The sequence below is a fragment of the Pantoea sp. ICBG 1758 genome (assembly GCF_002928325.1).
GTDB lineage: Bacteria > Pseudomonadota > Gammaproteobacteria > Enterobacterales > Enterobacteriaceae > Pantoea > Pantoea eucrina.
In genome coordinates this window covers 1191631-1247473 of record NZ_POWL01000001.1, presented here as the reverse complement: position 1 = coordinate 1247473, position 55843 = coordinate 1191631, and the positions used below count along the sequence as shown (strand labels likewise).

Annotated in this window: 61 protein-coding genes and 2 tRNA genes (2 of these 63 running past the window's edge); 33 read left to right on the top strand and 30 right to left on the bottom strand. The window is 52.8% G+C overall.

Translation table 11 applies throughout. From position 1 onward, the window contains the following. From wbaP to yeaG, 5 genes are all read right to left on the bottom strand, one after another. Positions 1 to 723: the 5' end (the start) of an undecaprenyl-phosphate galactose phosphotransferase WbaP gene (wbaP, locus tag C1Y41_RS06135; RefSeq protein WP_039384708.1), read on the bottom strand. 744 nt of this gene lie to the left of the window's left edge; the window shows 723 of its 1467 coding nt (coding positions 1–723); it begins with the start codon at positions 721 to 723; the stop codon falls past the left edge of the window. Positions 724 to 1098: 375 nt separating this feature from the next. Continuing rightward, a complete protein-coding gene (locus C1Y41_RS06130) occupies positions 1099 to 1332 on the bottom strand; it encodes a DUF1480 family protein (protein WP_039384706.1) in 234 nt (77 codons plus the stop codon). A gap of 76 nt (positions 1333 to 1408) precedes the next feature. Continuing rightward, a complete protein-coding gene (locus tag C1Y41_RS06125) occupies positions 1409 to 3136 on the bottom strand; it encodes a potassium/proton antiporter (RefSeq protein ID WP_039384705.1) in 1728 nt (575 codons plus the stop codon). Positions 3137 to 3363: 227 nt separating this feature from the next. Continuing rightward, on the bottom strand, positions 3364 to 4641 hold the full coding sequence (locus C1Y41_RS06120) for a YeaH/YhbH family protein (protein WP_039384703.1): 1278 nt from the start codon (positions 4639 to 4641) through the stop codon (positions 3364 to 3366). Between the two features lie 88 nt (positions 4642 to 4729). Then, on the bottom strand, positions 4730 to 6664 hold the full coding sequence (gene yeaG, locus C1Y41_RS06115) for a protein kinase YeaG (RefSeq protein ID WP_065649162.1): 1935 nt from the start codon (positions 6662 to 6664) through the stop codon (positions 4730 to 4732). Positions 6665 to 7076: 412 nt separating this feature from the next. On the opposite strand from yeaG, the gene C1Y41_RS06110 reads away from it, so the two are divergent. Both C1Y41_RS06110 and C1Y41_RS06105 read left to right on the top strand, forming a co-directional pair. Next, complete coding sequence (locus C1Y41_RS06110; protein WP_039384700.1) at positions 7077 to 7826, top strand: MipA/OmpV family protein; 750 nt, start codon at positions 7077 to 7079, stop codon at positions 7824 to 7826. 61 nt (positions 7827 to 7887) lie between these two features. After that, entirely contained in the window at positions 7888 to 8736 is an 849-nt protein-coding gene (locus C1Y41_RS06105) for an aldo/keto reductase (RefSeq protein ID WP_369826775.1), read from the top strand. Here C1Y41_RS06105 and C1Y41_RS06100 read toward each other — a convergent pair. Both C1Y41_RS06100 and gapA read right to left on the bottom strand, forming a co-directional pair. Continuing rightward, positions 8733 to 9617, bottom strand: coding sequence for a D-hexose-6-phosphate mutarotase (locus C1Y41_RS06100; RefSeq protein WP_039384696.1), 885 nt, complete (start codon positions 9615 to 9617; stop codon positions 8733 to 8735). The genes C1Y41_RS06105 and C1Y41_RS06100 overlap by 4 nt on opposite strands. Before the next feature lie 72 nt (positions 9618 to 9689). Beyond that, the gene (gapA, locus tag C1Y41_RS06095) at positions 9690 to 10688 is read right to left on the bottom strand and encodes a glyceraldehyde-3-phosphate dehydrogenase (RefSeq protein WP_039384694.1); all 999 of its coding nucleotides are present in this window, start codon (positions 10686 to 10688) and stop codon (positions 9690 to 9692) included. Between the two features lie 338 nt (positions 10689 to 11026). Between gapA and msrB the strand changes: the two genes are divergently transcribed. Both msrB and C1Y41_RS06085 read left to right on the top strand, forming a co-directional pair. Then, complete coding sequence (msrB, locus tag C1Y41_RS06090) at positions 11027 to 11437, top strand: peptide-methionine (R)-S-oxide reductase MsrB (protein ID WP_039384692.1); 411 nt, start codon at positions 11027 to 11029, stop codon at positions 11435 to 11437. 1 nt (position 11438) lies between these two features. Further along, positions 11439 to 11720 carry a YeaC family protein gene (locus C1Y41_RS06085; protein ID WP_039384691.1) on the top strand — a complete coding sequence of 94 codons (282 nt, stop codon included), beginning with the start codon at positions 11439 to 11441 and terminating at the stop codon, positions 11718 to 11720. Between the two features lie 30 nt (positions 11721 to 11750). Here C1Y41_RS06085 and pncA read toward each other — a convergent pair whose 3' ends face one another. The 3 genes from pncA to sppA all read right to left on the bottom strand — a co-directional run bounded on the left by pncA (position 11751) and on the right by sppA (position 15329). Further along, positions 11751 to 12359: a bifunctional nicotinamidase/pyrazinamidase gene (gene pncA / locus C1Y41_RS06080; protein ID WP_039384690.1), complete on the bottom strand. Its 609-nt coding sequence runs from the start codon at positions 12357 to 12359 to the stop codon at positions 11751 to 11753. Positions 12360 to 12374: 15 nt separating this feature from the next. Continuing rightward, positions 12375 to 13388: an asparaginase gene (gene ansA / locus C1Y41_RS06075; protein ID WP_104085076.1), complete on the bottom strand. Its 1014-nt coding sequence runs from the start codon at positions 13386 to 13388 to the stop codon at positions 12375 to 12377. Positions 13389 to 13472: 84 nt separating this feature from the next. After that, complete coding sequence (sppA, locus tag C1Y41_RS06070; protein ID WP_104085075.1) at positions 13473 to 15329, bottom strand: signal peptide peptidase SppA; 1857 nt, start codon at positions 15327 to 15329, stop codon at positions 13473 to 13475. A 171-nt stretch (positions 15330 to 15500) separates the two neighbouring features. Here sppA and C1Y41_RS06065 point away from each other — a divergent pair, with 171 nt between their 5' ends. The 3 genes from C1Y41_RS06065 to C1Y41_RS06055 all read left to right on the top strand — a co-directional run bounded on the left by C1Y41_RS06065 (position 15501) and on the right by C1Y41_RS06055 (position 18414). Beyond that, positions 15501 to 16052, top strand: a complete 552-nt coding sequence (locus tag C1Y41_RS06065) for an NAD(P)H nitroreductase (protein ID WP_039384682.1) — start codon at positions 15501 to 15503, stop codon at positions 16050 to 16052. Positions 16053 to 16198: 146 nt separating this feature from the next. Next, a complete protein-coding gene (locus tag C1Y41_RS06060; RefSeq protein ID WP_039384680.1) occupies positions 16199 to 18118 on the top strand; it encodes a DNA topoisomerase III in 1920 nt (639 codons plus the stop codon). Continuing rightward, positions 18115 to 18414 carry a YnjH family protein gene (locus tag C1Y41_RS06055; RefSeq protein ID WP_094111095.1) on the top strand — a complete coding sequence of 100 codons (300 nt, stop codon included), beginning with the start codon at positions 18115 to 18117 and terminating at the stop codon, positions 18412 to 18414. Before C1Y41_RS06060 ends, C1Y41_RS06055 begins: the two co-directional genes overlap by 4 nt. A gap of 33 nt (positions 18415 to 18447) precedes the next feature. Here C1Y41_RS06055 and xthA read toward each other — a convergent pair whose 3' ends face one another. The 5 genes from xthA to C1Y41_RS06030 all read right to left on the bottom strand — a co-directional run bounded on the left by xthA (position 18448) and on the right by C1Y41_RS06030 (position 21130). Continuing rightward, positions 18448 to 19254, bottom strand: coding sequence for an exodeoxyribonuclease III (xthA, locus tag C1Y41_RS06050; protein ID WP_104085074.1), 807 nt, complete (start codon positions 19252 to 19254; stop codon positions 18448 to 18450). Between the two features lie 145 nt (positions 19255 to 19399). Continuing rightward, a tRNA-Tyr gene (locus C1Y41_RS06045) sits at positions 19400 to 19484 on the bottom strand. Positions 19485 to 19527: 43 nt separating this feature from the next. Further along, a tRNA-Tyr gene (locus C1Y41_RS06040) sits at positions 19528 to 19612 on the bottom strand. Positions 19613 to 19769: 157 nt separating this feature from the next. Next, entirely contained in the window at positions 19770 to 20618 is an 849-nt protein-coding gene (gene purU / locus C1Y41_RS06035) for a formyltetrahydrofolate deformylase (RefSeq protein ID WP_039384674.1), read from the bottom strand. Positions 20619 to 20674: 56 nt separating this feature from the next. Further along, a complete protein-coding gene (locus tag C1Y41_RS06030; RefSeq protein WP_039384671.1) occupies positions 20675 to 21130 on the bottom strand; it encodes a YchJ family protein in 456 nt (151 codons plus the stop codon). A gap of 96 nt (positions 21131 to 21226) precedes the next feature. Here C1Y41_RS06030 and rssA point away from each other — a divergent pair, with 96 nt between their 5' ends. The 5 genes from rssA to C1Y41_RS06005 all read left to right on the top strand — a co-directional run bounded on the left by rssA (position 21227) and on the right by C1Y41_RS06005 (position 26732). Continuing rightward, positions 21227 to 22126: a patatin-like phospholipase RssA gene (gene rssA, locus C1Y41_RS06025; RefSeq protein WP_104085073.1), complete on the top strand. Its 900-nt coding sequence runs from the start codon at positions 21227 to 21229 to the stop codon at positions 22124 to 22126. Positions 22127 to 22227: 101 nt separating this feature from the next. Continuing rightward, a complete protein-coding gene (rssB, locus tag C1Y41_RS06020) occupies positions 22228 to 23244 on the top strand; it encodes a two-component system response regulator RssB (RefSeq protein WP_071668865.1) in 1017 nt (338 codons plus the stop codon). Positions 23245 to 23437: 193 nt separating this feature from the next. Next, positions 23438 to 24346 (top strand): UTP--glucose-1-phosphate uridylyltransferase GalU, encoded by a 909-nt coding sequence (galU, locus tag C1Y41_RS06015; protein WP_039384664.1) that lies wholly within the window; start codon positions 23438 to 23440, stop codon positions 24344 to 24346. Positions 24347 to 24369: 23 nt separating this feature from the next. Further along, on the top strand, positions 24370 to 25710 hold the full coding sequence (locus tag C1Y41_RS06010; RefSeq protein WP_039384663.1) for a UDP-glucose/GDP-mannose dehydrogenase family protein: 1341 nt from the start codon (positions 24370 to 24372) through the stop codon (positions 25708 to 25710). Positions 25711 to 25724: 14 nt separating this feature from the next. Next, positions 25725 to 26732 carry an NAD-dependent epimerase gene (locus C1Y41_RS06005; protein ID WP_039384660.1) on the top strand — a complete coding sequence of 336 codons (1008 nt, stop codon included), beginning with the start codon at positions 25725 to 25727 and terminating at the stop codon, positions 26730 to 26732. 95 nt (positions 26733 to 26827) lie between these two features. Here C1Y41_RS06005 and hns read toward each other — a convergent pair whose 3' ends face one another. Next, a complete protein-coding gene (gene hns, locus C1Y41_RS06000; RefSeq protein WP_039384658.1) occupies positions 26828 to 27235 on the bottom strand; it encodes a histone-like nucleoid-structuring protein H-NS in 408 nt (135 codons plus the stop codon). A 373-nt stretch (positions 27236 to 27608) separates the two neighbouring features. Between hns and tdk the strand changes: the two genes are divergently transcribed. Then, positions 27609 to 28229 (top strand): thymidine kinase, encoded by a 621-nt coding sequence (gene tdk / locus C1Y41_RS05995; RefSeq protein ID WP_039384655.1) that lies wholly within the window; start codon positions 27609 to 27611, stop codon positions 28227 to 28229. Positions 28230 to 28280: 51 nt separating this feature from the next. On the opposite strand, the gene adhE is transcribed toward tdk, so the two are convergent. Continuing rightward, on the bottom strand, positions 28281 to 30959 hold the full coding sequence (gene adhE / locus C1Y41_RS05990) for a bifunctional acetaldehyde-CoA/alcohol dehydrogenase (RefSeq protein WP_039384652.1): 2679 nt from the start codon (positions 30957 to 30959) through the stop codon (positions 28281 to 28283). A 386-nt stretch (positions 30960 to 31345) separates the two neighbouring features. Between adhE and C1Y41_RS05985 the strand changes: the two genes are divergently transcribed. The 6 genes from C1Y41_RS05985 (at position 31346) to oppF (ending at position 38361) form a co-directional block, all read left to right on the top strand. After that, the gene (locus C1Y41_RS05985) at positions 31346 to 31993 is read left to right on the top strand and encodes a YchE family NAAT transporter (protein ID WP_039384649.1); all 648 of its coding nucleotides are present in this window, start codon (positions 31346 to 31348) and stop codon (positions 31991 to 31993) included. Positions 31994 to 32765: 772 nt separating this feature from the next. Next, positions 32766 to 34406: an oligopeptide ABC transporter substrate-binding protein OppA gene (gene oppA / locus C1Y41_RS05980; RefSeq protein ID WP_039384646.1), complete on the top strand. Its 1641-nt coding sequence runs from the start codon at positions 32766 to 32768 to the stop codon at positions 34404 to 34406. Positions 34407 to 34487: 81 nt separating this feature from the next. After that, positions 34488 to 35408 carry an oligopeptide ABC transporter permease OppB gene (gene oppB, locus C1Y41_RS05975; protein WP_039384644.1) on the top strand — a complete coding sequence of 307 codons (921 nt, stop codon included), beginning with the start codon at positions 34488 to 34490 and terminating at the stop codon, positions 35406 to 35408. Between the two features lie 15 nt (positions 35409 to 35423). Beyond that, on the top strand, positions 35424 to 36332 hold the full coding sequence (gene oppC / locus C1Y41_RS05970) for an oligopeptide ABC transporter permease OppC (protein WP_039384641.1): 909 nt from the start codon (positions 35424 to 35426) through the stop codon (positions 36330 to 36332). Positions 36333 to 36343: 11 nt separating this feature from the next. Continuing rightward, positions 36344 to 37360, top strand: coding sequence for an ABC transporter ATP-binding protein (locus C1Y41_RS05965; protein ID WP_039384639.1), 1017 nt, complete (start codon positions 36344 to 36346; stop codon positions 37358 to 37360). Next, entirely contained in the window at positions 37357 to 38361 is a 1005-nt protein-coding gene (gene oppF, locus C1Y41_RS05960; protein ID WP_039384638.1) for a murein tripeptide/oligopeptide ABC transporter ATP binding protein OppF, read from the top strand. The genes C1Y41_RS05965 and oppF overlap by 4 nt, the downstream gene beginning before the upstream one ends. Before the next feature lie 63 nt (positions 38362 to 38424). On the opposite strand, the gene C1Y41_RS05955 is transcribed toward oppF, so the two are convergent. Next, on the bottom strand, positions 38425 to 38754 hold the full coding sequence (locus C1Y41_RS05955) for an HI1450 family dsDNA-mimic protein (protein ID WP_199181676.1): 330 nt from the start codon (positions 38752 to 38754) through the stop codon (positions 38425 to 38427). A gap of 35 nt (positions 38755 to 38789) precedes the next feature. Continuing rightward, positions 38790 to 40250, bottom strand: a complete 1461-nt coding sequence (gene cls, locus C1Y41_RS05950; protein ID WP_039384637.1) for a cardiolipin synthase — start codon at positions 40248 to 40250, stop codon at positions 38790 to 38792. 163 nt (positions 40251 to 40413) lie between these two features. Between cls and C1Y41_RS19865 the strand changes: the two genes are divergently transcribed. After that, positions 40414 to 40587, top strand: a complete 174-nt coding sequence (locus C1Y41_RS19865) for a YciY family protein (RefSeq protein ID WP_128083772.1) — start codon at positions 40414 to 40416, stop codon at positions 40585 to 40587. 20 nt (positions 40588 to 40607) lie between these two features. Here C1Y41_RS19865 and C1Y41_RS20015 read toward each other — a convergent pair whose 3' ends face one another. Beyond that, entirely contained in the window at positions 40608 to 40778 is a 171-nt protein-coding gene (locus C1Y41_RS20015) for a hypothetical protein (RefSeq protein ID WP_158086426.1), read from the bottom strand. Positions 40779 to 40781: 3 nt separating this feature from the next. After that, positions 40782 to 41078, bottom strand: a complete 297-nt coding sequence (locus tag C1Y41_RS05945) for a YciI family protein (RefSeq protein WP_039384635.1) — start codon at positions 41076 to 41078, stop codon at positions 40782 to 40784. A gap of 204 nt (positions 41079 to 41282) precedes the next feature. Between C1Y41_RS05945 and tonB the strand changes: the two genes are divergently transcribed. Continuing rightward, positions 41283 to 42026 carry a TonB system transport protein TonB gene (tonB, locus tag C1Y41_RS05940; RefSeq protein WP_104085072.1) on the top strand — a complete coding sequence of 248 codons (744 nt, stop codon included), beginning with the start codon at positions 41283 to 41285 and terminating at the stop codon, positions 42024 to 42026. A 45-nt stretch (positions 42027 to 42071) separates the two neighbouring features. Here tonB and yciA read toward each other — a convergent pair whose 3' ends face one another. The 3 genes from yciA to C1Y41_RS05925 are packed head-to-tail and all read right to left on the bottom strand — an operon-like array spanning position 42072 to position 43876. Continuing rightward, positions 42072 to 42488: an acyl-CoA thioester hydrolase YciA gene (gene yciA, locus C1Y41_RS05935; RefSeq protein ID WP_039384631.1), complete on the bottom strand. Its 417-nt coding sequence runs from the start codon at positions 42486 to 42488 to the stop codon at positions 42072 to 42074. 54 nt (positions 42489 to 42542) lie between these two features. After that, positions 42543 to 43082 (bottom strand): septation protein A, encoded by a 540-nt coding sequence (locus tag C1Y41_RS05930; RefSeq protein ID WP_039384629.1) that lies wholly within the window; start codon positions 43080 to 43082, stop codon positions 42543 to 42545. Between the two features lie 59 nt (positions 43083 to 43141). Continuing rightward, positions 43142 to 43876, bottom strand: a complete 735-nt coding sequence (locus C1Y41_RS05925) for a YciC family protein (RefSeq protein ID WP_039384626.1) — start codon at positions 43874 to 43876, stop codon at positions 43142 to 43144. A 298-nt stretch (positions 43877 to 44174) separates the two neighbouring features. Here C1Y41_RS05925 and C1Y41_RS05920 point away from each other — a divergent pair, with 298 nt between their 5' ends. After that, positions 44175 to 45413, top strand: coding sequence for a site-specific integrase (locus C1Y41_RS05920; protein ID WP_104085071.1), 1239 nt, complete (start codon positions 44175 to 44177; stop codon positions 45411 to 45413). A gap of 267 nt (positions 45414 to 45680) precedes the next feature. Here the strand turns inward: C1Y41_RS05920 and C1Y41_RS05915 are convergent, their stop codons facing one another. The 5 genes from C1Y41_RS05915 to C1Y41_RS05895 form a co-directional block, all read right to left on the bottom strand. Beyond that, entirely contained in the window at positions 45681 to 46019 is a 339-nt protein-coding gene (locus C1Y41_RS05915) for a hypothetical protein (protein ID WP_104085070.1), read from the bottom strand. Further along, positions 46020 to 46775 carry a hypothetical protein gene (locus tag C1Y41_RS05910; RefSeq protein WP_104085069.1) on the bottom strand — a complete coding sequence of 252 codons (756 nt, stop codon included), beginning with the start codon at positions 46773 to 46775 and terminating at the stop codon, positions 46020 to 46022. Between the two features lie 164 nt (positions 46776 to 46939). Beyond that, complete coding sequence (locus C1Y41_RS05905; protein ID WP_104085068.1) at positions 46940 to 47155, bottom strand: hypothetical protein; 216 nt, start codon at positions 47153 to 47155, stop codon at positions 46940 to 46942. Then, entirely contained in the window at positions 47155 to 47682 is a 528-nt protein-coding gene (locus tag C1Y41_RS05900; RefSeq protein ID WP_104085067.1) for a hypothetical protein, read from the bottom strand. Before C1Y41_RS05900 ends, C1Y41_RS05905 begins: the two co-directional genes overlap by 1 nt. A 10-nt stretch (positions 47683 to 47692) precedes the next feature. After that, the gene (locus C1Y41_RS05895) at positions 47693 to 47854 is read right to left on the bottom strand and encodes a DUF1317 family protein (RefSeq protein ID WP_104085066.1); all 162 of its coding nucleotides are present in this window, start codon (positions 47852 to 47854) and stop codon (positions 47693 to 47695) included. A 414-nt stretch (positions 47855 to 48268) separates the two neighbouring features. Between C1Y41_RS05895 and C1Y41_RS05890 the strand changes: the two genes are divergently transcribed. Continuing rightward, on the top strand, positions 48269 to 48544 hold the full coding sequence (locus C1Y41_RS05890) for a hypothetical protein (RefSeq protein WP_104085065.1): 276 nt from the start codon (positions 48269 to 48271) through the stop codon (positions 48542 to 48544). Positions 48545 to 49038: 494 nt separating this feature from the next. On the opposite strand, the gene C1Y41_RS05885 is transcribed toward C1Y41_RS05890, so the two are convergent. Further along, on the bottom strand, positions 49039 to 49677 hold the full coding sequence (locus C1Y41_RS05885; protein WP_104085064.1) for a LexA family transcriptional regulator: 639 nt from the start codon (positions 49675 to 49677) through the stop codon (positions 49039 to 49041). A 100-nt stretch (positions 49678 to 49777) separates the two neighbouring features. Here C1Y41_RS05885 and C1Y41_RS05880 point away from each other — a divergent pair, with 100 nt between their 5' ends. The 10 genes from C1Y41_RS05880 to C1Y41_RS05840 all read left to right on the top strand — a co-directional run. Continuing rightward, positions 49778 to 49975, top strand: a complete 198-nt coding sequence (locus C1Y41_RS05880; RefSeq protein ID WP_104085063.1) for a Cro/CI family transcriptional regulator — start codon at positions 49778 to 49780, stop codon at positions 49973 to 49975. Between the two features lie 28 nt (positions 49976 to 50003). After that, positions 50004 to 50558 carry a YmfL family putative regulatory protein gene (locus C1Y41_RS05875; RefSeq protein WP_104085062.1) on the top strand — a complete coding sequence of 185 codons (555 nt, stop codon included), beginning with the start codon at positions 50004 to 50006 and terminating at the stop codon, positions 50556 to 50558. A gap of 178 nt (positions 50559 to 50736) precedes the next feature. Further along, on the top strand, positions 50737 to 50952 hold the full coding sequence (locus C1Y41_RS05870) for a DUF4222 domain-containing protein (protein ID WP_104085061.1): 216 nt from the start codon (positions 50737 to 50739) through the stop codon (positions 50950 to 50952). After that, entirely contained in the window at positions 50909 to 51796 is an 888-nt protein-coding gene (locus tag C1Y41_RS05865; protein WP_104085060.1) for a transcriptional regulator, read from the top strand. The genes C1Y41_RS05870 and C1Y41_RS05865 overlap by 44 nt, the downstream gene beginning before the upstream one ends. A gap of 2 nt (positions 51797 to 51798) precedes the next feature. Next, on the top strand, positions 51799 to 52212 hold the full coding sequence (locus C1Y41_RS05860) for a MarR family transcriptional regulator (protein ID WP_104085059.1): 414 nt from the start codon (positions 51799 to 51801) through the stop codon (positions 52210 to 52212). Beyond that, complete coding sequence (locus C1Y41_RS20330; RefSeq protein WP_255402033.1) at positions 52209 to 52331, top strand: hypothetical protein; 123 nt, start codon at positions 52209 to 52211, stop codon at positions 52329 to 52331. Before C1Y41_RS05860 ends, C1Y41_RS20330 begins: the two co-directional genes overlap by 4 nt. Continuing rightward, a complete protein-coding gene (locus C1Y41_RS05855) occupies positions 52328 to 53155 on the top strand; it encodes a DNA-binding protein (RefSeq protein WP_104085058.1) in 828 nt (275 codons plus the stop codon). Before C1Y41_RS20330 ends, C1Y41_RS05855 begins: the two co-directional genes overlap by 4 nt. 248 nt (positions 53156 to 53403) lie before the next feature. Next, the gene (locus C1Y41_RS05850; protein ID WP_104085057.1) at positions 53404 to 53892 is read left to right on the top strand and encodes a hypothetical protein; all 489 of its coding nucleotides are present in this window, start codon (positions 53404 to 53406) and stop codon (positions 53890 to 53892) included. 28 nt (positions 53893 to 53920) lie between these two features. Then, entirely contained in the window at positions 53921 to 54712 is a 792-nt protein-coding gene (locus C1Y41_RS05845; RefSeq protein ID WP_104085056.1) for a hypothetical protein, read from the top strand. Positions 54713 to 55236: 524 nt separating this feature from the next. After that, positions 55237 to 55843: the 5' portion of a phage antirepressor KilAC domain-containing protein gene (locus C1Y41_RS05840; protein ID WP_104085055.1), read on the top strand. Its footprint extends 137 nt past the window's final position; only the first 607 of its 744 coding nucleotides appear in the window; the start codon lies at positions 55237 to 55239; its stop codon lies off the right edge, out of view.

Genomic DNA, 55843 nt, shown 5'->3' with positions numbered 1-55843 from the left:
AAACTTCAGCCAGTGATCGCGCACCGCCTGCTGTTCATATTCGGTCGCCACGATAAACTGCGTGTTATCGCGATCCATGGTCTGCCAGTTAATATCCTTGCGGGTGATAACCGGCACGCCGTTGAGTTTATCCGGGGTGTTTTCATCATCCAGTGAGATAAACGCCTGCACGTTATAACCAAGGATCTCTTCACTCTGCAGCGCGGCATAGGCTTCCAGGGCATTTTTGCCTGAGCCGATGATAATGGTCTCTTTCTGCCACTGTCCTGCACGGCTGATCGCCCGTTTTACCATTGCGCGCATCAGCGGCAGCAGCAGCAGCGCCCAGCTCCAGCTGAACACCCAGACCATGCGTGAAAAGTCCCATTTTGAAAAGGCAATCAGCGCCAGATCCAGCAGTGAAAAAACAAACAGCGTTTTAACCACTTCTTTCAGCTCAAACCAGAAAGGTTTGCGGTAGGTGTAGTGCCGCATCCGGACCCAGAACCAGGCGGTGCAGAGTACCGAGAGGCCAAGCTGCGCGATAAACCGGTACTCAATCTGCTGCGGCGGAATAAAGCTGTCCAGCTCTCCCCAAATCCCCTGGACGGTAGCCGCGGATAAAAACAGCGCCAGATTAAGTGCAATAAGATCGGAAAGACTTAATGCGACTTTAGCAATGAGATTTTTGCGCAGGCCGCTCCATGAGCGGCTTGCGTCATTCATTACAATTGTACTTGCCATAACACCCGCTCTCTTTTCTTAAGTAAAAGATGGCCTGACCAAAATCAAGTACGCGCTCAGGGTTAATGGCTGACAGGAAAAATAACGTTTGTTATCAGCACACTAACCATTAGTGATCACTCAAGCGCTGCACGGCAAGGGCCGGATAAGACGTGATACAAGTCACGAAAACAGCAGCAACGTTTACGAGTATGCAAGAGGAATCTGACAGAGTTAATATGGAATTACTCTTAAAAGGAAATTATTGACCTGAGGGACTATCAGCTATGTTATTGAAAACAGAGAGATGGTGATGAAAAAGAGGACAAAAACAGCGTTTTTTTTCAGCAATTTTTAGGAATCACCGCCATACGCAGGCATGACGGTGTGGTGAGATCAGGCGGGGCGATTGAGTACCCAGCGATCCTGCTCTTTATCGTAGTGGCCAATTTTCAAATCGACAGGCTCGCCATCAATCCACGCCGGCACGCTGGTCTCATGATCCCAGCCATCAAGCTGATAGCTCAGGCCCGGGTTAGTCTGGCAGGGGATAGAGACGGTATCAGGTTTATCGCCTCCCATCTCCGCATCAACAATTTCATAGCGACCAATTTTGACTACCGTTCCCATTTTTTGCTCCCGTTTGCTGACTGATAAGTAAAATCATAGTCGCTGCTGACCGCTTCAGGGGCGCTAAAACCTCAGATTATTCTCGCTCTTCGCTGACGCGCACGCCGACTTTCATGATTTTATTATCCTCTTTTTCCGCGACGGTCCAGGTCAGCTGCTTCCACTCCACCTGGTCGCCTACCACCGGCGTGCTGCCGAGCAGGCTCATCACCAGCTGCCCCAGCGACTGTTGATCGCTGGTTTCATCATCCAGCTCCAGGCCATAAATCTGTGCCACGTCCCGCAGGCGTGCATCAGCGTCGAGGATAAAGTCGCCGAAAAAGCGCTGGTCAAGGGCCACCGGCGGCGTCTGACTGAACATTTTACCCAGCGCCGGTAAATCGCGCTCGCGGCCTATGACGCACAGTACATCACCCTCTTTTAGCCGGGTAGCGCCGCTGGGATGCATCAGCGTGTTATCACGGAACAGCGCCGCAATGCGCGTTTCACGCGGCATTTTGAGATCGCGCAGCGCCGCGCCCACACACCATTTGTCGGCATTGAGCTGGTAGACAAACTGCTCCCACGGATTTTCCGGATGGATATCAAGCCCGATACGGCTGACAGGCGAGGCGAGCGGCGGAACAACCACTCTGGCGCGTTTCGCTGCGTAACCCAGCGACGTTCCCTGCAGCATCAGCGATACCAGCACCACAAAGAAAGCGATATTAAAATAGAGTCTGGCATTCTCCAGTCCCGCCATCATCGGAAACACGGCCAGGATGATCGGCACGGCGCCGCGCAGGCCGACCCAGCTGATAAAAATACGTTCCCGACCGGTGAATCCTTTGAAAGGCAGCAGTCCGACCAGTACCGAAAGCGGGCGGGCCACCAGAATCAGCCAGAGTGAGAGGATCATGGCCGGCAGGGCGATGTGCCACAAATCGGATGGCGTCACCAGCAGCCCCAGCACAATAAACATGCCGATCTGGCTGAGCCAGGCCATGCCATCAAACGTTTGCAGAATGCCGTGGCGATTGCGGATAGGGCTGTTGCCCAGTAAAAAGCCACACAGATAGACCGCGAGGATCCCGCTGCCCTCCATCACCGTGGTCAGCGCGAATACGATAATGCCACCGCTAAGCGCCAGCAGCGGATAAAGCCCCTGAGCCAGGCTGATACGGTTAACCAGCTGCTGCAGCGCCCACCCGCCGCCGAGGCCAAAGACGATGCCCAGACCAAACTGCTGTACCAGATGCACCACAAACATCCAGCTCAGGCCGCTCTGACCCTGCTGGATCATATCAATCAGCGTGATAGTCAGAAATACCGCCATCGGGTCGTTGCTGCCCGATTCAATCTCCAGCGTAGAGCTGACGCGTTCATTGAGGCCTTTATCACCCAGCAGAGAAAAAACCGCTGCTGCGTCCGTTGAGCCGATAATGGCGCCAATCAAAAATCCCTGCATCAGGTCGAGTTTAAACAGCCAGGCTGCAATCAAACCGGTCAGGCCGGCGGTGATCATGACGCCGACTGTTGCCAGCGACAGCGCCGGACCGAGCGCGACTTTCAGCGAGCTGGCTTTCGTGCGCATGCCGCCGTCCAGCAGAATAACCGCCAGCGCAAGGTTGGAGACCAGATAGGCTACCGGGTAGTTATCGAAGGCGATACCGCCGATGCCATCCACACCGGTCAGCATACCGAGCGCGAGAAAGATCACCAGAATGGGGATGCCAAGACGCGAGGAAAATGAGCTCAGTAAAATGCTTGCAGCGACCAGCACGGAACCAATAATAAAAAGACTGTAAATCATGCTGGTATTCAATAGCATTCTCCTGCAACCGGGGCAAAACTGACAAGCACGAACAATTCGTACAAATAAGTTCAAAAGATAATGCCTTATCAACGGCTTGTCAGCGCTTAATTTCCTGTTTTTTGTTTATGCGAGCTATGATGACATTAAACAGGAAAATCCTGCAACAGGCGGGTCGTTTTGCGGGTAAACAGGTCGTAATCAGATATAAAAAAGCCGGTCAGTGACCGGCTTACGATTCAGGCCTCGGCAGCCTGCTTGTGGAAAAGCTCCCGGAATACCGGATAGATATCTTCAGGTTCACGAATATGCTGGATAGCAAAATTGTCAAACATAGCCTGTAAGTGTTCATATTCGCGCCACAGAGTCTGGTGGGCCCGCCGGGTGATCTCGATATAGCTGTAATAGCGTACCACCGGCAAAATATGCTTCGCCAGGATCTCGTGGCATAGCGGCGAATCATCTGCCCAGTTATCTCCGTCTGATGCCTGCGCCGCATAAATATTCCACTGGGACGGGTCATAACGTTCTTTGACCACCTCATCCATCAGCTTCAGCGCGCTGGAAACAATGGTGCCGCCGGTTTCCTGCGAGTAGAAGAACTCCTGTTCATCCACCTCTTTTGCCTGCGTATGGTGACGGATATACACCACTTCAACGTTTTTATAGGTACGACTCAGGAACAGGTAAAGCAGAATATAGAACCGTTTGGCCATATCTTTGGTGGCCTGATCCATAGAGCCGGAGACGTCCATCAGGCAGAACATCACCGCCTGACTGGAGGGTTCAGGACGTTTTTCAAAGTTTTTGTAGCGCAGATCGAAGGTGTCAATAAACGGCACCCGTTCAATACGCGCGCGCAGTTCAGCAATCTCATGACGCAGTCGATCTTCTTCAAGCAGCTGCGCCGGCTCGCTGTTTTCTACCTCATGCAGGGCAGCTTCCAGCTCATGCAGCATACGGCGCTTGCCTGCTGTCATAGCTGTACGCCGGGCGAGCGAGTTCTGTAATGAGCGTACCACGCTGATATTGGCCGGGACGCCGTTTGAGGTAAACCCGGCACGGTGCGTTTTAAACTCATTGAGCTGGCGATGCTGATTTTTGCGCAGGTTCGGCAGCGCCAGGTCTTCAAACAGTAAGTCGAGATACTCATCTTTCGATATCTGAAAGACAAACTCATCCTGCCCCTCACCATCCTGGCTGGCGTTGCCCTGACCACTGCCGCTGCCGCCCGCGCCGCCCTGAGGCCGCTCGACACGGTCATTTTGTACAAAGTGATCGTTGCCGGGATGAACACGATGGCGGCTTCCGCCGCGACCCTGATGAAATACGGGTTCATTGATGTCATCAATCGGGATCGACACCGACTCTCCACTCTCTGTATCGGTTACCGAACGCTTGTTGATGGCCTCGGAAATCGACTGCTTGATTTGCGACTTATAACGGCGCAGAAAGCGCTGCCGGTTGACCGCACTCTTGTTTTTACCGTTGAGACGCCGATCGATAAAATAGGCCATGGTTTCCCCTCAACTGCAGTGTAAGCCAGGCCGGAAAGGGTTCTCCGGCCTGATTAACGGCACGCAAGGCGCCGGGCTTACGGATCGATTATGACGATTTACGCACGCGGAGATACCACTCGCAGAGCAGACGCACCTGTTTGCGGGTATAGCCTTTCTCCATCATACGGTCGACAAAATCATCATGTTTTTTCTGCTCATCGGTAGACGTTTTAGTATTGAACGAGATAACCGGCAGCAGCTCCTCAGTATTGGAGAACATTTTTTTCTCAATGACCGTGCGCAGTTTCTCATAGCTGGTCCAGTTTGGATTACGGCCGCTATTTTGCGCCCGGGCGCGAAGAACAAAGTTGACGATTTCATTACGGAAATCTTTTGGATTACTGATGCCGGCTGGTTTCTCTATCTTCTCCAGTTCCGCATTAAGCGACTCACGGTCAAACAGTTGTCCGGTATCCGGATCGCGATACTCCTGATCCTGGATCCAGAAGTCGGCATAAGTGACATAGCGGTCAAAGATATTCTGACCATATTCTGAATAGGACTCCAGATAAGCGGTCTGGATCTCTTTACCGATAAACTCCGCATATTTCGGAATTAAATAACCCTTCAGATGCTCCAGATATTTCTCTGCCTGATCCTGCGGAAACTGCTCCCGCTCAATCTGCTGCTCCAGCACGTAAAAAAGATGAACCGGGTTAGCCGCCACTTCAGTGTGATCAAAGTTGAACACGCGCGACAGAATTTTGAAGGCAAAACGGGTTGAGAGGCCATTCATCCCTTCGTCGACGCCCGCGTAGTCGTGATACTCCTGCCAGGATTTTGCTTTGGGATCGGTATCCTTCAGGCTTTCACCGTCATACACCCGCATTTTCGAGTAGATGCTGGAGTTTTCCGGCTCTTTCATGCGCGACAGGATAGTGAAACGGGCCAGCGTTTCAAGTGTGCCAGGGGCGCAGGGCGCAGTGGTGAGATCGCTATGGTTAAGCAGCTTCTCGTAAATCTTGATCTCTTCTGAAACGCGCAGGCAGTAGGGCACCTTAACGATATAGACACGGTCGAGGAAGGCTTCATTATTCTTATTGTTGCGGAAGGTGACCCACTCCGATTCGTTGGAGTGCGCCAGAATAATGCCGTTAAAAGGCAGAGCGGAAATGCCTTCAGTACCGTTGTAGTTGCCTTCCTGCGTAGCAGTCAGCAGCGGGTGCAGCACCTTAATCGGCGCTTTGAACATCTCTACGAATTCCATGATGCCCTGGTTCGCGCGGCAGAGCGCACCAGAGTAACCATAGGCATCCGGATCGTTTTGCGCATGATTCTCAAGCTTGCGAATATCAACCTTACCTACCAGCGCGGAGATATCCTGGTTGTTTTCATCACCGGGTTCAGTTTTAGCGATAGCCAGCTGTTCCAGAATCGATGGCCATACTTTTACCACTTTAAAGCGGGTGATATCGCCACCAAACTCATGCAGACGTTTTGCTGCCCACGGCGACATAATGGTGCCAAGGTAACGCCGCGGTACGCCATACTCTTTCTCCAGAATATTGGCATCTTCCTGCGGATTAAACAGGCACAGCGGATGATCGTTAACCGGGCTGCGTTCGCCATCGGCACTCAGTACATAAATAGGCACGCGCTGCATCAGCGCTTTTAAACGTTCAGCGAGAGAGGATTTACCGCCGCCCACCGGACCGAGTAAATAGAGGATCTGCTTCTTCTCCTCCAGCCCCTGCGCCGCATGTTTCAGGTAGGAGACGATCTGTTCAATCGCTTCCTCCATACCGTAGAACTCTTCAAACGCCGGGTAACGGCCAATAACACGATTCGAGAAGATACGGGAAAGGCGTGGCTCCTGAGCGGTATCAACCATAACGGGCTCACCAATAGCCGTTAACAGTCGTTCTGCCGCATTGGCGTATGCACTGCGATCCTGCTTACAGATAGTAAGAAATTCCTGCAGTGTGAACTCTTCGTCCTTGGCAGCTTCATAACGCTGACGATAGTGATCGAATATATTCATAGCGATGCCCGTCCTGTTAGAATTGTTGGGAACAATAAGCGTAACCTTACAAACAGTGGTGCCAACCTCTCAATTTTAAGGATATAAATCTCTCTGCTTCTCTATTGTTATGAGCGTGTATCGGATAAAGATCAAGTAGTAAGTGGCGCAGGATTAAACGATTAGCGCACAAAAAACGCGCAAATTTCCGCATATTGTTTTAAGCCACGATCGTTTTGCGAAATATTCGCCTGTGAGGATGGGAGACGGCCTGTAAAGATGCCAACAACTCTGTTCGGTATAAGCTGCGTAAATTTCTGCAAGATGTGAAGAGCGGCAGAATTAGCCATTACGGTTAACAGCAGATTGCCTCTGTTGCAAAATATTCGCTAGACTGCAAAAGCAATTAGTGACTTAACAGGCAAAATATATAGTGAACACCTTTAAACTTTCTGCGTTTATGCTGCTGTCTCCCGCGCTGGTGACCGCATTTACTGCTCATGCTGACCCGCTGTCGCTGGGCGCCTCTGTTATCTATGCTCAATCGCCTTATCGTGGCGGACAGGATCGCTATCTGCCCGTACCGGTTATCAACTATGAAGGCGAAAACTTCTGGTTTCGCAGCCTGCAGGGCGGCTATTACCTGTGGAAAGACCCGCAGAATCAGCTGTCGCTGACGCTGCTCGGTTCGCCACAGCAGTATGACCCGGATGATAACGATCTTGGCGATATGAAATCTCTGGATAAGCGCCGGATGACGTTAATGGCGGGTGGCACTTATCGTCATGTTGCAGAGTGGGGCATCCTGCGCACGGCATTACTGGGTGATGTGCTGAATAACAGTAATGGCATCATCTGGGATCTGACGTATCTCTACCGCTTTGAGTTTGGCGCATTCAGCCTGACGCCCGGTATCGGGGCCCTGTGGAACAGCGCAAATCAAAACCGTTACTACTATGGCGTCTCTTCGCATGAGAGTGCCCGTAGCGGTATCGCTACCTACCGGCCCGATGACAGCTGGTCGCCCTATGTCGAGCTGAACGCCAGCTACCAGCTTACCCAAAACTGGAACGCCAGTTTTTCCGGGCGCTACACTCGCTTTGATGATGAGGTTAAAGACAGCCCGATGGTCGATAAAAACGGCCAGGTCACGCTCTGGACCGGCCTCAGCTACAGCTTCTGATGCACTATCGCAACGCCTGATATCAGGCGTTGTTTTTTTATAGCCGTACCGCGCAGGAGGGATGATGCAAAACGTCTGGATCAATGGTGCTTCGCTGCCCGCTATCGGGCAGGGAACCTGGTATATGGGGGAAAACCCCGCGCTGCGTGCTCAGGAGATCGCTGCGCTGCAGGCGGGGCTTGCTGCCGGATTACAGGTGATAGATACGGCCGAAATGTACGCTGACGGGGAAGCTGAGAGAGTGGTGGGTGAAGCGCTGCAGGGACGACGTGATAGCGCCTGGCTGGTTTCCAAAGTCTATCCGTGGAACGCCAGCGAAGCTGATATCACCGGAGCCTGTGAGCGCAGCCTGCAGCGACTTAAAACCGACTACCTCGATCTTTATCTGCTGCACTGGCGCGGTAATATCCCGCTGGAGGAGACCCTTCGCGGCATGGAGAAACTGGTGGCGCAGGGAAAGATACGCAGCTGGGGCGTATCAAATTTTGACAGCGATGATATGGAAGAGCTGTGGGCAGAAGAGGGCGGCTTCTCCTGCGCGACGAACCAGGTGCTGTATCATCTTGCATCCCGCGGCATTGAGCATACGCTGCTGCCGCTCTGCCAGCAGCGCGCCATGCCGGTAATGGCTTATTGTCCGCTGGCCCAGGCGGGGCGGCTGCGACAGGCGCTGTTTGATAATGCGCAGCTGCTGGCGCTGGCACGGGATAAGCAGATTAGTGTGGCGCAGCTGCTGCTGAGCTGGGCGATCCGGCATGAGGGTCTCATAGCGATACCTAAAGCAGGCAGCGTCGCGCACGTTCAGGAAAACGCTGCGGCGCTGAACATCACGCTCAGCGCCGAAGAGATCGCGTTGCTCGACCAGCTGTTTCCTGCTCCGCAGCAGCGCGTGCCGCTGGATGTAGTTTAAGCTGGCTTAGCGCTGCGCACGCGTAAGGTTGTCCCCAGGCGGGCAGGTGTTTCGCCCGCGCTTTTTAGCGGCTTAGTGATGCGCGCCGTCTCGACGCAGACCATGCGCTTGTAGCCATCATTCGGCATATCCGCCATGCTGCAGGAGAGTTCAGGACCCGGGTTCCAGGTGACAACGTCACTTTGATAGTGATGATAAACTTCAATCTGCCTGCCGCCGCTGCTGTCTTTGATCACGCTGCACTCGTCAGGCGCAGTATAAATACGGTCAATCCGTCCCGGGTAGCGCTGTACGCCGCTACTGTTTTCACCCGGTGAGTTATCCGCCACTTTATCGATAAACGTCTTACCCAGCCCGCTGACTGCGGTCTCAGCGATATCCGCTACGCTAAAATAAGCATGCAGCGCGGCTGTCGCGTCGAAATCGCCCCAGGCTTCAAGTTCAATCTCGCACTGATCGGCCAGCCGGAAACGGGCCAGCAGCGTAAAGTCGTGAGGCCAGAGCTTTTTCGTCTGGCTGTTACTTTCCAGCGTAAAGGTCAGCATGACGGCATCGTCATTTTCATCGTGTGCTGTCAGCGTCCATGGCTGGGTGCGGGCAAATCCGTGAGCCGGTTCACCGGCAGGGCCAAACCACGGCCAGCAGATCGGCACGCCGCCGCGAATCGCTTTACCTGCTTTAAACGCACTTTTATCACTCAGCCAGAGAACAGGCTGCTGACCGCTGGGCTGCCAGGCGAGCAGATGCGCGCCCTGAAGCGCGATAGCCGCACGAACTTTCGGATGACTGATAATCACGACCGGCAGGTCATCCTGCTGACGCAGCGACAGGTAAGGGGTTATCTGCTCTGTCACAGGCAGTGTAAAAAGCGTATTTGGCATCGTTCAGCCTCTGTTTATCTGGTCGAAAAAAAAGGGCGACCGAAGTCACCCTTATTGATATAGCCTGGTCGCTTATTTAGCAGCAACCAGAGCAATCAGGTCGAGAACCTTGTTGGAATAACCGGTTTCGTTATCGTACCAGGAAACCAGTTTCACAAAGTTATCATTCAGCGCGATACCTGCTTTGGCATCGAATACTGAAGTCAGTACTTCGCCGTTGAAGTCAGTAGAAACCACGTCATCTTCAACATAGCCCAGTACATCTTTCATTTCGCCTTCTGAAGCTGCTTTGATAGCTTCACAGATCTCTTTGTAGGTCGCTGCTTTTTCCAGACGAACGGTCAGGTCAACCACAGAGACATTAGGCGTAGGAACGCGGAAAGCCATACCGGTCAGTTTACCGTTCAGCTCTGGCAGTACTTTACCAACCGCTTTTGCTGCGCCAGTAGACGATGGGATGATGTTCTGTGCTGCACCGCGGCCGCCGCGCCAGTCTTTATGTGACGGACCATCAACGGTTTTCTGGGTAGCAGTAGTGGCGTGAACGGTGGTCATCAGGCCTTCAACGATACCGAATTTATCGTTGATGACTTTTGCCAGCGGTGCCAGGCAGTTGGTGGTGCAGGATGCGTTAGACACGATATCCTGGCCAGCATATTTATCAAAGTTGGCACCGCGTACAAACATCGGGGTGTCATCTTTAGATGGACCGGTCAGAACCACTTTCTTTGCACCGGCAGAGATATGCTTACGTGCGGTTTCGTCAGTCAGGAAGATCCCGGTTGCTTCAGCAACAACGTCAACGCCTGCTTCGTCCCACTTGAGGTTAGCCGGGTCTCTCTCAGCGGTAACACGGATTTTTTTGCCGTTAACAATCAGCGCGCCATCCTGTACTTCTACGGTGCCGTCAAAACGACCATGGGTAGAATCGTACTTCAGCATGTAAGCCATGTAATCGGCGTCGAGCAGATCGTTGATCGCGACGATTTCGATGTCTGAACGCTGCTGAGCAGCACGGAAAACGATGCGACCGATACGGCCAAAACCGTTGATACCTACTTTGATAGTCATATATTCCACCAGCTATTTGTTAGTGAATAAAAGGTTGGCTGTAAAATTACAAAAACCTTACCAGGCGTCAAGCGGAATCGTGTCAATTGTTGCGACAGGTCAATTCCAACGCCAGGAATAATCTGTATTGCAACCGCTTGCGCGCCGATTTTACAGCGCGTCTATCTTACGCTGATTAGCGTGTGAAAAGGGAAGTTTGTCACAAAGAGTGATCGTCATCACAAAACCACGCTGCAGCGACCAGGGCAGAAAAGTTCGCACAAAAAAAACGTCGGGCAATGTTGTCCGTTTGTTAGAATAGTAGCTGATTTCTACAGAAAGATACTCTGGAAGCAAAAATGGCAAAAGATACCGCATCTGAAGCAAAAATCGGCCAGCTGTCGGAAATGCAGCGCTACGTCACGCAGCATCGGGGTACCGAACCACCCTTTACCGGCGCGCTGTTGCACAACAAGCAGGATGGCATTTATCACTGTCTGGTCTGTCAGGCACCGCTGTTTCTGTCAGAAAGCAAATATGATTCAGGCTGTGGCTGGCCCAGTTTCTACCAGCCGGTCAGCGATGAGGCGATACGCTACCTTGAAGACGACTCGCACGGCATGCACCGGGTTGAGATCCGCTGCGGCAGCTGTGACGCGCATCTGGGGCATGTTTTTCCGGATGGCCCGCAGCCTACCGGTGAGCGCTATTGCGTTAACTCCGCCTCGCTGAGCTTTACTGACGAACAGGGCAAACAGCAGGAGGGATAGAATGAATCAGGAACTGAATGCGATGCTGGATGCGATGACGCCTGAGATCTATGCACGTCTGGCAACCGCCGTTGAGACGGGTAAATGGCCTGATGGTGTTGCATTAACGCAGGAGCAGCGCGAGCACTGTCTGCAGCTGGTCATGCTGTGGCAGGCGCGTCATAACGACTCACCTCAGCATATGAGCATTGCCAAAGGGGGAGATATTGTGACGAAATCTAAAAAGCAGCTGAAAGAAGAGTTTGGCATCGAGCCGGATGTCACGCGCATCAATCTGCACTAAGAAAACAGGCTGGAATACCCAGCCTGTTTTTCAGATTATTTCCGCACCCTGCGCCTGCATTTGCGCCAGCGCAATGTCACTGTCTTCCGGATTGAGATTCACGCCGCGGCAGCCCTCTTTAACGACCTGAACGTGATACCCGAGCTCCAGCGCATCCAGCACGCTATATTTCACACAGTAGTCAGTCGCAATCCCCAGCATAACCAGATGCGTGATATCGCGTTCGCGCAACCAGTTATCCAGTTCAGTTTTGCGCCGGTGTCCGTTATCGAAAAAGGCGCTGTAACTGTCGACATCAACGTCTCCACCTTTGTGAAATACGGCGTCAATCAGAGAGCGATCGAGGTCGGGATGAAAATCTGCGCCCGGGCTGTTTTCGATACCGTGGTCCGGCCACCAGATTTGCGCCAGCCCGTTAAGCTCACCCAGCGTGTAGACAGGCTCACCGGACACTGAGGCAAAGCTGCCATGATTTGCCGGATGCCAGTCCTGCAGGGCCACAACACATTCGCCGCGCTGGCGAAACTCACGCGCATAGCGATTCGCTACCGCCACAGTCTGATCACCTTCGCGCACGGCCATCGGACCGCCGGGGCAAAAGTCATTCTGGATATCGATAATTACCAATGCCCGCTTCATATCATTTTGCTCCGTTCAATCTTCAGTCAGTTCGCCACGTAAGTTCTGCTGCATTCTGGCACGAATTTCATCGGGGCTAAGGTCCTGACTCAATAAATAGTGCAGTTTTGTTAACGTGGCCTCAACGGTGAGGTCAAAACCGCTGATCACGCCAGCATGCTCCAGCGCATTGCCAGTGGCATAGCCGCCCATATTCACTTTGCCGGACATGCACTGCGTCAGGTTAACCACGATAATCCCGCGTTCGCTCGCCTGCTGCAGCTCATGCAGGAACTCCGCATTTTGCGGCGCATTGCCCACGCCATAAGAGCGCAGAATCAGCGCCTTAACCGGCTGGCGCAGGAAGTTGCGCACCACGTCTGCAGAGATGCCCGGATAAATGGTGACCACGCCAATAGGCTGCGGGGTAATGGGATGAACCACCAGCTCGCCCGCCTGCTGTGGCGCGGGAGAGGTGTTCAGACGGCGGATATGGATACCCGCTTCCAGCAGCGGCGACAGATTTGGCGAGGCGAAGGCGTTAAAGCCGTCGGCGTGCGCTTTGGTGGTACGGTTGCCGCGGAACAGGGTGTTATTGAAAAACAGTGCCACTTCATTGATCGGATAGTTAGCCGCCACGTAGAGGGAGTTCAGCAGATTTTGCTGACCGTCAGAGCGCAGTTCCGCCAGCGGGATCTGCGATCCGGTGACGATGACCGGTTTTGCCAGATTTTCCAGCATGAAGGAGAGAGCCGATGCGGTGAAAGCCATGGTATCGGTTCCATGCAGAATAACAAAACCGTCATAGGCGTCATAATTCTGGCGGATATCATCTGCGATTGCCTGCCAGTCCTGCGGCGTCATATCAGAGGAGTCGATAAGCGGGGCGTATTCATGAATCGTAAAATCCGGCATCTCCGGCCGGTGAAACTCAGGCATATTGGCCAGCTGCTGCTGAAGGTGGCCTGATACCGGTACATAGCCCTGCGCAGAGCGCTGCATCCCGATAGTACCGCCCGTGTAGGCTACATAGATATTTTTCTTTTGCATGAGTGTACTCAGACTTGCCGTAAAACGCGCAGTATAAGGGGATTGACAGGGAAAAGCAGCCCGACCAGCGGCCGGGCTGTAAAATTAGCGAACGCTGCCGCAATTCAGACAAAAGGCGTAACGATTTTGCGGATCGTTAAGCTTACCGAGCAGGCCCGGCTGCGACTGCATGGCGCTGACAACATCCTGCACCGGTGCGGGCAGCCAGATTTTCAGCGCGTCGGGCAGTACCGCCTGCGCCGAGGCGTTCATCTGATTAAGCAGCAGATCAAGCATACCGGGTTCATCCTGATACCAGTTCAGCGCAGGCTGTTTCACGCTGGCCAGCGAGGCAGCTTTCGCCACGGCGTCATCAAAATCACCCAGCGCGTCAACCAGACCATTGCCTTTGGCATCGCTGCCGGTCCAGACATGGCCCTGTGCAATCGCATCAATCTGCTCAGGCGTCTTATGGCGCGACGCAGCGACCAGACCGATGAAATTGCGATAGCCATTCTCAATCGTCAGCTGCATCAGCTGCTGTACCTCTGCAGGCAGCGTTTTGGTGGTAGCCACATCAGCGAGCGGTGAGGTGGCTACGCCATCCGTATGTACACCGATTGCGTCCAGGCTGTTTTCGACCGTATTAATCACGCCAAAAATGCCAATTGAACCGGTCAGCGTAGAAGGCGCGGCGATGATGTAATCTGCCGGCGTTGAAATCCAGTAACCTCCCGATGCGGCCATGCCTCCCATGGAGACCACCACCGGCTTACCGGCTTCATGCGCGGCGGCCAGCTCTTCACGAATCGCTTCCGATGCGGTGACGCTGCCGCCCGGGCTGTTTACCCGCAGCACGATAGCTTTAATGGCGGGATCGAGGCGTGCTTCACGGATCTGTGCGGCCGTCGTATCACCGCCGACATTGCCTGCGCTCTCTTCTCCATCCATGATCGCACCGCTGGCGAGGATCACCGCGATGTTGCCTTTTTGCTGCGCTGGCTGTTTCAGACGGTAGTCATAGATGCTGACATAGCGGTAGTCATTATTCACTTTGTCCCAGCCAAAGGTTTTCGCCAGCGCCTGGTCAGCCGCCGCGCGTGAGCTCAGCGTATCCACCAGTTTGTTATTCAGCGCATATTTAGCGGTGTCACCCTGTACCGCCTCCAGTCCGCTGATCACGCCTGCCGCACCGGGAAAGAGCTGCTCTGGCGTAATCTGACGGTTGGCCGACACCGTATTGAGATAATTTTGCCATAGCTGAGTGATCCAGCGGCTGTCCGCATCGCGTGCATCCGGTGACATATTGTCGCGCAGGAACGGTTCAACGGCTGACTTATAGGTGCCTACGCGGAAAACGTGGGAAGAGACCTTCAGCTTTTCCAGCAGCGTTTTGTAATAGAGGCCGTTGGTCGCAAAGCCGTGCAGGTCAACCGTACCCTGAGGGGAGAGCCAGATTTTATTCGCGAAGCTGGCCAGGTAATACTGCGCCTGACTGTAGCTGTCACCCAGCGCATAAACCGGTTTACCGCTGTCGCGAAACTCCCGCAGCGCTTTACCGACATACTGCAGAGAGGGCTGATCGCCACCGGCAAAATCGCGCAGATCCAGCACGATACCGGTGATATTGCTGTCAGTTTTAGCCTGACGAATCGCATCAACCACATCAAACAAAGAGTTTTCCTGCAGGCGATCGCTGTTCGCGCCCAGCAGCTGACGGCTGATGCGGCTCAGACGGTTACTCACTGAAGGTTTATCCACCAGCATACCGCTAAGATCGACTTTTAATGCTCCCTGCTGGACCGGTTCACTGTTGCCGGCGCTCGACAGCTGCAGCCAGATGCCGACACCGGCCAGGATCAGGACAATGAGAAACAGGTTAAGGATAAATTCCCGGATAAAATTCAGAACCCGCCAGCTCCAGCGGAACAGACCGGTAATCATTCGCCACAATGTGCGCATAAACTCTCCATATTCACGTAGCCAGGGCCGGCAGCAGGCGTGCGGACCCCGATATCGGCATCATCCTAAAGAGCAGCGGCTGAAAAGTCAGCAGGAATTCGCACCAGACTGTTACAAAAGATCGCGCTGTGCCAGGATTAGCACATCATCAAAAGGCACAGGAGAACCCTTATGGATGCACTGGAGTTATTAACCAATCGCCGCTCAGCTTCGCGACTGACTGAACCCGCTCCGGCAGGTGAGGTGCTGCAAAATATTCTGCATGCCGGTATGCGGGCACCCGACCACGGTACGCTGCGCCCGTGGCGTTTCGTTATTGCGGAGAATGAGGGACGGGACCGGCTAAGCCGCGTGCTGGAGCAGGCCGCCCGCGAGAGCGCGCTGGATGAAAAAGCCATCGCGAAAGCGGCGGCGGCGCCGTTTCGTGCGCCCATGGTGATAACGGTAATTGCAGACTACAAGCCCTCTGAAAAAGTGCCGCAGTGGGAGCAGGTTGTCTCTGCGGGCTGTGCCGTTATGGCGATGCAGATGGCCGCGCTGGCTCAGGGGTATAACGGCATCTGGCGCAGTGGCCCCTGGACCGACCATCCTCACGTGCGGGCGGCGTTCAACTGCAAAGAAAAAGATGCCATTGTGGGCTTTCTCTATCTCGGCACGCCGCAGCTTAAAGCCAGCACCACGGTTGTCGCACCGGATACCACAGAGTTTGTCTCCTGGTTTTGATTCTCTCGCCTGCAATCTGGCAGCATTGCAGGCGTCGTGCGCAAAAGCGCCGCATCCGTGCAGAGAAAGCTTACCTCCAGCAGACCGCCAGGCTACCATCGCTTCACTGTTTTCGTTAAAGCTAAAAGAAAGGATTTGCGCCTTCCATGCGTCTATTTATTGCTGAAAAACCGAGCCTGGCGCGCGCCATCGCAGATGTTTTGCCAAAGCCGCATCGCCGCGGAGAGGGCTATATCGCCTGCGGCAACGATCAGGTGGTGACCTGGTGCGTCGGGCATTTGCTGGAGCAGGCGCAGCCTGATAGCTACGACAGCCGCTATGCCCGCTGGAACCTGGCCGATCTGCCTATTATTCCTGAAAAGTGGCGTCTGCAGCCGCGCCCCTCGGTAGCGAAACAGCTGAAAGCCATAGAAGGCTTACTGCAGCAGGCCAGCGAAATTGTGCACGCCGGCGATCCGGATCGCGAAGGTCAGCTGCTGGTGGATGAGGTGCTGGACTATCTGCAGCTGCCGGCTGGTAAGCGCCAGCGGGTGCAGCGCTGCCTGATCAACGATCTTAATCCGGCGGCCGTTGAGCGTGCGGTGAGCCGGCTGCGCGAAAACCGCGAATTCATCCCGCTTTGCGTCTCAGCGCTGGCGCGTTCACGCGCTGACTGGCTGTATGGCATCAATATGACGCGCGCCTGGACCCTGCTGGGGCGTAACGCCGGCTATGATGGCGTTCTGTCGGTGGGGCGCGTGCAGACGCCGGTGCTCGGACTGGTCGTGCGACGTGATGAAGAGATCGAGCACTTTGTGCCCAAAGACTATTTTGAAGTAAAAGCGCATGTCGTCACGCCAAAAGAGGAGCGCTTCGTTGCCAGCTGGGTGCCAAGCGACGCCTGCGAACCCTGGCAGGATGAAGAGGGGCGCGTCCTGCACCGGCCGCTGGCAGAGCATGTGCTGGCGCGTATTCAGGGACAGCCCGCGCAGGTGACCGGCTATAACGACAGGCGTGAATCGGAAACCGCACCGCTGCCGTTTTCGCTCTCCAGCCTGCAGATTGAAGCCGCAAAGCGTTACGGGCTGAGCGCGCAGAGCGTGCTGGACTGCTGTCAGCGCCTCTATGAGACGCATAAACTTATTACTTATCCGCGTTCGGATAGCCGCTATCTCCCTGATGAGCACTACGCCGGTCGTCATGCCGTGCTGAAAGCGATCGCTGTGCATCAGCCCGATCTCACGCCACCTGCTGACTTCAATACGGAACAGAAAAACCGCTGCTGGGACGATAAAAAGGTCGATGCGCATCACGCTATCATTCCCACCGCGCGTACCGGCAAAGTCGCACTCAGCGACAATGAGGCCCGGATCTATGCGCTGATTGCCCGGCAATATCTGATGCAGTTCTGCCCGGATGCGCAGTTCCGCAAATGCGTTATCGATCTGGAGATCGGTGGTGGCCGGTTTGTTGCAAAAGCGCGGTTTCTGGCGGAAGCGGGGTGGCGCGCGCTGCTCGGGAATAAAGAGCGTGACGAAGAGAATGACGGCACGCCGCTGCCGGTCGTCGCTAAAGGCGATACCCTGCTGTGCGAGCGCGGTGAACTGCTGGAGAAGCAGACCCAGCCGCCGCGGCCGTTTACTGATGCCACGCTGTTATCCGCCATGACCGGCATTGCGCGCTTTGTGCAGGATAAAGAATTAAAGAAAGTGCTGCGTGCGACCGATGGTTTAGGAACGGAGGCGACGCGGGCCGGCATTATTGAACTGCTGTTTCGCCGCACCTTCCTGGTTAAAAAAGGGCGCTATATCCACTCAACGGAGGCGGGCAGAGCCCTGATCCATGCGCTGCCGGAAATGGCGGCGCGGCCGGATATGACGGCGCAGTGGGAGTCAACCCTGACGCGCATCAGCGAAAAAAGCTGCCGCTATGATGAGTTTATGCAGCCGCTGGTGTCAACGCTGACCACGCTGATTGGCGAGGCGCGGCAGCGGCCTTCTTTGCAGGCGTTCAAAGGGCTGGCCGCCGCTTCGCCAGCGCGCGCGAAAGCCAAAAAACAGCGGCGAAAGCCAAAGGAGACGCAATGAGCGGGTATACAACAGGAGTGGCGCTGGCACTGCTGGTCTGCAGCACTACGGCGCTGGCAAACCGGATGCCGGAGCCGGGGCGGACGGGTAATACGGATGTGGTGGTGGATATGCCGGCGGAAGTCTGGACGCAGGGCCAGAATCGTCAGCAAAACAGCTGCCTTCAGTGCTGCATTTATGAAAACCGCAGCTATTCAGAAGGCGCAGTGGTTAAGGCCGAAGGGGTACTGCTGCAGTGCTCGCGGGATGAAAAGGTGCTGGGGACTAATCCGCTGCTGTGGAAAATCATTAAATAGTTAAGCGTGGCGCGCCGGCGCCACGCCTGACGTTTACAGATCGAACGTCGCCCAGACGGGAGCATGGTCAGAAGGTTTTTCCATGCCGCGAATGGCGTAATCGATACCGGCATCGACGCAGCGCGCGGCCAGCGGCTGACTGGCCAGCAGCAGATCGATGCGCAGTCCGCGGTTGTCATCAAATCCGCGCGAGCGGTAGTCGAACCAGGAAAAGCGATCGTTTGTCGTCGGGTTTCTGGCGCGCCAGGTATCGGTAAGACCCCACTGCAGCAGCCGATCCATCCACTCACGCTCTTCCGGCAGAAACGAGCATTTTCCGGTACGCAGCCAGCGCTTGCGGCTCTCCTCACCAATCCCGATATCCAGGTCAGTGGCGCTGATATTCATGTCGCCCATGATCAGCACCGGCTTGTCAGCGGCAGCGTGCTCCATCAGATAGCTCTGCAGATCGCGGTAGAATTTCTCTTTAGCCGGGAATTTAAGCGGGTGGTCGCGGCTTTCACCCTGCGGGAAATAGCCGTTGATAACGATGATGTTACCTGCCGGGCTCGGTATCTCCGCCATAATCAGGCGTCGCTGGGCGTCAGCGTCATCGCCCGGAAAACCGCGCATGACCCGTACCGGTGCGTTTTTGGTAAGTAGCGCGACGCCGTAGTGACCTTTTTGCCCATGATAGAAGACGTGGTAGCCGAGCTGGCTGACCTCTTCCAGTGGGAACATCTCATCGTGAACCTTGGTTTCCTGCAGGCCGATAACCTCAGGCTGATGCTGTTCCACCAGCGCGGCCAGCTGATGAGGGCGGGCGCGCAACCCGTTGATGTTGAATGAAACAAATTTCATATCGCTGCCATTTTAATAACCTGTATGCGGCGCGATGGTAACGGCTTTTTGGCAAAAAGTCATGCCCGAAGCGGAGCAGGCAGCACAGTATCAGAGGGGAAGAGCAAACTGAGTTTTTTCAGGATGTAGCGAACGGAACAGGAGATGGTGGCGGGAGAAGGATTCGAACCTTCGAAGTCGATGACGGCAGATTTACAGTCTGCTCCCTTTGGCCGCTCGGGAATCCCGCCTGGGATATAAAGCTCAGATTCAGGCACTGCAGAGTGATTCAGATGGTGGCGGGAGAAGGATTCGAACCTTCGAAGTCGATGACGGCAGATTTACAGTCTGCTCCCTTTGGCCGCTCGGGAATCCCGCCACTTGCCTGAATCTTTGTGCCTGAAGGCGGGGCGCATCATATCAAATGCGTTCCGCCTGTAAAGCACCGGATGTAAAAATAAAACCTGTTTGCCCGTTTTTTACGCGTAGCGCTGAAGAGTTAGACAATTCAGCGCCCTGGCGCCAAAACGCCGCGCTTAAAGAATAATCGTGCGGTTGCCATAAACAAACACGCGCTGGCCGAGCACTTTATAGAGCGCGCGACTCAGCACGTTTTTTTCCACATCGCGTCCGGCGCGCATCATCTCTTCAGCGGTATAGCTGTGATCCACGTTAATGACATCCTGCATAATGATTGGACCTTCGTCCAGGTTGTCATTGACGTAATGCGCCGTTGCGCCAATGATTTTAACGCCGCGTTCATACGCCTGATGATAAGGACGCGCGCCGATAAAAGCTGGCAGGAACGAGTGGTGAATATTGATGATCTGGTTAGGGTAGCGCTGCACAAAAGCAGGCGTCAGCACGCGCATATATTTTGCCAGCACCACGTAATCAGGCTGATAGCGATCGATCTCTTCCGCCATGCGGTTGTCATGCTCTTCGCGCGTTTTGCCTTCATGGCTGACCAGCACAAAAGGAATATCAAAACGTTCTACCAGCGAGCGCAGCGTATCGTGATTGCCGATCACCGCAGCGATCTCCATATCCAGACCGCCAAACGCGCTTTTCATCAGCAGGTCACCCAGGCAGTGCGCCTCTTTTGTGACCAGAATAACGACGCGGCGGCGACCGGCAGTGTGCAGCTCACGCACAGAACCGGTCGGCAGAGCGCTATCCAGATCGGCCAGCAGCGTATTGTCGTTAAAAATGCCTTCCAGCTCGGTGCGCATAAAAAAGCGGCCGGTGCGGTGATCGACAAACTCATTGTTTTGCACAATGTTGAGTTCATGCTTGTAGCAAATGTTGGTGATCTTGGCGATCAGACCTTTAGCATCAGGGCAAATGGTCCGTAAAACTTTTCGTTGCAGTGTTTGCGCTTGCATCTCAGTCAAGGTCCTGTCAAAGCGATAAGGGTATTACCATTGCGGCGAAGCGGATATCAGCCACAACATTTTTTGTATTTTTTGCCAGAGCCGCAGGGGCAGCGATCGTTACGCCCGATTGCTGGCGCTGTTCCATCCACATAGTACCAGCGACCCTCCTCCCGAAGAAAGCGTGAACGTTCAGCGATCGCTGACTCGCGCTCTTTTTCGCGGTAGCGCGCAAAAAAGGTCACAAAGGCTTCGTTCTCATGGATGCCATGATTACAACAGGTTACATTTAGTCCGAGCCACGTTGTACCGGCAAAACTTTCAGATAAACGCGCCGTCAGATCGACGCTGCGCTGGCTGGCGTGCCAGGTTTCTGTCAGATAAACTGCATTACCCGTGGCGTAGGCCGTATAGCGAGATCGCATCAGCTGTTCAGCACTTAGCGGGATGGCCTCGCCGTTTAAAAAGGGCTGACAACATACGCTATACTGCTTCCCGCTGCAGCAGGGGCACTTTTCGGACACATCATCTCCTGAGAGTGGTTAACGTTATCATAGGCGTGCGCTATGGTAGCCGACTGCGTGGCATGATGCTACGTACCAGCAGCATCACGAGGTAAGATGAGAAAGGTCAAGATTGGACTGGCTCTGGGATCGGGCGCCGCGAAGGGCTGGGCGCATATCGGCGTCATCAATGCGCTGGAGCGTGCCGGTATTGAAATTGATGTGGTAGCGGGCTGCTCAGTCGGCGCGCTGGTTGGTGCCGCCTACACCAATGGTCACCTGGCAAAGATGGAGAAGTGGGTCAGCGCGTTTCGCTACTGGGATGTTATACGCCTGATGGATCTCTCCTGGCAGCGCGGGGGACTGTTACGCGGCGATCGCGTTTTCAGTCATATTCGCCAGCTGATCCCGCATGACCAGATTGACGGCGGCCTGAAACCGTTTGGCGTGGTTGCCACCAACCTGAGTACCGGCCGTGAGCTCTGGCTGACTGAAGGCGATCTGCATCAGGCCGTGCGCGCTTCCTGTAGTATGCCAGGCTTATTACCACCTGTTGGCTACAATGGATACTGGCTGGTGGATGGCGCGGTGGTAAACCCGGTGCCCATCTCCCTGACGCGCGCACTTGGCGCCGACATTGTTATTGCGGTCGATCTTCAGCATGATGCGCATCTGATGCAGCAGGATCTGCTGTCGGTAACGCCGGAAAACGGCGATGACGCGGCAGAGGCGCTCTCGTGGGGTAAAAAATTACGTCAGCGTCTGATGGGATTTTCCCGCCAGCGCGCGGCGCAGTCACCTGGCGCAATGGAGATCATGTCGACCTCAATTCAGGTGCTGGAAAACCGCCTGAAACGTAACCGTATGGCGGGCGATCCGCCGGATGTGCTGATTCAGCCGTTTTGTCCGCAGATTTCAACGCTGGATTTTCATCGTGCTGAAGAGGCGATGGCTGCCGGTAAGGTGGCCGTAGAGAAAAAAATGGATGAACTATTACCACTGGTCCGTAGCAGATAGTCAGTTGTTCATTCAGGGGGGTTGTCGCTGATGACAATAATTAAAGGCGCAACTGCATTTTATGAACCACTATTGCAATATCTGGTACGCAGGGGGAGAGAATGGAAAAACCACTACTCGGCAAAAAGATACTCATTGTCGAAGATGAGGTCGTTTTCCGTTCATTGCTGGAAAATGTACTGACCAGTCTGGGGGCAACAGCCCTGCAGGCCGGCGATGGGCTGGAAGGCCTCGACATTCTGTCGTCGCACAGCGCCGATCTGGTGATTTGCGATCTGGAAATGCCCCGGATGGGCGGTATTGCGTTTGTTGAGCATCTGCGCAGTCAGGGGAATACGGTGCCTGTACTGGTCATATCTGCTACCCAGAATATGGCTGATATCGCGCATGTGCTGCGGCTTGGCGTGCAGGATGTATTACTGAAACCCCTGAAAAATATCGAACGCTTCCGCGAGGCTGTTTTTGAGTGTCTTTATCCCTCGATGTTCACCTCGAAAGTGGAGGAGGATGAGCAGCTGTTTCAGGACTGGGATGCGCTGGCCCGCGATCCGATCGCCGCGGCAAAACTGCTGAAGCAGCTGCAGCCGCCGGTGCAGCAAACCATTGCGCACTGCCGCATCAACTACCGACAGCTCACCATGGCGGAACAGCCAGGGCTGGTTCTGGATATCGCTGCGCTCTCCGATAAAGATCTCGCCTTTTACTGTCTCGATGTTACCCGGGCGGGCGACAACGGCGTGCTGGCCGCGCTGCTGCTGCGGGCGCTATTCAACGGTTTACTGCAGGAGCAGCTGTCCGGACAGCATCATCGGCTGCCGGAACTCAACGGTCTGCTGCGTCAGGTGAATATGCTGCTGCGCCAGGCAAACCTTACCGGGCAGTTCCCGCTTCTGGTGGGATATTATCATCGCGAACTGCGTAAATTAATTCTGGTTTCAGCAGGGCTTAATGCCACGCTGCACCTGGAAACGCAGCAGCTGCAGTTAAACAGCGGTGTACCGCTGGGTACGATGGGGGGGACCCATCTTAATCAGATTTCTCAGCATACCGGTGCCTGGCAGTGCCACGTCTGGGGTGCCGGCGGCAGGCTACGTCTGATGTTATCGGGTGAAGAATAAGCAGTTAAACAGCGGGTTAAATCAGTTAAGCGACAGCGCCAGACCTATCCTTTACACTTGGGTAAAAGTCTTAAATTCCATGGATTAACTTTATCCAGGATAATTCCGCCTGATACTAACTGATATACTCATTTCGTTTTTTAAACCGACATATCAAGTATTAACTTGAGCGGCCTATTAAGAGAGGTATTTGATGTCTGCCTATAAGTCAAAAGTAAAAAAAGCGGTAATCCCGGTTGCAGGTTTAGGTACGCGTATGCTGCCAGCGACTAAAGCTATTCCAAAAGAGATGTTACCGCTGGTCGATAAGCCGTTGATCCAGTATGTCGTAAATGAGTGTATTGCTGCGGGCATTAACGAAATTGTGCTGGTTACGCACTCTTCTAAAAACTCAATCGAAAACCACTTTGATACCAGCTTCGAACTGGAAGCCATGCTGGAGAAGCGTGTTAAGCGTCAGCTGCTGGATGAAATCCAGTCTATCTGTCCGCCACACGTCACCATTATGCAGGTGCGTCAGGGTATCGCTAAAGGTCTGGGCCATGCGGTCATGTGTGCACATCCGCTGGTAGGCGATGAGCCGGTAGCAGTCATTCTGCCAGACGTTATCATCGACGAATATGAGTCAAACCCGACCAAAGACAACCTGGCAGAGATGCTGGCGCGTTTTGAAGAAACCGGTCACAGCCAGATCATGGTTGAGCCAGTAGCAGACGTAACCGCATACGGTGTGGTTGACTGCAAAGGCGCCGAGCTGAGCGCGGGCCAGAGTGCACCGATGGTGGGCGTTGTTGAGAAGCCAAAAGCGAATGAAGCGCCTTCAAACCTCGCGGTAGTAGGTCGTTATGTTCTTTCTGCTGATATCTGGCCTCTGCTGGCTAAAACCCCTCCGGGTGCAGGCGGCGAAGTTCAGCTGACCGACTCTATCGCTATGCTGATGGAAAAAGAGACTGTAGAAGCTTATCACCTGACTGGCGTCAGCCACGACTGTGGTAACAAGCTGGGTTACATGCAGGCTTTTGTTGAGTACGGCGTACGTCACCCGGTGCTGGGCAAAGATTTTGCACAGTGGCTGGACAACGCGGTAGGCAATAAAAAGTAATTCATTAAGCACAGGATAATTTAATGAAAGTCACTGTATTTGGTATCGGCTATGTCGGTCTGGTTCAGGCTGCGGTGTTGGCCGAAGTCGGACATGACGTTCTCTGCATTGATGTCGACGCGAACAAAGTCGAAAACCTGAAAAAGGGTGTTATCCCGATTTTTGAACCGGGTCTGACGCCGTTGGTGATGTCCAATTATGAATCGGGCCGCCTGAAATTCAGTACTGACGCCAAAGAGGGCGTTAATCACGGGGTGATGCAGTTTATTGCTGTTGGCACACCGCCTGACGAAGATGGTTCTGCCGATCTGAAATATGTGACCGCGGTTGCGCGCACGATTGCAGAACATATGAACGATCACAAAGTCGTTATCGATAAATCAACGGTGCCAGTCGGCACAGCCGACCGCGTACGCAATGTGATGCAGGAGACGCTGAAACAGCGTGGCGCCAGCGTTTCTTTCGATGTGGTTTCCAACCCGGAATTCCTCAAAGAGGGTGCGGCCGTTAACGACTGCATGCGACCAGAGCGTATCGTTGTCGGTACTGACAATGATGATGTGGTGGAACTGCTGCGCGAGCTCTATGAGCCGTTCAACCGTAACCACGATCGCATGATCCTGATGGATATCCGCAGTGCAGAGCTGACAAAATATGCGGCAAACTGCATGCTGGCGACCAAAATCAGCTTTATGAACGAGATCTCTAATCTCGCTGAGCTGCTGGGCGCTGATGTGGAGAAAGTCCGTCAAGGTATCGGTTCTGATCCCCGTATCGGCTATCACTTCATCTATCCGGGCTGCGGCTACGGCGGTTCCTGCTTCCCGAAAGATGTGCAGGCGCTGATCCGTACAGCAGAGTCTATTGGCTATAAACCGCGCCTGCTGCAGGCGGTGGAAGAGGTCAATGACGCGCAGAAAAACAAACTGCCTGCCTTTATCAAGCGCCATTTTGGTGACGATCTGCGCGGCAAGACGTTTGCGCTGTGGGGCCTGGCGTTTAAACCCAACACCGACGATATGCGTGAAGCCTCCAGCCGTGTGCTGATGGAAGCGTTATGGGAAGCGGGTGCTACGGTTCAGGCTTACGATCCGGAAGCGATGGAAGAAGCGCAGCGCATCTATGGTCACCGTGACGATCTGAAACTCACAGGGACTAAAGAAGCGGCACTGCAGGGCGCTGATGGTCTGGTTATCTGTACCGAATGGCAGAATTTCCGGGCGCCTGATTTTGACGTAATTAAAAATGCGTTAAAACAACCCGTGATTTTTGATGGTCGTAACCTGTATGATCCAGAGCGTATCAGCAAACGCGGTTTCGTTTATTATGCAATCGGCCGCGGAGCGTCTATTCAAATTGCGTAATAAATGAGGGATGTATGAATTTTCTGGTTACCGGCGCAGCAGGATTTATCGGTTTTCACGTAAGCCAGCGTTTGCTCGCTGCCGGTCACCAGGTTGTTGGTATCGACAACCTGAATGACTATTATGATGTCAGCCTGAAACAGGCTCGCCTCGATCAGATTTCACCGCATCCCGCATTTACTTTTATTAAAATGGACCTGGCCGATCGCCAGGCCATTTCCTCTCTGTTTGAACAGCACGCGTTTGAGCGCGTTATCCATCTCGCCGCGCAGGCGGGTGTGCGTTACTCAATCGATAACCCGCACGCTTATGCAGATGCTAACCTCACCGGCCATCTGAATATTCTGGAAGGCTGCCGTCACCATAAGATTGGCCACCTTCTTTATGCATCTTCAAGCTCAGTTTATGGGCTGAACCGCAAAATGCCGTTCTCCACCGATGACAGCGTTGATCACCCGGTTTCCCTCTATGCGGCGACGAAAAAAGCCAACGAACTGATGTCGCATACTTATTCGCACCTTTATCAGCTGCCGACAACCGGACTGCGTTTCTTTACCGTGTATGGCCCATGGGGTCGGCCCGATATGGCGCTGTTTAAATTTACCCGTGCAATGCTGGCAGGCGAGGCGATCGACGTTTATAACCGCGGTGAGATGACGCGCGACTTTACCTATATCGATGATATCGCTGAGGCGATTGTTCGCCTGCAGGCGGTGGTACCACAACCTGACAGCGCATGGAGCGTGGAGCACGGCTCCCCCGCCAGCAGCTCTGCGCCTTATCGGGTATATAACATTGGCAACAGTCAGCCAACGCGCCTGATGACCTATATAGAGTCGCTGGAGAAAGCTTTGGGCATTGAGGCAGTGAAGAACATGCTGCCGATGCAGCCCGGCGATGTACTGGGCACCAGCGCAGATACGCAGCCTCTCTATGACGCCATCAATTTCCGGCCGCAGACCAGCGTTGAGCAGGGCGTACAGCAGTTTGTCGACTGGTATCGCGACTTTTATCAGAAATAAGCGCATAAAAAAAGGAAGCCGCGGGCTTCCTTTTTTTTACCTGGCGAAACGAATATTGCAGTAAAAGTGCAGACAGTTAAAACGAAGCGCGCGGATTACAGCAGGAAATCGTCCAGCTGTTTACCATCTTCTTCAATCGCTTTTTTAATTACGGCAGGCGTGCGGCCCTGACCGGTCCAGGTGCGGCTTTCACCGTTTTCATCTACATAGCTGTACTTGGCGGGACGGGCAGCGCGACGCGCTTTGGTCACCGTTTTGTTTTCTGATAATGCGTTCAGCAGTTCATTAGGATCGATGCCGTCAGCCAGCAGCATTTCGCGATACTGCTCCAGTTTGCGGCTGCGTTCAGCATTTTCAGCCTGAGCATGACTCTCTTCTTCACGACGCTCATTAACCACTACGTCAAGTTTTTCAAGCATCTCTTCCAGGGTTTCCAGAGAGCATTCGCGAGCCTGAGCACGCAATGTACGGATATTATTAAGGATTTTAAGTGCTTCGCTCATTGTTCTTATCTCAGAATATAAAAAGGAGTGGTTAAGCTGTTCCATAATAGTGGCGGGAATATATAACTGCAATAGTGAAACCTGAGTGAGGAGATTTATTTATTTTTTTAGTTATGTCAGCAGAGTTAATTATCAATCGCTGTGCTGCATAAATTATCCGCGATATGTCTCGTTGCGTGACGGCTATTCCATTTGGCTGAGATTAAATTAACCGCTATTAGTGATTTAACCGCAGCGTGCCGGCATTGATTTTCAGCGTCCAGCAGCGTGGCTTTCTGCTACGGTAAACCTGTCGTTTGTGAGGTGCTCTGCGGCAATACATTTGTGTTAAACTGCCGCCTTCTGAATTTAGTATCCCCGGAGAGACTGGTAAGTGGCTCAACTCTATTTCTATTACTCGGCGATGAATGCGGGTAAATCCACCGCGCTGCTGCAATCTTCCTATAACTATCAGGAGCGCGGCATGCGCACCCTGGTCTATACCGCAGAGATAGACGATAGATTTGGTGCCGGCGTGGTCAGCTCACGAATCGGGCTCTCTTCGCCTGCCTGTTTGTATAATGATAAAACAGAACTGGCCGAAGCCATTGCGGAAGAACATGCGCGCCAGCCCGTACACTGCGTGCTGGTTGACGAAAGTCAGTTTCTGACGCGTGAGCAGGTTTATGCGCTCTCTGACGTGGCGGACAATCTTGATATTCCGGTTCTCTGCTACGGTCTGCGTACTGACTTCCGCGGTGAGCTGTTCACCGGCAGCCAGTATCTTCTTGCCTGGGCCGATAAACTGGTCGAGCTTAAAACAATTTGCCACTGCGGCCGTAAGGCGAGCATGGTGCTGCGCCTTGACGGGGAGGGCAGACCGTTCAGCGAAGGTGAGCAGGTCGTAATTGGCGGTAATGAGCGCTATATATCCGTATGCCGGAAACATTACAAGCAGGCGATTAATCTGGGTACGCGTGAGGCGATATATGGCGCTAATCCGCCACCGGTTTAATCAGCCAGCCATAAAAAAACCCGCCGCGGCGGGTTTTTTATTTTCAGCGGACTACGCTTTCTTTACTTTTTTTTCACGGGCAGCGGACTGCAGCTCGCAGATTTCTGCAGAGGGTATGTCCGTTTCTGAATAATCACGTCCGTAGAACGTATCCAGCATAATCTGTTTTAGCTCAGCGATTAATGGATAGCGCGGATTGGCGCCGGTGCACTGATCGTCAAAAGCGTCTTCAGCCAGCTTATCTACTTTCGCCAGGAAATCCGCCTCCTGCACGCCTGCTTCCCGAATAGAAGCGGGAATACCGAGCTGCGTTTTTATTTCATCCAGCCACGCCAGCAGTTTTTCGATTTTCTGCGCCGTGCGATCCCCGGGCTGAGTCAGGCCGAGATGGTCAGCAATTTCCCCATAGCGGCGCCGTGCCTGCGGCCGGTCATACTGGCTGAACGCCGTCTGTTTCGTCGGGTTATCATTGGCGTTATAGCGGATGACGTTACCGATAAGCAGCGCGTTTGCCAGCCCGTGCGGGATATGAAACTCTGAGCCAAGTTTATGGGCCATAGAGTGGCACACCCCGAGGAAAGCGTTGGCAAAGGCAATGCCGGCGATAGTCGCCGCGTTGTGTACGCGTTCACGCGCAACCGGATTTTTCGCACCATCGCGATAGCTGGCAGGCAGGTTCTCTTTAAGCAGCTTCAGCGCCTGTAGTGCCTGTCCATCTGAGTACTCACTGGCAAGCACCGAGACGTAAGCCTCCAGCGCATGCGTCACCGCATCGAGGCCGCCAAAAGCGCAGAGCGAGCGCGGCATATCCATCACCAGGTCGGCATCGACAATCGCCATATCCGGCGTTAAGGCGTAGTCCGCCAGCGGATATTTTTGCCCGGTGGCGTCATCGGTGACAACGGCAAACGGGGTGACTTCTGAGCCGGTGCCTGACGTGGTGGCGATCGCGACCATGCGCGCTTTCACGCCCATTTTCGGGAATTTGTAGATACGTTTACGGATATCCATAAAGCGCAGCGCCAGCTCTTCAAAATGCGTTTCCGGATGCTCATACATGACCCACATGATTTTCGCTGCGTCCATCGGTGAACCACCGCCCAGGGCGATAATCACGTCGGGCCGGAAACTGTGCATCTGCTCTGCACCCTTACGCACAATGCTCAGGGTCGGATCGGCTTCCACTTCAAAAAATATCTCGGTTTCGATACCCTGTGATTTCAGCACCCGCGTAACGCGCTCGGCATAGCCGTTATTAAACAGAAAGCGATCGGTAACGATAAACGCGCGTTTCGCTCCCTCAGCAGCAACCTCTTCCAGCGCAATCGGAAGAGAGCCGCGGCGGAAGTAGATAGACTTCGGTAACTTATGCCACAACATATTTTCTGCTCGCTTAGCCACGGTTTTCTTATTGATCAAGTGTTTAGGGCCTACGTTTTCAGAGATAGAGTTGCCCCCCCAGGAGCCGCAGCCCAGCGTCAGGGAAGGGGCAAGTTTGAAGTTGTAAAGATCGCCAATGCCGCCCTGTGAAGCCGGGGTGTTGATCAGGATGCGGGCCGTTTTCATTTTGTCGCCAAAATAGTGGATCCGCCCGGCCTCGTTATCCTGATCGGTGTAGAGACAGGATGTGTGACCAATGCCGCCCATCGCGACCAGCTTCTCTGCTTTTGCTACCGCGTCCGCATAATCTTTTGCCCGATACATCGCCAGCGTCGGCGAGAGCTTTTCATGTGCAAAAGGCTCCGATTCATCAACGGCTGACACCTCGCCAATTAAAATTTTGGTGCCCGGCGGGACACTAATGCCGGCAAGCGCAGCAATATTGCAGGCGGGCTGGCCCACAATTGCCGCGTTCAGTGCGCCGTTTTTCAGCAGGATATTCTGAACCGCGCTCAGCTCATGGCCCTGCAGCAGATAGCCGCCGTGGCTGGCAAACCGTTCGCGGACCGCGTCATAGACGGCATCAACGATAATGACCGATTGCTCAGAGGCACAGATCACGCCGTTATCGAACGTTTTAGACATTAAAATGGAAGCGACCGCGCGTTTGATGTCAGCCGTTTCATCAATCACCACCGGCGTATTGCCCGCGCCAACGCCAATCGCCGGTTTACCTGAGCTATAGGCCGCTTTAACCATGCCCGGGCCGCCGGTCGCCAGAATCAGGTTGATATCCGGATGATGCATGAGCTGACTGGAAAGCTCGACCGAAGGCGCATCGATCCAGCCGATGATATCTTTGGGAGCGCCCGCAGCAATAGCCGCCTGCAGCACGATATCGGCTGCTTTATTGGTGGCATTTTTTGCGCGCGGATGAGGAGAAAAAATAATGCCGTTGCGGGTTTTCAGGCTGATAAGCGCCTTGAAAATAGCCGTGGAGGTAGGGTTGGTGGTAGGGACGATACCGCAGATGAGGCCAATGGGTTCGGCAATGGTAATGGTGCCAAAGGTATCATCGCTTGCCAGCACGCCACAGGTTTTTTCATCTTTGTACGCGTTGTAGATATATTCTGAAGCGAAATGATTTTTGATCACTTTATCTTCAACAATACCCATGCCCGATTCCGCTACCGCCATCTTAGCCAGCGGAATGCGGGCGTCAGCTGCCGCCAGCGCCGCGGCGCGAAAAATTGCATCAACCTGCTCCTGGCTAAAACTGGCAAACTCGCGCTGCGCGCGTTTTACACGTTCAACCAGTGCATTGAGTTCGGCAACATTGGTTACGGCCATAATACTCTCCTGAGGAAGTTAAACTTTTTTAATAAACAGGCCAGCGCAGAGAAAGAAATCAGCTAAGGTTTGACAGGGCAGGCCCGTCTGTTTAGTAAAAAGGTCTGACGTGAATGATTTACTGCACCCAGCGTAGCGCTGGTGGAGAGACGTAATCATGATGCAGATCAAGAGAGGCTGCAGCGGTGAGCGGTCAGCCAGATCGTTTACGACTAAAGGCGCCGTTTTTTAGACGCTGCTGTTCTGCAGGCATATATGAAAACAGCCAGATTTTTATGCCATCTCTGTGGCGGACATATAGCAGATATTTCTGCCATATACGCTGTTTTTCAGCAGACATATGCACTACATTAAGCGCGTTTTTTTGACTTTTTCAGGAGCCTGTTGTGACCCCCGTGCTACTCGATCTTTCCGGCTATATTAAATTTTTTGTCGGCCTGTTTGCGCTGGTGAATCCGGTAGGCATCATTCCGGTTTTTATCAGCATGACCCGCTATCAGGCGGTGGCTGAACGCAACAAAACCAATCTTACAGCCAACCTTGCGGTCGCGATTATTCTCTGGACCTCGCTGTTTCTTGGCGATGGGATCCTGCATCTGTTTGGTATCTCAATCGACTCTTTCCGAATCGCAGGCGGCATACTGGTTGTGACCATTGCGATGTCGATGATTAGCGGCAAGCTGGGTGAGGATAAGCAAAACAAGCAGGAAAAATCAGAAACGGCTATTCGTGAAAGCATCGGTGTTGTCCCGCTGGCGCTGCCGCTCATGGCAGGGCCGGGGGCTATCAGTTCCACTATCGTCTGGAGTTCGCGCTATCACAGCTGGCTTAATTTGCTGGGTTTTACGCTGGCGATTGCGGTTTTCGCCTTTTGCTGCTGGTTACTGTTCAGAGCGGCGCCGTTAATGGTACGGATATTGGGTCAGACCGGAATTAACGTCATTACCCGTATTATGGGGTTGTTATTAATGGCGTTAGGGATTGAATTTGTCGTCACCGGCATAAAAGCAATCTTTCCAGGATTACTGAATTAGACCTGACCTGTTTTTTGCTGAAAAACATCTTCATGAACCAAAAGGGTGCATCGCGACGTGCAGATGCACCTTTTTGGTGAAATTAGTTATCGGGCTACTTTCAGGCTCGCTTTTATCACTTTTACTACTCAGTCAGTCATCCCTGCTTAATATCCGTTTATTAATGTGATTATTGTCACAGATTTACCTGCTGCTAAATCCGCGCTGAAAGTGATTAGCTGTGCCTCTCTTGTAAAGTAGTCGCTGAATATTCCGCTTTGAAGTAAAAACTCAATAGATTTGCGCAGAATGAGTTTTGCATAAAATAAGTGCGCGCATAATCGCCAGAATTGCTTAAATAATCATATTTATCAATGTATTAACTGATATTTAGCGGAAATAATTAACGCTTTCAACGTTATCCCGGACATGATAAAAGAGAAATAGCTAACATTTTTCTGCATTGGCTTTGGCGCAACGGGATAGCTTCTGATAATTTCTGGCACTTCCAGGATTTTTATCGCTCTCTCAGCAGATGTGTACGATTTTTGCTTATTAGCACGCGGGCGTAGTTATACCGGCAACGCGTATCAGAAACCGGCAGCTGAACGCTTTCTTTATCAAAAGAACAGTGAGTGAGTCGTCAGCAAATATCATTACCCGCTGGCGGCTTGCTGAAGTCACCCGGAAGGGGACAGGGATCTTTGCTCGAACGAGACGAAGATCGCCCGGTAAACGGGATACGTCAGGCGCGATAGCGCACCGACGACAATAATAAAACTGGAGCATAACAATGAACAACATCACGAAAAAAAGTCTGATTGCGGCCGGCGTTCTGGCCGCAATTGCCTCTCTGACAGGGAACGCTGCGCTGGCTGCAACGGTACCGGCTGGCGTTGAGCTGGCCGCCAAACAGGAGCTGGTGCGCGGTAACGGTGACGAAGTTCAGTCGCTCGATCCGCATAAAATTGAGGGCGTACCGGAAGATAATATTGCCCGCGATCTCTATGAAGGGCTTATCGTCAGCGATGCCAGCGGCAAACCGGTTCCGGGCGTTGCAGAGAGCTGGGAAAACAAAGATTTTAAAGTCTGGACTTTCCATCTGCGTAAAAATGCCAAATGGTCTAATGGCGAGCCGGTTACCGCACAGGATTTCGTCTACAGCTGGCAGCGTCTGGTTGACCCGAAAACGGCGTCACCTTATGCCAGCTATCCGCAGTATGGCCATATCGCTAACGTTGATGAAATTATTGCCGGTAAAAAGCCGACCTCTGAACTGGGCGTAAAAGCGCTGGACGATCATACGCTGGAAGTTACGCTAAGCCAGCCGGTACCTTACTTTTATAAGCTGCTGATCAATGCCGTGATGTCACCGGTCTATAAGCCTGCAATCGAAAAATCGGGCGATCAGTGGACGCAGCCGCAGAACTGGGTAGGAAACGGCGCGTTTAAACTGGAAGCGCACGTTATCAACGAGCGCGTCACGCTGGTACGCAACCCGCAATACTGGGATAACGAACATACGGTACTGAACAAAGTCACCTTCCTGCCCATCAACTCAGAAGTGAGCGATGTGAACCGCTACTTCTCTGAAAATGGCAGCGACATCACCTATAACAATATGCCGATTGAGCTGTTCAAAAAGCTGCAGCGCGATAATGGCAAAGAGCTGATGGTAAAACCGTATCTCTGCACCTACTACTACGAGATCAATAACCAGAAAGCGCCTTTCACTGATGCCCGCGTGCGCACCGCGCTGAAGCTGGGTCTGGATCGCGACATCATGGTGAATAAGGTACTGGCGCAGGGTCAGCTGCCCGCCTACAGCTATACACCGCCGGCAACCGATGGCATGGAACTGCTGCCGCCGGACTGGTTTAAATGGGATCAGAACAAGCGTAACGCAGAAGCGAAAAAACTGCTGGCTGAAGCAGGCTATACCGCAGATAAGCCACTGACGTTTAACCTGCTGTATAACACCTCAGATCTGCACAAAAAGCTGGCAATCGCGGCGTCCTCTATCTGGAAAAAGAACCTCGGCGTTAATATCAAGCTGGAGAATCAGGAGTGGAAAACGTTCCTGGATACCCGTCATCAGGGCAACTACGACGTTTCACGTGCGGCCTGGTGCGCGGACTATAACGAACCGACCTCCTTCCTGAACACCATGCTGTCCGACAGCAGCAGTAATACAGCGCACTACAAGAGCGCTGATTTTGACAAAGTGATCCACGATGCTGTGAAAGCTGCCGATGAAAAAGCGCGCGTGGCTGACTACCAGCAGGCAGAGCAGATTCTGGATAAAGACAGTGCCATCGTGCCGGTCTATTACTACGTTAACGCCCGTCTGGTTAAGCCTTATGTCGGCGGCTATACCGGTAACGATCCGCTGGATAAAACGCTGGATAAGAACCTGTACATCATTAAGCACTAATAGCACACAGGCTATCGACAGTGGCGGTGCTGCGGCACCGCTTTTTTGATTTTGTGAAGCAACAGCCTGGCAGGTACGGCAATGTTAAAATTTATTCTGCGTCGGCTTCTGGAAGCGATTCCGACGCTCTTTATTCTGATCACCATCTCGTTTTTTATGATGCGTTTAGCGCCGGGCAGCCCGTTTACCGGCGAGCGCACGCTCTCCCCTGAGGTGATGGCCAATATTGAAGCCAAATACCATCTCAACGATCCGATTGGCAAACAGTACCTGAGTTATCTGGGGCAGCTGGCGCACGGCGATTTTGGTCCTTCGTTCAAATATAAGGACTATTCGGTTAACTATCTGGTAGGGCACGCCTTCCCGGTCTCCGCGAAGCTGGGACTGGCGGCCTTTTTCCTGGCGGTGATCCTGGGCGTAACCGCTGGCGTTATCGCGGCGCTGAAGCAGAACAGCCTGTGGGACTACGCCGTCATGGGGGTGGCGATGACCGGCATTGTTATCCCGAGCTTTGTTGTGGCGCCGCTGCTGGTATTAATTTTTGCCATTACGCTGCGCTGGCTGCCGGGCGGCGGCTGGAACGGCGGGCAGTGGAACTACATGCTGCTGCCGATGGTGGCGCTCTCGCTGGCTTATATCGCCAGCATCGCCCGTATTACGCGCGGTTCCATGATTGAGGTCATGCACTCAAACTTCATTCGTACGGCTCGGGCAAAAGGGTTGCCGCTGCGCCGTATCGTGCTGCGCCATGCGCTCAAGCCTGCGCTTTTGCCGGTGCTCTCCTATCTGGGGCCTGCCTTTGTCGGCATCATTACCGGTTCGATGGTGATTGAGTCGATCTATGGCCTGCCCGGTATCGGCCAGCTGTTTGTTAACGGTGCGCTAAACCGTGACTACTCGCTGGTAATGAGCCTGACGATTCTGGTCGGCGTGCTGACTATTCTGTTTAATGCGATCGTTGATGTGCTTTACGCCGTTATTGATCCCAAGATTCGCTATTAAGGGTGGAGCACGCTCATGATGTTAAGCAAAAAAAACAGTGACGTGGTGGATGCCTTCAGCGAAAAGCTCGAGGTGGAGGGGCGCAGCCTGTGGCAGGATGCACGCCGCCGCTTTATTCACAACCGTGCGGCGCTGATCAGCCTGCTGGTGTTGTTGCTGATTGCCCTGTTTGTGGTGTTTGCGCCGATGCTGGCGCAGTTTAACTATGATGATACCGACTGGGCGATGATGTCGTCGCCGCCGGATACGGTTTCAGGCCACTGGTTTGGAACGGACTCCTCCGGGCGCGATCTGCTGGTGCGGGTGGCGATTGGCGGACGTATCTCACTGATGGTGGGCATCGCCTCTGCACTGATTGCGGTGCTGGTGGGAACGCTCTATGGCTCGCTGGCGGGCTATCTCGGTGGCAAAATCGACTCGGTGATGATGCGTATTCTGGAGATCCTCAACTCCTTTCCGTTTATGTTTTTTGTGATCCTGCTGGTGACCTTTTTCGGCCGCAATATTCTGCTGATCTTTGTCGCCATTGGCATGGTCTCCTGGCTCGATATGGCGCGTATTGTGCGTGGTCAGACGCTGGGACTAAAACGCAAAGAGTTTATCGAAGCGGCTCAGGTAGGAGGCGTCTCCACGGCCAGTATCGTGCTGCGCCACATTGTGCCTAACGTACTGGGCGTCGTAGTGGTCTACGCCTCGCTGCTGGTGCCCAGCATGATTCTGTTTGAATCTTTCCTGAGCTTCCTGGGTCTGGGGACGCAGGAGCCGCTCAGTAGCTGGGGCGCGCTGCTGAGTGACGGAGCGAACTCGATGGAGGTTTCTCCGTGGCTCCTGATGTTCCCGGCCGGCTTTCTGGTGGTCACGCTATTCTGCTTTAACTTTATCGGCGATGGTCTGCGTGATGCCCTCGACCCGAAAGATCGCTAAGGAGTTTCCCGATGAGTTTTGAAACCACAACGCCAGCGCGTGCTGTGCCGGCGGGAAGCCCGGAGCTGCTGCTTAATGTGCAGGATCTGCGCGTAACCTTTACCACGCACGACGGCGACGTTACCGCCGTCAACGATCTCAATTTTTCACTGCGTGCCGGGGAAACCCTTGGCATTGTAGGTGAGTCAGGCTCCGGCAAATCGCAGACGGCGTTTGCGCTGATGGGGCTGCTGGCAAAGAACGGCCGCATTGACGGATCGGCACGTTTTAACGGACAGGAGATCCTGAACCTGCCCGAAGGCAAGCTGAACAAGCTGCGTGCGGAGCAGATTGCCATGATATTTCAGGACCCCATGACCTCGCTCAATCCCTATATGCGGGTAGGGGAGCAGCTGATGGAAGTTCTGCAGCTGCACAAAGGCATGAACAGCGCGCAGGCTTTTGAAGAGTCGGTACGCATGCTGGATGCGGTAAAGATGCCGGAAGCGCGGAAGCGGATGAAGATGTATCCGCATGAATTTTCGGGCGGGATGCGCCAGCGCGTGATGATTGCCATGGCGCTGCTGTGTCGTCCTAAGCTGCTGATTGCCGATGAGCCCACCACTGCACTGGATGTAACGGTTCAGGCGCAGATCATGACGCTGCTTAATGAGCTGAAACGCGAATTTAACACCGCCATCATTATGATCACGCACGATCTTGGCGTCGTAGCCGGGATCTGCGACAAAGTACTGGTGATGTATGCCGGGCGCACCATGGAGTATGGCCGTGCCCGCGATGTGTTTTATCAGCCGGCGCATCCATACTCTATCGGGCTGCTGAATGCGGTACCGCGACTCGATGCAGAGGGTGAGTCTCTGACGACCATTCCCGGCAATCCGCCAAACCTGCTGCGGTTGCCGCAGGGCTGTCCGTTTCAGCCACGCTGCGCTTATGCAATGGAGATATGTGCCGCTTCGCCGCCGCTGGAGCCGTTTGCCGACGGACGCCTGCGCGCCTGCTTCAAACCGGTGGAGGAGTTAGTATGAGCACCGTTGTGGAAGAGAAAAAAGTACTGCTGGAGATAGCCGATCTTAAAGTACATTTTGAGATCAAAGATGGCAAACAGTGGTTCTGGCAGCCGCCGAAGACGCTGAAAGCGGTGGATGGTGTCAGCCTGCGGCTGTATGAGGGCGAGACGCTGGGTGTGGTAGGCGAATCGGGCTGCGGTAAATCGACGCTGGCGCGCGCTATCATCGGGCTGGTGAAAGCGACCGAAGGGCGTGTCGCCTGGCTGGGACGCGATCTGCTGGGGCAGAGCGCGGAAGAGTGGCGTCAGGCCCGCAGCGATATTCAGATGATTTTTCAGGACCCGCTGGCGTCACTGAACCCGCGTATGACCATTGGCGACATTATTGCTGAACCGCTGCGCACCTATTATCCCAAAATGCCGCGTCAGGAAGTCAGAGACAAGGTCAAAGCGATGATGATGAAAGTCGGCCTGCTGCCGAATCTTATCAACCGCTATCCGCACGAGTTCTCTGGCGGCCAGTGTCAGCGTATCGGTATTGCGCGCGCGCTGATCCTGGAGCCGAAGCTGATTATCTGTGATGAGCCAGTCTCGGCTCTGGATGTCTCTATCCAGGCGCAGGTGGTGAATCTGCTGCAGAAACTGCAGCGCGAGATGGGGCTGTCGCTGATATTTATTGCGCACGATCTGGCGGTGGTGAAACATATCTCCGATCGCGTGCTGGTGATGTATCTGGGCCATGCCGTTGAGCTGGGTACTTATGATGCGGTGTACAACGATCCGCAGCATCCCTATACCCGGGCGCTGATGTCGGCGGTGCCGATCCCCGATCCTGACCTGGAGAAGAATAAACAGATCCAGCTGCTGGACGGAGAGCTGCCTTCGCCAATCAATCCGCCTTCAGGCTGCGTATTTCGTACCCGCTGTCCGATTGCCGGGCCGGAATGTGCCAAAACCCGCCCGCTGCTGGAGGGCAGTTTCCGCCATGCGGTATCCTGCCTGAAGGTAGATCCGCTCTGACGTCAGTCAGCAGGCTCTGAATAGCAAAACGCCGGGCAAAGGCCCGGCGTTTTTATGGCTGACTTATTCGCGCCAGAGAATATGGCAGAGCTTATGATCCTTCTCACGGCAGAGCAGCACGCGGGCAAACACATCCGTGATAGGTTCGCCATCGGCCTCACCCAGACCAATCACAACCTCTGAGAAAAAGTCGGGATTTAAGTCAAAATCAACATGTTCCTGCCAGTCTTCCGACGGGTCAAACAGCTCTGCGCCGCCACGCTCTTCAAACTGCAGGTTAAACAGAATAATATCAGCCGGATCGAGGTTATCGCCCGCCAGCTCCAGAAAAATATCGTAGGCCTGCTCCAGCGTTTCATCATCAGTCAGGCGGTTGTCTAAATCCATGGTCATGTGCTTATCCTGCGGCGGTAATCTTTCCGCTCGTTTTACAGTAATGGACTAAAGAAGTAAAACAGTCGTTCAACGATGCGCTGCCACCAGGCACGTTTCGCCCAGCGGGCGTTGTCCAGCAGGCGCGAACGGGCAATATAGTCATCCTGCACGGTAGCGAGATCGCTGCCAAAACCATCATCATCTACCACCAGGGTGATCTCAAAATTGAGCCACAGGCTGCGCATATCAAGGTTCACCGTGCCCACCAGGCTGAGCTGCCCGTCAACCAGCACGCTTTTGGTATGCAGCAGGCCATCTTCAAACTGATAGATTTTTACGCCCGCTTCCAGCAGTTCCGTAAAGAATGCCCGGCTGGCCCAGCCAACCAGCAGTGAATCGTTGTGACGCGGGACAATAATACTGACCTCTACGCCGCGCAGCGCAGCCGTGCAGATAGCGTGCAGCAGATCGTCGCTGGGAACAAAATAGGGGGTAGTCATGATCAGCTGCTCGCGCGCGGAGTAAACCGCGGTCAGCAGCGCCTGATGGATCATATCCTCGGGGAAACCCGGCCCGGAAGCGATAACCTGAATAGTGTGGCCGCTCTCCTGTTCAAACGGCATGATGTTGCCGTCTGGTGCCGGAGGCAGAATACGCTTACCGGTCTCAATCTCCCAGTCGCAGGCGTAAACGATCCCCATTGTGGTGGCAACAGGCCCCTCCATCCGCGCCATCAGATCGATCCACTGCCCGACACCGGCATCCTGCTTAAAGAAACGCGGATCGACCAGGTTCATGCTGCCGGTGTAGGCGATGTAGTTGTCGATGAGCACGACTTTGCGGTGCTGCCGCAGATCCATACGCCGCAGGAAGACACGCAGCAGGCTGACCTGCAGCGCCTCAACCACATCGATCCCGGCGTTACGCATCATATTTGCCCATGGGCTACGGAAAAAGGCGACGCTGCCGGCAGAATCGAGCATCAGACGACAGTGCACGCCCCGGCGTGAGGCTGCCATCAGCGACTCCGCCACATCGTCAGCCAGGCCGCCTGGCTGCCAGATATAGAACACCATCTCGATATTATGACGCGCCAGCTGAATATCACGGATTAGCGCCTGCATCACCTCATCGCTGCTGGTCAGCAGCTGCAGCTGATTGCCTTTGACGCCAGCGATCCCCTGCCGGTGCCGGCAGAGATCAAAAAGCGAGCGTGCAACGTCGCTGTGCTCGGTGGCAAAGATATGCCGGCACTGCCTGAGGTCGGTGAGCCACTTAGCCGTAGAGGGCCACATGGTGCGGGCGCGCTCGGCCCGGCGCTTGCCAAGATGCAGCTCCCCGAACGAGAGATAGGCGATAATCCCTACCAGCGGCAGAATATAGATGATCAGCAGCCAGGCCATAGCTGAGGTCACTGCGCGACGTTTCATCAGAATACGCAGCGTTACACCCGCAATCAGCAGCCAGTAGCCAAACAGCAGTAACCAACTGATCAGGGTATAAAAGGTGGTCATTGAGTGGACATCCTGTTCGCGCATTTATAGGCAAAGTTTACGTGCTGATGCGCTGTAGCGAAACCTTAATCTGCCCTGAGATTTATCGATAAAGGTTTCGAATTGGCATTTCTGTGCAGATCACTATAATGCGTGCCGAAATATGCCGGACTGAGAGAGTGTCATGAGACGAAGCAGAAATGAAGTGGCCCGCTGGAGAATGTTACGCCAGGTGCATCGCCGTCGTGCCCGCTGGCTGGAGGGCCAGTCGCGTCGCTATAAGCGCATCCATGCCATTCGTCACCAGGTTGCGCAGCAGCAGCGCCGTTCAATTCTGTTTATTACGCAGAATATGTGAGACCGGCGCGGCTGGGTTCGTTAATGGCCGCGCAGCATCAGCGTAATGTTGACGATCTGCGCCGCCGCCGCCAGGACTATCAGCATGACAATCTGCTGGCGCGCCTGGAGCCAGCCCTGACGGCGCCAGATCCAGAGCGCACGACCGGTAAGCAGCAGTGCCACCAGTAGCAGCAGCAGTGATAACATCACGAATTAAAATACCCGCTTAAACGGCTTAACGGTAACTTTTTCGTAAACGCCAGCGGCGATATAGGGATCGTCCTGAGCCCAGGATTGCGCCGCCTCCAGCGAATCAAACTCTGCGACAATTGCCGAGCCGCTAAAGCCAGCGGGGCCTGGATCGTTGCTGTCGACCACCGGTAGCGGGCCGGCAACAATCAGTCGTCCCTCATCCTGCAGCAGCTGCAGACGAGCAAGGTGCGCAGGGCGCACGCTGTTGCGTTTTTCCAGTGAATCTGCGGTATCTTCCGCGTAGATGAGGTAAAGCACGATGGGATACTCCCGTTAGACTGGCCGAAATTGCGAGACACGTTAAGGGATCGCCCGGCAGAGTGCAAACGAAACCTCAGGGCAATCGGCGCCAGCGCAAGCGGGGTTAAAAAAAAGAGGAAACGGGGCACTTTTACGCTGCTTATTGAAACTGATTGCTATTTGCATTTAAAATCATCTTCTCACTCAATGACCACAGCTGCTATGACGACATTGACAACGCCTTTTCCGACCCGTACGCCTGTTTCACTGATCCTCTCCGTGGTACTGCACGGGTCCGTTATTGCCGGCATTCTCTATGCCTCGTGGCATCAGTCCCGTGAGCTGCCTGCCGCGTCTCAGCCTATCGCCATCACTATGGTCGCGCCTGAGGTGCAGCCGGAACCTGCGCCGGCTGTGGTAGCACCGGCACCGCAACCTGAGCCTGAACCCGAGCCGCAGGCCGCCCCGGAGCCGCCAAAAACGGAGCCGGTTCCTATTGCAAAACCGGAGCCAAAGCCGAAGCCGAAGCCGAAACCTAAGCCGAAGCCAAAACCAAAAGCAGAAAAAAAACCGGCGCCAGCCCCCCGTCAGCCGGCACCGGACCGGGCCGATCCGTTCAGGCAGGAGACCGCAGCAGCTCAGCCCCGGCCCGCCACTGCACCAAAAGCGGCCACTGCTCCGGCACCGGTTAAAGCGAGCGGACCGAAAGCGCTCAGCATCAGCAAACCAGCCTATCCGGCACGCGCGGCCGCGCTGCGTATTGAGGGTAATGTACGGGTGAAATTTGATGTCGACAGTGACGGCCGGGTTGGCAACGTCACTATTCTTTCGGCACAGCCGCGCAATATGTTCGAGCGCAGCGTCAGGGATCAGGTTAAAAAGTGGCGCTACCAGCCGGGCCAGCCGGGCCAGGGCATCACCATGAATATTGTTTTCCGTATTAACGGCGGCGCGAAGATCGAGTAGGGCGCAGAGCAGAGCGGCCGAAAAAGCCGCTCTGCTTTTCATCACTCAGTGGCTGCGGTTAGCGCGATCTGCCGGCAGCGGACGCGACTTGCCGCTGTTGTCTACTGCGACGTAAACGAACACCGCTTCGGTGGCGCAGTAGGTCTGGCCTATCGGCTCAGATGAAACCTTTTTAATCCACACCTCAACGTTGATAGTCATTGAGCTGTTTCCGGTGCGCAGGCAGTGCGCATGGCAGCTGACCACATCGCCTACCGCGACCGGCTTCAGAAAACTCATGCCGTCGACCCGAACCGTGACCACGCGACCTTCAGCGATCTCTTTTGCCAGAATTGCACCGCCCATGTCCATCTGCGACATCAGCCAGCCGCCAAAAATATCGCCGTTGGCATTGGTGTCGGCTGGCATAGCCAGCGTACGCAAAACCATTTCGCCCGTGGGCTGCTTATGCTTCTCGTTCATTGCTCAGTTCTTCTGCAGGTGAAAAAAAGCCCGGCTGGCCGGGCGATGGAAAGACTATTTTGATTCCTGCTGGGGCATCTGCCGCCAGATGTAGAGCCCGCTCAGCAGGGTAAACAGCAGCGTCAGCCCTGTCAGGCCAAACACTTTAAAGTTCACCCATACCGGCTGTGGCAACCAGAACGCAACATAGATGTTGGCAAGGCCGCACAGCAGAAAGAACAGCGCCCAGGCGATGTTGAGCCGGCGCCAGACCGTGGCAGGCAGCTGCAGCTCTTTTCCCAGCATGGTCTGGATCAGGGGCTGCTGCATGAACCACTGGCTGTAGAGCAGTGCGAGCGCAAACAGCGAATAGATTACGGTGACCTTCCACTTGATGAATTCATCATTATGAAACACCAGCGTCAGGGTGCCGAACACCGCCACCAGGACAAAGGTAAACAGGGTCATCTTTTCCAGCTTGCGATAGAGCACCCAGCTCACTACCAGCGCCAGGCCGGTAGCCACCACCAGCGCGCCCGATGCAACGTAGATGTCGTAGAGTTTGTAAAAAACAAAGAAAACGACCAGGGGGAGAAAGTCGAGTAACTGCTTCATAGCGTTTCCAGTCCGGACAGTAGCCTGTGGTTATAGCGCTCAGCGGAGCGCCGTAACCCTTAACGTAACAGCATATAGAGCCGATACAAATAAATAATCAAAACGGCAGAAACCAGATTGCCCAGCGCGTTAAGCACCACGGAGGCAATATTGGCGGGCAATACCGTCAGCGAAGAGAAAAAGAACATCAGAATAATTTTTGCCAGCAGCCACAGCAGAATAGCGGGTGCAATCAGGCGAATATTTTTCCACGCCAGGCGCAGGCTGGCGCGCATGGCACCGATTACGCCCATTTTTTCACTGACCAGCATCACCGGCGCCAGAGAGAGCAAGATAGCGAGCACGATGCCAGGCACCATCAGCACCATAAAGCCAAGCTGCACCAGCAGCGTGATCAAAAAGGTCTGCAGCAGCAGCTTAGGCAGCAGCGGTGCAGCGGTACCGATAGCGCGCAGGGCACTGACGCGCTGACCGCTGGAGACCAGCGGGATCAGGCAAAGCATGCCGCCGAGCAGCAGCGTATTACCAATCAGCGCCGCCAGGGTTCCTGCTGCGGAAGCGCGCAGCAGTATACGCTGCTGATCCGGAGACATATTCTGTACCAGTTCAAACAGGGAGGATGCGCTGCTGTCACTCTGACTCAGCAGCGACAGCTGCTCATCATCAGGCGTTAACGCATGCCCGATAATCACGGTAATGAATGAGGTCAGCAGCGCCATCAGCATTATAGTGACCAGCTGATGGCGCAAAAAATTTCCTGTGTCACGGTATAACGAGCTTGCCGTGATAGACATGTACACTCCTTGAAAAAAACCGGGTTAATTAACCCGGCGATTGTACATGCTAAGCGGTCAGGCTGGCACCCGGAATACCATAACTTTCTGTCATGTCAGGTAAAGATGACAGATTCACTTCCTTACAATTGCAATCCATACCCAACTATTCCCTTTAAGGCCGCCAAAACAGGGCTTTCTTGATTTTGTGGCTGTTACATTCAGCAATACTATTCCCGGTTGTTGCTGTTTTTTCCCTTCACTAGCTCCGTAAACGTGTACATACTGATGTACATAATCCATTTCGTGTACATGCATAATGCCTCTATCTGATACTGCACTCCGCGCTATGCTGGGTAAGGAATTTGAAAAAGTTCAGACGAAGTCTGACAGGGACGGACTCTCTGCCCGCATATCCTGCAAAGGCAAAATATCTTTTCAATATCGCTACCGCTGGAATGGAAAGGGCGAGCGCGTTGATATTGGGACGTACCCGGCAACGTCTCTGAAAGAAGCGCGCGAAGAGGTTCTGCGTCTCAGAGGAGAGTTGGAGCAGAACCGAAACCCACGCCTGGTTAAGCGGCTGGCACGCACGGATGCTTATACGTCGCTTACTGTAGAAGGTCTGATCCGTGAATGGTACGACAAATACGCCAGGCTTAACAAAAAGGCTCACGTAGAGGTGATACGGGCTTTTGAGCTTCATATATTCCCTGAGCTCGGTGACATACCGAATGAGGATGCTACGATCCATATGTGGCTCAATGTCTTGGAGCCGCTGGCCCGTAAAAAACCTTCTACCACTGACTCCCTGCTGACCCATATCAAACAGGCTCACTTTTGGGCCGTGCGCCGCAACCTGGCAAAGCAGGCACCATTGAGCGATTTGCGCCTGGCCGATTTGAACATTACAAAGGGATCGCGTGACAGGGTGCTCAGCGATGACGAGATAGTTACCATTTTCCGGGCAATGGAAGCGAGCAGGATAGCACCGAAGTTTCAGCTGCTGGTTAAGCTCTGCCTGTTGTTCGGTTGCCGGGTAGGAGAGCTGGCAAATGCAGAAAAAGCGCATTTTGACCTGGAGACCAAACTCTGGTCCATTCCGCCCACGCATCATAAAAACGGCCGGCGAACTAAAAAACCTCTGGTGCGGCCGATCATCCCGGAAGCTGAAGAGATGCTGCGAGAGCTCTTTGATTTATCGCCACGCAGTAAGTTTGTTATGACGACAGGCAAGACAGACAAAGCGCAGGGACGTGCAACGCTCACGGACATTTCGCCAGGTCTGCAGAAAACAGCTTTGAGACATTTGGGCATTGAGATGAAGCACTGGACCATACATGATTTGCGCCGTACGGCCCGGACAAACTTCTCTGAGCTGACTGAGCCACACGTGGCAGAGCTGATGCTGGGTCATAAGTTACCCGGTGTGTGGCAGGTCTACGATAAGCACAACTATATAGAAGAGCAGCGGCGCGCCTATGCGTTATGGTGGGCGCGCGTCACTGCATTAGTTTATGGCGAGGGTAAGGTTTCGGTGCTGTCACTATCGTCCTGATAGTTCAGAATATCGCACGTTCTGAACGTCAGGCGACCACGCCGCACAGGTTTTGGAAATGACGGGTTATGCGGGAGCTGAGTGCGCCCGTTGATTGATACCCATTTGCGGATCGTCTGCGGAGCAACACGCAACATGAAAGCTGTCTCCGTGAGATTCAGGTAGGGCATCTGCAAAAGCGTCTTAATGTCGATATCAGTCATAGTTGCGCTCACAATAGTTTCTCCACACGTTACCTGCTGCATCAGGCTTTAATGCTGTGACATGTCACAGCTTCAATTTTGTCTCATGCCAGCCGCGATAGACCCAGCAGGCTGACTGGCCCTTACACGGGCAATGCTGCACTGGCAGCTGATCGCCGCACTTACTGCATTGTCGTTTGCTGAGTGACTTGATACGGCTGCGCACTCTGGCGTCGTCCTGGCGAATGAGCAGGGCAATATACTCTCCCAGTTCATAAGGCTCCCGGCCCGGTCGCCGAGCGGCGCAGTTCTGCGCCAGCAACGTTAACTCATGAGTATCCAACACCAGTTCAATCTTTGTCACACCGGCAGCGGCCTGGCGGGCACGCTGCGCTGCTTTGCGTTCGGAGGCGGATTTTGGCATTTAAACCTCCAGTGACATTTGCAGTGAGATGCGATCACGCTGCTCGCAGTATGAAAGCACACCAGGACTGTTGTGTGACTCAATGCGCTCTACCAACAATGCTGCGCGCGTCTCTTTTGATGCCGGCGCATATGCTCCTGACCATGCCTTATCGATACCGATGTTTCTGGCAACATTGGTACTGTCTGCGCTGGACAAAGGCAGTTTTGTGAATATGAGTGGGTTAAGCATGCGCAGTCCGTGAAGTTTAGCAATGGGCTGCCCGTAATCGTCAGTAACGTGGCGGATCAGGTCTTTCATCCGCGTTACGGCAAGGTTTGGACGCTTCACGTCATATTCTCCGCAGCTGCCGATCGCTACCCGTGGGTACGCATTACAAAGCCGAATAAAGCGATCATCGCTCTCATTCATGTGCCATACGGGCACGCCGTAAAAATCGCCGTGCGGCCACTCATCGAGCAGAGCCTCGTTCTCTGCTTCGCCGCCGTCAATTACGTCTGGGATTATTGCGAAATCGAATCCAGGATGATTTTTCCAGCGCGCTACGAGCTCGTAATAATCGGCCCAGTCAATTTTGTTTCGGCCAGCTGCTTTCCATGCGGTGAATGCGCCATTATCCAAAGCGAATGACTGGCAAGCTTCAGATGCCAGCCCGAGCTGTTCAGGATGGGCAAACGAGATAAACGCATGTTTCCCGCGCCATGCTTTCAAAGCGGCAAGGTCAGGAGTAATTGGCCCGCCGTGATAATGGATCATCACTTTCCCTCCTGCGTTTTTCTACCATCCAGCACTGCACGAACCATTTCGGCGTTTAAGAGGATCGGGCGCTCTTTCGGTTTGATGTCAGATTGCATAAGCCACCCCCGTCCAGAAGGTTGTGCACGCTACCCACATAACAGCCCACATCTTGCCGCGAGTGCTCATGGTGTCCACTCCGTCAATTCTTCATAAACTGCTTCGTTAGCTTCTTCTTGAGATAGAAACGGTGCATGCTGACATTCAACCGTTACCTCAGCATTTGCTCGACAGAAGGACTTCCACGCACGCTTACCTTTGGTCCAGCCTGTATCCCAGCCAAGCTTTTTGGTTTCTGTGCGCCATGCTCTGTTAGCAAGCTTCATCTGCGACTTAGCCATCACGCACCATCCTTAGCCAGTGATTCATATTGGGAAGAGGTGGTCTCGGTTCCGGCGCGGAGTCGTATAACAAATTGCTCTGCATTCAGCTCCATTACTTCGAGCGACTTGCTGACCATTGCCGTGGGATATCGCTCAGCCAGCTGCTGGTTGAACGCTACAAACATCTCCACACCTTCGGCACGCACCGCGTTCAGCATGGCATCGGTGGCCGGTGTTTTCTGAGCCTGCATCGCGTCATGAAGAAGTGACTGTGCCGGGTTCAGCGAGTTCTGAACGGCGTGGTAGCCCGCCATGCTGAACTGTCCGATCAGGCGCTCGATAACATCACCTTTCACAACATTCTCAGCCAAGACCGCATCACGCTGCTTACCAGCTTTACCTGCAGCGACCAGAGCCACATCAAGCTGAGTTGCCAGCTGGCTGACCATCTTCGCCATGTCGATCAGCGGAGTGTCAGAGCTCAGGTTGGCAGCAAACTGATAGCCGGTGGCGACCAGCTCTTTACTCGATAATTTCTTTTGCATGCTGGTGGCCTCAGTGAACAGTGCGGGATGCGTTGTTGAGGCGCTCAGCTGCGTACTGCGCCTTGATCGGGTTGCTGATAACAGTGCCGTCAGGCATTAACCAGCCCTTAAGGATATGGCTGTAGGGAAGGGTGATAATCCCTACTACAATATGGTCATAAGGCGAGTTCATAATGTTCTCCACACGAATTCAAACTGAATGAATCCCTTGCCAGTCATGGCAATAAAAGCTTCAGGGATTTATTTAAAAAGGCTGGTGGGTTACTGCATTAACCCACAGCCAGCTCTCCACACTAAAAAGAAGTTGTGATGCCGGGTGCCTCCCGGTGCTCTGGTTAAACTGACAACCCCCAGAGAGGCGCTGTTTTAGACTTACTGCATCGCACGAAACGAATTAGTCAGTTTGCCGCGAGCGCTGAGCCGCATTCATCACAACGGTGAGAGCACTGGCTATCCAAGCGCAGCCTCTTTGCCTAGATCATCTGTCATAACTCATGCAGCGATCTCACCGTTGTGTGCCGGGTTATTTATTCACGCCCGGCTCGTGCTATCTTGGAAGCTTGCACACAACCAAGAAAGGAAACTTATGGAAAAGCCACAAAGCATTAACCAACTTATCGCTGATGTTGAGGCTCTTAAGCGCGCTCAAGAGCAATACAACCAAAACTTTGCAAACCTAGTGGCCCGTTCTGAGTTTACTGCCGGCATCATCTCAGCAATGATTGCTGATGGATTAATCAAACGAGAAGGCATCATCAAATATGTCGAAAATGTCGAAATAAAAATTCCTGGCTATCAAAGCTCTGTAGAAGGTGCCCGCGAATCTTTTATAAAACTATTGAATTCAGTGAAAATTTCTTAATTTTTGAATTTGATAGATGAACCTTTCCCTGAACAATCTGAAATGGTTCGGCATTGATAAGGCGTTGTTTATTAGCGCCTTTCTTTTTCCCCATGAATTTTTTTCCTATAAAAAGTGGCTGTTAAACCGGCCGAACTCTATCATCACTTTTCCGAGCATGAGCAAAACCTCGGATAAGCCTTTGAATACTCAATGCTTAAAAAATAGCCTTATATCCCACAACCACATCGCAGCATTCAAAAGTCATTACGCCGGTATCGGCATCACAGATAAGATCAGCGTTGGGAAATAGGCGCAGAAAGGTGATTAGGTCTTCAATGCTGGTATGCGACATCTGCTTAATCATCTTCATGGTGCCTGCTCAGTTTCGCTGAGTAGCAGCATGCCACTCACTTACTTGGTATAGTATTAGCATACTTACATTTCGAGTCAAGAAAATAAAGTAAGATTGCTTACTTTCCTGCTCTGAAGATTAAAAAACCTGCCGAAGCAGGTTATGGAAGGTCTATTATGACTTGCCGAACAATGCCGATTAGCCTGGTAGTCTGGTCGACATCAATCGGTTTAAATTTATCATTCAGGGGCAGCAGGTAGGAGTGCGGACCGTCAACAACCAGCTTTTTTATGGTTGCATCATGCCCTGCGTTGGTTTGTGCAATGACTATCTTGCCCACAGCCTCATCTGCAAAGCCATTCAGCGGATCAACTATAACAATTGCCCCATCAGGAATGCTCAGGCTGCCAGCGCTTGTCATTGAGTCCCCTTTAACTCTAAGAGCAAAAGCATCCTCAGAAATCTTAGCTGATGTCTTTACCCATTCGCTCTGGCTTTGCTTTGCCATAGCCTCAGTCCAATTTCCAGCCTGAACCCAAGATAGCAGCGGAACCACGCGGACGGATGAAATTACCGCTTTCGCAGAGGATTCTATTTCCCCCCCACCAGAGACAATCCATTCTGGCGAGCACGACAAAACCTGAGAAAGACGCAATAGGTTCTCGCCTGATGGGACGGTTACGTCTCTTTCCCACTGTGTAACTGCTGAGGCAGAAATGCCCAGATATTCAGCAACGTCCTTTTGCGTGAGCTTTAACTGCCGTCGCCTGAATCTTATGCGGCTGCCAACGGTATTCATTATCGTCTCCTGAATTCAACGTTAGCCATCTTACATTTTGTTGACGTAAGTATTCTGCTAATATACGATGTAAGCATGCTTACTTTTAGGGTGGTGAATCATGTTGAAAGAGTCCGTTTTGAAGTTTTACGGGGGGCCGTCGAAAACAGCGGCTGCTATCGGAATAACACATTCAGCCGTTTGCCAATGGGGGAGAGTAATACCGGAGAAACAGGCATTTGTTCTGGAGAGGCTGACCAAAAAGAAGCTGAAGTACGACCCGAAAATGTACGCGAAGCATAGGTCATCAATCGCGTAATTCTAACCACAGAAAAAAGGATCAAACCGTGGGAAATGATAACTGGCAGGTAGAAAAGCAACCGGCATGGCTGGTGGCAGCAATTAAAAAAACAATATCCACCCTTCCTGGTGGTTATGCAGAAGCAGCTGAGTGGCTGGGAGTAAGTGAAAATGCTCTGTTTAATCGTCTCCGCACAAATGGCGATCAGATCTTTCCGATGGGCTGGGCAATGATCATCCAGCAGGCCAGCGGAACGAAGCACATTGCTGACGCAGTTTCACGGCAATCAAACTCAGTAAACGTACCGCTGGTCGATGCTGAAGACGTCTGCAATGGGGACATCAACGAGCGCTTATTGCAGGCACTTGAGCAGATCAGCTCGTATTCGCATCAAGTGCGAGAGGCAATTGCAGATGGCGTGATTGATAAGCAGGAAAAGATGCGTATTGACGACGAGCGCTACCTGGCAATTGTGAAGCTGCAAGAGCATTCATCATTACTTTATAGAGTTTTTTGTGAACCAGAAAAGGTGAACGCCGCAGGATTGCAGCCCGCGGCGTTCGTTGCGATCAAATCAGTGTGTGGAGATTCATTCGCATGAGCATTGTAGCCAAATTACATGGCATACCGCAATTCCGTTGTCTGCCATCAGCTGGTGGGCGTGTCAGCAGTGAACCACTGCGGTATGTGCTTAATGTACCAGGGTGTTCTGACGAGGTGAACCACAGCTTTGTTGAGTGGGCTGTGGGAGAGACAAAGCGTCAGGCAGAGGTGGCACAATGCATAAGCTTAATCGCATTTTTGCAGATAAACGCGGTGTCATTGTCCGGGTTATTCGCTGGGAACCAGAAACCAACCGGGTTATCTACCTGCGTGATGGCTATGAACACGGTGAATGCTTCAGCCCCCTCGATCTCTTCCAGCGTTATTTCAGAGAAATAGGTGCCGATCATGAGCTTACTTCTCAAAGTAAAACCGCTTGTCATCAGCCCTGAGCTTGCATGTCGCATAGGCTTAAACGAGGCCATTGTGCTGCAGCAGATTTGCTATTGGCTGGAAGAGACAACTGCCGGGGTTGATTATGAGGGCCGCCGCTGGGTCTACAACACAATCGAAGACTGGAATAAACAGTTCCCTTGGTGGTCTAGCAAAACCGTAAAAAGAGCTATTTCTTCTCTGAAGGGAATGGGGCTGCTGTATGTCGAACAGCTCAAGAAAAACCAGCACGACCAGACTAATTATTACTCAATAAATCACGTGAGCCCTTTGTTGACCGATAGGGACAATTTGTCCCCATCGAGAGGTACATCCTGTCCCAATCGAAAGGGACAATCTGTACCGCTGGAGCAGGACAATCTGACCCCATCCATCAGGTCAACTTGTCCCTCTCTTACAGAGAATACAACAGAGATTACTACAAAGATTACATCAGAGAGTGTACGTCAGGCTTCGCCTGCCCAGCACACCAGTATTGATTACCCGGCAATGCTGGATGCGTATCACGAAATCCTGACTGAGATGCCGCGCGTGGCAGACTTTACTGATTTTCGCCGCGATAAGGTCCGTAGCTTCTGGCGCAAATTCAATTTCAACCAGGATCGCTGGGTTGCATACCTTCGCTACATCAAAAAGAACTGCCGCTGGATGTGCGAAAACCGCCCGGATAAATCCTCTGGCCGGACATGGCGCAAAAAGAATTTTGATTACCTGATCACTGAGCGCTGCTACCTGTCCGTCAAAGAAGAGCGCGCTAACGATCTGCCGGCATCAGGCCATGCTCGGGACATCACAGCAATGCCGAGTGCTGACTATGACATTCCAGACGGCTTCCGGGGGTAACGATGATGACCACAGAAACTTTGATTCTGCTGCACCTGATGCGTCACTCAGGACAGAAACCGGGGCAGATAGCCGTTGCCATTGAGCGTTCTGTTTTAACGGTCAAGGTGGCTCTTTCAGGTATGACTACTGCCGGTGACGTATGGCATGACGCAGAAGTCCGTTATCACGCTTCTGAGCCCGTAGGTGACTGCGATGAAAAATACGTAACCCTCTGCGATAAAGCGCTCAGTCTTCAGGACCGCAATTTGTGGAACCGCGCCGCGCGTGTATGGCTGGAGGCACACGATGCGACGAACCGTCCTGGCCTGCGCCAGAAAGCGATCGTACACCGCACGAATTGCATTAAGCGCGCCAACCTTGCAGCGCCGAAAGCAGAACTAGATTTCCCGCTCAAAGGGAGGAGGCAGCGATGAAAGCAGCCATTAAGCGCCACTACTGGCGCAATGAAGAGTTCTACCGCGGCGCACGCGTTGCAGCACTGATGATTACCGCACTGATTCTTGTCCTAGCATGGGAGCTGGAAACCAAATGACCAACTTAGCGAAAATTTACGACAACAAAGGCAAGAACGACACGAACATCACCACTCGTAAAACTTACCTGCTGGGCGTTGATGAACTATATGTCGAAACTGGTTACAACATCCGGGAAATTGATCAGACCCATGTCGAGGAATTCCGGGACGCTTTCATTGCCGGTGAGCACGTGCCTCCGCTCGCTGTACAGGTGACTGAGCAGGGCATCAAGATTATTGACGGCCACCACCGGTACTATGGCGCCAGACTAGTGAAAGAGGCGGGTTATGAAATTCGCCTGGAATGCAAAGACTTCATCGGCAACGAGGCAGATCGAATCGCATTCATGGTTACAAGCAGTCAGGGCCGCGCGCTGGAACCGCTGGAGCGTGCAGCCGCTTATCAGCGCATGATTAACCAAGGCTGGGAGCCTGCAGAAATTGCGAAGAAGGTAAAGCGCTCAGTGGCAGATGTGGATCACCACTTGGCTCTTTTGACAGTGGGTGATGGCCTGATTGCGATGGTTAAGACTGGCGAGGTAGCGGCAACAACTGCTGTTGCAATGGCCCGTGAACATGGCGTTCAGGCGTCGAAAGTGGCCCAGCAGCAGCTGGAGAAAGCCAAAGCCAGCGGCAAAAAGAAACTGACCCGCTCGGCGGCCATGCCACAGTTCAGCGCCGCGCAGATGAAAAAGCTGGTGGAACTTATCGCTAAAAATTGTGAGGCACACCTCGCGGAGGAGACATTTGCTATCAGCCTCGACTTTGAGACCGATCTGCAGGCGTTGGAGGCAATACAACTAATTGATGAATCAAAGATTTACTTTCGGAAATGTTCATAGTCTAAGCTTTAAAAGTAAGTTCCCGTGTATATGCCCAAATACAAATGAGGTAGCTAACATATTATAATGATGCAATTCGATTGTAATATGATACATAAAAACCAATAACGATGGCTTAAAAGGCTGGCTTCGAATTTGTCAGCCTTTTTATAACGAAAATTATAAGATTTGGGTTTGATAATTCCAAAAAAAATTGATATGTATTATTTGTATAGGTTTTTTTTAAATGCAATGCAAGGATAAAATCTATGAGTGTAGAAGTTCATGACAGTGTTCCCGTTGCTGAAAAGCTAAAATCATTTGGGCTGGCGGTTCCAGATGGCCTTGCACTTTTACCCTGCAACCTGTTAACTGCAGAGTCTATTGGTGATTTTCGTCAGCACGTTGAATCTGATACGGTAAGAACTTTACTTAACGCAGGGAATGTTCCCTACATTGATATTTTTGACGACGAGAATCAGCCACCATATTTGCAACAATATAGCTTCGAGTGGTTTGGACCTGCACTTTTCATTTCAACAGGGCTGTTGTCTCAGAATCCGGATATTTTGACCGTCACCTTGGGTCTAATTACTAACTATCTCTATGATCATTTTAATGGAGATAAAAAGAGCAAGGCAACGCTTGATGTTATCATCCAGCAACCAGATGGTTCGTGTAAAAAGATACATTATAGCGGTCATCCTGACGGCTTGGGAGAAATTGCAGAAATAGTCAAGGGGCTAAATGAAAAATAATGATTTATTTTAATTGAGTAACTGAAATATGAATATTGATAAGCAAATAGTAAAGTTTTTTAATACTTTCATTGAAGAGGCTGAATTTTACAGTTATCTCGCTCGGTCCAGTCATTTGCAATTGGAACAATGTTTTATTTTAGATGAAGTGATAAATCGCGCAACAGGGTTTAAATTAAATTCAATTAAATTTCTTAAAGAGAAAGAGGCTAATTGTTTCTTAGGTTACGAATGTGTGATTGGTGCTGTGCGTTCAGAGTTATTGATGTGGATTTTAATAAAAATGGATAAGCCTAATGAGGCGTGGGAGAAGCTTGTAGCGGCTCAGATGGGTTACTTGGATGCAAGTCGAGCAGATAAAGGGTTTTCAAATTGTCGCAAGCGCAAAGAGGTTCTGGAAGGTCTTGAAGATAAAGTATTTCCATCTCAAGCCTTTGTTAGTGCTGGTTTTTCATCTGAAAGGATAGATTGCTCTATCTGTGGAGAGCGTTACTCTAAATGCGTGCATTTACGAGGGAAGGCTTATATGGGGCAGTTTTGTGAGGTTATTCACCGTAATCCGCGGGGAGATCATATTGCTTTAGTGGATTCCCCTGCAGATAAGCGTTGTCGGATAATATCAATCAAAAAAAATGGGGGCTATCAAGACAAGCTTTCGGGTATGATCACTCCTTATGAAGATGGAGAGGTGTATATAGAAGGGGGATCTCTTGAGGCAAATTGCAATATTTTAAACTTCGAGCGCTATCCATATTTAACGCCAACAAAAAAATCACTTGGTGATCTGCTTTCAATTTTGGAATCGAAGAATAAACATTAATTCTTTGGTATTCTTTAAGCATAGCGAGAAAAATATATATGCAAATGAAATTAATATACGTTATAAGTGTAATTAATTTTACTTAATGATTATATTTCGAAATGCTAATTTTAGGATTTTCAGAGGTTTCATTGGGTTTATTTTTGTTGATTGGATTGTTTTTTTTGTGTTAAGGATTTTTTTAATAATTGAAATTGCACGCCGTTCATCTATTTTATTTTTATGCTTTTTAATTGCCGGCATATTAAGGCGCCAAACAAGTGATTTAATTAATTGGGTTATATTTTTTTAATATACATAGCCGATCTTGATCCTGCCTATTAAATTGCATTTGACTGAAATCTGAAAGAGGTGGTCAGATTTAAATCTGCTTATTGGGTAACTGAATAATAGGCAAGATCAGGTCCAGTTGATATAGTTCGTGAGCGGCGCAGGGATGCAGCCCTGTCGCCGCAAAGGTTGGTCCCGTTCACGTGCAGGTGATGGGGCGGGGCCGGATACAAAAATCAGTGTGGAGATTACCTATGCATAACCAGATTGCTGGTGGCTCAGTGCCATCACGTCCTTTTGCGGCAATGCCCGGCATTAACAGCGCCGAGATAGCCCGTATGGTCGGAAAGCGTCATGACAACGTCAGGCGTACCATTGCAACGCTCATTCAGAATAGTGTTATTTCTTCTCCTCAAATTGAGGTTATCGAGGAAATCAATAACTTACGTTTACCCGTCCCACGTGAGGTTTTTGTTTTCTCAGGTGAAAAAGGCAAGCGTGACAGCATTATCGTTGTCGCTCAGCTCTCACCCGAATTTACTGCGCGTCTGGTTGATCGCTGGCAGGAGCTTGAGAGCGCGGTACCTAAACTAGTGCAAATTCCTCAGTCATTCGCCGAAGCTCTACGGCGGGCTGCTGAGCTGGAAGAAGAAAAAGAGCGCCTCCAGCTGCAATTGACTGAAGCAGCGACAAAGGTTGAGTTTGTTGACCGATATGTAACCGCGTCTGGCTCAATGACCTTCAGGCAGGTAGCGAAACTGCTTGAAGCGAAAGAGCCAGAACTGCGCCTGTTCCTGATAGAAAGCCACATCATGTATCGTTTGAATGGAACGCTTACCCTATACCATCAGCACACTGAGG

Coding starts and splice junctions, on each gene's coding strand:
- C1Y41_RS05930 (WP_039384629.1), bottom strand. CDS start 43,082: ATGAAGCAGTTACTCGACTTTCTCCCCCTGGTCGTTTTCTTTGTTTTT.
- rssB (WP_071668865.1), top strand. CDS start 22,228: ATGGAAAAACCACTACTCGGCAAAAAGATACTCATTGTCGAAGATGAG.
- msrB (WP_039384692.1), top strand. CDS start 11,027: ATGGCAAAAGATACCGCATCTGAAGCAAAAATCGGCCAGCTGTCGGAA.
- oppC (WP_039384641.1), top strand. CDS start 35,424: ATGATGTTAAGCAAAAAAAACAGTGACGTGGTGGATGCCTTCAGCGAA.
- yciA (WP_039384631.1), bottom strand. CDS start 42,488: ATGAACGAGAAGCATAAGCAGCCCACGGGCGAAATGGTTTTGCGTACG.
- C1Y41_RS05925 (WP_039384626.1), bottom strand. CDS start 43,876: ATGTCTATCACGGCAAGCTCGTTATACCGTGACACAGGAAATTTTTTG.
- galU (WP_039384664.1), top strand. CDS start 23,438: ATGTCTGCCTATAAGTCAAAAGTAAAAAAAGCGGTAATCCCGGTTGCA.
- C1Y41_RS05860 (WP_104085059.1), top strand. CDS start 51,799: ATGATGACCACAGAAACTTTGATTCTGCTGCACCTGATGCGTCACTCA.
- C1Y41_RS06085 (WP_039384691.1), top strand. CDS start 11,439: ATGAATCAGGAACTGAATGCGATGCTGGATGCGATGACGCCTGAGATC.
- cls (WP_039384637.1), bottom strand. CDS start 40,250: ATGACCACCTTTTATACCCTGATCAGTTGGTTACTGCTGTTTGGCTAC.
- C1Y41_RS06055 (WP_094111095.1), top strand. CDS start 18,115: ATGAGCGGGTATACAACAGGAGTGGCGCTGGCACTGCTGGTCTGCAGC.
- C1Y41_RS05865 (WP_104085060.1), top strand. CDS start 50,909: ATGAGCTTACTTCTCAAAGTAAAACCGCTTGTCATCAGCCCTGAGCTT.
- yeaG (WP_065649162.1), bottom strand. CDS start 6,664: ATGAATATATTCGATCACTATCGTCAGCGTTATGAAGCTGCCAAGGAC.
- oppF (WP_039384638.1), top strand. CDS start 37,357: ATGAGCACCGTTGTGGAAGAGAAAAAAGTACTGCTGGAGATAGCCGAT.
- C1Y41_RS05855 (WP_104085058.1), top strand. CDS start 52,328: ATGACCAACTTAGCGAAAATTTACGACAACAAAGGCAAGAACGACACG.
- C1Y41_RS06005 (WP_039384660.1), top strand. CDS start 25,725: ATGAATTTTCTGGTTACCGGCGCAGCAGGATTTATCGGTTTTCACGTA.
- C1Y41_RS05850 (WP_104085057.1), top strand. CDS start 53,404: ATGAGTGTAGAAGTTCATGACAGTGTTCCCGTTGCTGAAAAGCTAAAA.
- C1Y41_RS06130 (WP_039384706.1), bottom strand. CDS start 1,332: ATGGGAACGGTAGTCAAAATTGGTCGCTATGAAATTGTTGATGCGGAG.
- C1Y41_RS06120 (WP_039384703.1), bottom strand. CDS start 4,641: ATGGCCTATTTTATCGATCGGCGTCTCAACGGTAAAAACAAGAGTGCG.
- C1Y41_RS05920 (WP_104085071.1), top strand. CDS start 44,175: ATGCCTCTATCTGATACTGCACTCCGCGCTATGCTGGGTAAGGAATTT.
- sppA (WP_104085075.1), bottom strand. CDS start 15,329: ATGCGCACATTGTGGCGAATGATTACCGGTCTGTTCCGCTGGAGCTGG.
- C1Y41_RS20330 (WP_255402033.1), top strand. CDS start 52,209: ATGAAAGCAGCCATTAAGCGCCACTACTGGCGCAATGAAGAGTTCTAC.
- hns (WP_039384658.1), bottom strand. CDS start 27,235: ATGAGCGAAGCACTTAAAATCCTTAATAATATCCGTACATTGCGTGCT.
- C1Y41_RS05905 (WP_104085068.1), bottom strand. CDS start 47,155: ATGGCTAAGTCGCAGATGAAGCTTGCTAACAGAGCATGGCGCACAGAA.
- C1Y41_RS05880 (WP_104085063.1), top strand. CDS start 49,778: ATGTTGAAAGAGTCCGTTTTGAAGTTTTACGGGGGGCCGTCGAAAACA.
- rssA (WP_104085073.1), top strand. CDS start 21,227: ATGAGAAAGGTCAAGATTGGACTGGCTCTGGGATCGGGCGCCGCGAAG.
- C1Y41_RS05845 (WP_104085056.1), top strand. CDS start 53,921: ATGAATATTGATAAGCAAATAGTAAAGTTTTTTAATACTTTCATTGAA.
- adhE (WP_039384652.1), bottom strand. CDS start 30,959: ATGGCCGTAACCAATGTTGCCGAACTCAATGCACTGGTTGAACGTGTA.
- gapA (WP_039384694.1), bottom strand. CDS start 10,688: ATGACTATCAAAGTAGGTATCAACGGTTTTGGCCGTATCGGTCGCATC.
- C1Y41_RS06105 (WP_369826775.1), top strand. CDS start 7,888: ATGATGCAAAACGTCTGGATCAATGGTGCTTCGCTGCCCGCTATCGGG.
- tonB (WP_104085072.1), top strand. CDS start 41,283: ATGACGACATTGACAACGCCTTTTCCGACCCGTACGCCTGTTTCACTG.
- C1Y41_RS05965 (WP_039384639.1), top strand. CDS start 36,344: ATGAGTTTTGAAACCACAACGCCAGCGCGTGCTGTGCCGGCGGGAAGC.
- C1Y41_RS06065 (WP_039384682.1), top strand. CDS start 15,501: ATGGATGCACTGGAGTTATTAACCAATCGCCGCTCAGCTTCGCGACTG.
- C1Y41_RS05895 (WP_104085066.1), bottom strand. CDS start 47,854: ATGAACTCGCCTTATGACCATATTGTAGTAGGGATTATCACCCTTCCC.
- C1Y41_RS06100 (WP_039384696.1), bottom strand. CDS start 9,617: ATGCCAAATACGCTTTTTACACTGCCTGTGACAGAGCAGATAACCCCT.
- C1Y41_RS05890 (WP_104085065.1), top strand. CDS start 48,269: ATGGAAAAGCCACAAAGCATTAACCAACTTATCGCTGATGTTGAGGCT.
- oppA (WP_039384646.1), top strand. CDS start 32,766: ATGAACAACATCACGAAAAAAAGTCTGATTGCGGCCGGCGTTCTGGCC.
- ansA (WP_104085076.1), bottom strand. CDS start 13,388: ATGCAAAAGAAAAATATCTATGTAGCCTACACGGGCGGTACTATCGGG.
- C1Y41_RS05885 (WP_104085064.1), bottom strand. CDS start 49,677: ATGAATACCGTTGGCAGCCGCATAAGATTCAGGCGACGGCAGTTAAAG.
- C1Y41_RS06060 (WP_039384680.1), top strand. CDS start 16,199: ATGCGTCTATTTATTGCTGAAAAACCGAGCCTGGCGCGCGCCATCGCA.
- xthA (WP_104085074.1), bottom strand. CDS start 19,254: ATGAAATTTGTTTCATTCAACATCAACGGGTTGCGCGCCCGCCCTCAT.
- oppB (WP_039384644.1), top strand. CDS start 34,488: ATGTTAAAATTTATTCTGCGTCGGCTTCTGGAAGCGATTCCGACGCTC.
- C1Y41_RS19865 (WP_128083772.1), top strand. CDS start 40,414: ATGAGACGAAGCAGAAATGAAGTGGCCCGCTGGAGAATGTTACGCCAG.
- C1Y41_RS05955 (WP_199181676.1), bottom strand. CDS start 38,754: ATGACCATGGATTTAGACAACCGCCTGACTGATGATGAAACGCTGGAG.
- pncA (WP_039384690.1), bottom strand. CDS start 12,359: ATGAAGCGGGCATTGGTAATTATCGATATCCAGAATGACTTTTGCCCC.
- purU (WP_039384674.1), bottom strand. CDS start 20,618: ATGCAAGCGCAAACACTGCAACGAAAAGTTTTACGGACCATTTGCCCT.
- C1Y41_RS05870 (WP_104085061.1), top strand. CDS start 50,737: ATGCATAAGCTTAATCGCATTTTTGCAGATAAACGCGGTGTCATTGTC.
- C1Y41_RS05910 (WP_104085069.1), bottom strand. CDS start 46,775: ATGATCCATTATCACGGCGGGCCAATTACTCCTGACCTTGCCGCTTTG.
- C1Y41_RS05900 (WP_104085067.1), bottom strand. CDS start 47,682: ATGCAAAAGAAATTATCGAGTAAAGAGCTGGTCGCCACCGGCTATCAG.
- C1Y41_RS06010 (WP_039384663.1), top strand. CDS start 24,370: ATGAAAGTCACTGTATTTGGTATCGGCTATGTCGGTCTGGTTCAGGCT.
- C1Y41_RS05915 (WP_104085070.1), bottom strand. CDS start 46,019: ATGCCAAAATCCGCCTCCGAACGCAAAGCAGCGCAGCGTGCCCGCCAG.